Consider the following 55,843-nt stretch of genomic DNA (forward strand, 5'->3'; position numbering starts at 1 on the left):
GGGAGGATGTTGTGGAGGAGGTCGCTTTCACAGCCCACAGCATAGCCGCGCCCGATGGCAGCGGGCGCCGGGCCGGCGAGCGGCCCGGCTGGCTTCAGGCGTTCTTCTTCAGCACATCCGCGATCGTGCTGACCATCTGGTCGATGTGCGAACTTTCGACGATCAGCGGCGGCGACAGCGCGATCGTGTCGCCGGTCGTGCGGATCAGCACGCCGCGCTCCCAGCACTCGAGGAACGTGTCGAACGCGCGCTTGCCCGGCTGCCCGGCGACGGGCTCGAGCTCGATGCCGCCGACCAGGCCGATGTTGCGCACGTCGATCACGTGCGGCACGCCGCGCAAAGAGTGCAGCGCGTTCTCGAATACCGGCGCCATCGTCGCGGCCCGGGTCAGCAGCCCTTCTTCGGCATAGGTGTCGAGCGTGCCGAGCGCGGCAGCACAGGCGAGCGGGTGCGCCGAGTAGGTGTAGCCGTGCGGAAACTCGATCAGGTGCTCCGGGCCGGTCATGAACGCGTCGTGGATCGCCGCGGTCGCGAACACCGCGCCCATCGGCACGCAGCCGTTCGTGATGCCCTTCGCGACCGTCATCAGGTCCGGGGTCACGCCGAAATGTCCGGCGGCAAACGGCGCGCCGACGCGGCCGAACCCGGTGATCACCTCGTCGAAGATCAGCAGGATGCCGTGCTTGTCGCAGATCGAGCGCAGTCGCTGCAGGTAGCCTTTCGGCGGCAGCAGCACACCGGTCGAGCCGGCGACGGGTTCGACGATCACCGCGGCAATGGTCGAGGCGTCGTGCAGCGCGACCAGGCGCTCGAGGTCGTCGGCCAGCTCGGCGCCGTGCTCGGGCACGCCACGCGAATACGCGTTGCGCGTCAGGTCGTGCGTGTGGCGGATGTGGTCGGCGCCCGGCAGCAGCGGCCCGAACGACTTGCGGTTGCCGACGATCCCGCCGACCGTGATGCCGCCGAAGTTGACGCCGTGGTAGCCGCGCTCGCGGCCGATCAGCCGCGTGCGCGCGCCGTCGCCGCGGGCGCGGTGGTAGCCGATCGCCATCTTCAGCGCGGTCTCGACGGCCTCGGAGCCGGAGTTCGTGAAGAACACCTTGTTCAGGCCGGCCGGTGTCAGCTCGACCAGGCGCTCGGCGAGTTCGAAGGCCTTCGGGTGTGCCATGTTGAACGGCGGGGCGAAGTCCATCTCGGCCGCCTGCGCGGCGATCGCCTCGACGATCTTCGGGCGCGCATGACCGGCGTTGACGCACCACAGGCCGGCGATGCCGTCGAGGATCTGGCGGCCCTCGGGCGTCCAGTAATGCATGCCGGTCGCTTTCGCGAGCAGGCGCGGCGCCTGCTTGAACTGGCGGTTCGCGGTGAACGGCATCCAGAACGCGTCCATCGCCTGATGCGATGCGGCGGCGCTGGTCGCGGCCGCGGCGGTGCGCGTCGCGGGATCGTCTTTGTGCATGGTGCTTGGCTCCGTGGTGGCGTGCTCCGCAGTGTGCGAGGCGCTAAGGATCGGAGTCTAGACAGGTGTGCGCGCAATGTGGCTTCGGATGGATAGACCGCACCGTGATCGGCCGCAATATCATGCGAGGAAATGGTTGCATGGCGGAACTAAATGCGGATTCCGATGGAAGTCATGAAACTGGATGCGATCGACCGCGCGATTCTCGACGCGTTGCAGCGCGAGGGCCGGCTCTCGAATCTCGAGCTCGCGCAGCGCGTGCACCTGTCGCCGTCGGCCTGCCTGCGGCGCGTCAAGGCACTCGAGGACAACGGCGTGATCGCGCAGTACGTCGCGCTGATCAACCCACGCGCGGTCGGTCGACACGGCGTCAGCTTCACGATCATCAACCTCGAGAGCGTCGGCGCGGGCCAGATCGAGGCCTTTGAACAGGCGGTGCGCGATCAGCCCGAGGTGTTGGATTGTTTTTACGTCGCCGGCTCGAACGACTACCTGATCCGCTTCACGTACCGCGACGCCGAAGACCTCGAGCGGTTCCACGCCGAGGTGCTGATGCGCTTGCCCGGCATCGCGCGGTCGAATTCGATGCTGGTGCTGCGCACCGTGAAGAAGACGACAGCGCTGCCGTTATGAGCGCTGCCAAGCCGGTCCTGATCCTGCAGAACCTGACGCCCGACGGCCCGGGCTACCTCGGCCGCTTGCTGGCGGAGCAGGGCGTCGCGTTCGAGGTTTTCGACACCGAGGCCGGGCACGTCTATCCGGGATCGATCGCCGGCTATCGCGCACTCGCGCTGCTCGGCGGCGAGATGAGCGCCAACGACGATCTGGCCTCGCTGCGCCAGGCCGAGCGGCTGATCCTGCAGGCGTTCGATGCGGATGTTCCGGTCATCGGGCACTGTCTCGGCGGCCAGTTGATCGCGCGCGCACTGGGTGCGCAGGTCGGGCCATCACCGGCGCCCGAGATCGGCTGGCAGAGGCTGCTGGTCGCCGATACGCCGGCCGCGCGTGCGTGGTTCGGCGCGCCGGACGAACACACCGTCTTCCACTGGCATCAGGAGAGCTTCGAGCTGCCGCGCGGCGCCGAGTTGCTGGCCAGCAGCCCAGCCTGCCGGAATCAGGCCTTCGCGATCGGGCCGCACCTGGCGCTGCAGTTCCACGTCGAGCTCGACGCACACAAGCTGGCCGACTGGTCGGCCTCGGTCGAGCCGTCGTTCCTGCGCCTGCAACGCCGGCATCCGACCACCGTGCAAAGCGGCAACGCGATGCGCGAACAGGGGACGACGGCACTGCCGGCACAACAGCGCCTGGCCGCACGTCTGTACCGGCGCTGGCTCGGGTTGCCAGGCTGAAGGCGCCGTCCGGCCGGGTCCGAGGCCGCCGTTCGCACAAACCGTCATCCACCCCCATGTGCACAAAGAGACAGATTGCATCGCCGGAGCGATTCACTACATCTGTTGCACTTGAACGGCAGCCAGCGCTGAACGCTGGCCATGCCCTGCCTGGCCTACCGGGCCCAGGCGGGTGCGATCCCGGTGTTAGGCGGCTCGGCAACCTGTAACCGCGACGCGAAACGGGCTCGCGAAGGCCGTTGTCGGCGACCGACCGGCACTTAAGCTCCGCGCCAGATGGGCGAAAAGCCCACCACACACCAGGTCGTTGGGGTCCCCGAAGTCGCACAGAGCAGCGCGTTTTGCACGCGCGATGAGAGCTTTTGCGCGCGCGGCGTTCGCGACAGGTGCCGTTACTCAGCGATATGGGATCTTCTATGCACCGCGTGCCGTCACTCTTGCCTCGGGCCGTCTGGCCACTTCTTGCCTCGCTGCTGGCCCTGGTGGGCGCGCTTTCGGCTCAGCACGTGATGGCGGCCAATCCGCCCGGGCTCGCTGCGGCGGAAGGCGTACTCGAAATCCTCGTCGAGGACCACGCCAAGTTCGCCCGGACGCGCCACTTCCTGAAGACCGCCAACGGCCACATCGAGCTGCAGTTCAAGGGCAAGCCGCTGACCTTGCGCGCAGGCTCGAAGCTGCGGGTGCAGGGCAGCCGATCCGGCAACGTGATGGAGCTCAGCACGACGGATTCGACCTCTGTCACGGTGACCGCACCGGCGCCGATGCCCAACACCTTCGGCGAGCAGAAGGTCGCAGTGCTGCTGGTGAACTTCATCGACGATCGCACCCAGCCCTACACGTTGGCCCAGGCCAACGACATGGTGTTCGGCCAGGTCAATGGGTTTCTCAAGGAGAACTCCTTCCAGAAGACATGGCTGACCGGGAGCACGGTCGGGTGGTTCGAGTTGCCGATCGCCAAGACCTGCGACGGCATGGTGATCGGCAGCTATGCGCGGCAAGCCGCGGCCAGCGCGGGTGTCGACCTCAGCGGCTACGGCCGTGTCATGTACGTGTTTCCGAACAACTCGGCGTGCGGGTGGGCCGGCAGCGGCAATGTCGGCGGCACCTCGCCGTCGGTGTGGATCAACGGCCGGTTGACGCTGCTGGTCACCGGCCACGAGCTGGGCCACACCTTCGGCCTCTATCACGCGCACTCGCTGGAGTGCGGCGCCACCGCAGTCGGGTCGGGCTGCACGACGTGGGAGTACGGCGACACGATCGACATCATGGGCAGCACGCTGGCCGGTCACTTCGACGCGTTCGAAAAGGAACGCCTCGGCTGGCTGAACTATGGCACCCAGCCGGCCATCACGACGGTCGCGGCGAGCGGCCGGTACACGATCGAAGCCTACGCACTCTCCCCGACGGGCCTGCCCAAGGCACTCAAGATTCCGAGGGGCACCGATCCCGTCTCCGGCGCCGCGCTGTGGTACTACATCGAGTACCGGCAACCGATCGGGTACGACGCCGCGCTGGCGGCCTACACAGGATCGAACTTTCTGCGCGGGCTGGTCGTGCGTTCGGGCTCGGGAGCCGACGCGAACAGCGGCCTGCAGCTCGACATGACGCCCAACAGTTCGAGTTTCGACGACTGGGCCGACGCGGCGCTCGGGTTCGGCCAGAGCTACACGGACGCATCCGCCGGCGTGATGATCGTGGCGCTCTCCGGTGACGGCAGCAGCGCGCAGATCGACGTCACGTTGAGTGCACCGGCAGGCTGCACGCGCGCGGCGCCGGTTGTGTCGCTCATTTCAGGCGCCTCGCAACCGGTCACCGCGGGCAGCACCTCGAACTACGGACTGACGTTGACGAACAAGGACAGCAGCGGGTGCGGGACATCCGCGTTCGATCTGCGCGCGACCGTGCCGACCGGCTGGAGCAGCAGCCTCGGCGCGACACGCCTCAGCGTCGACCCGGGCGCTTCGGCATCGACGGCATTGACCGTGACATCCGCGCCCACCGCGGCGCCCGGGAGCTACGGCCTGAGCGCGACCGCCACCAACGCCGCTTCGACACCGTACACGGCCTCCGCGAGTGCGCTGTATGCGGTCGGCGCGACGCTCTCGACGACCGTCGCCACAGACAAGACCAGCTACAAGTTCGGCGATACCGTCGCCGCCACCGCCAGCGTGACATCAGGGTCGGGACCGCTCGCCAACGCCACGGTGAGCTTCGTCTTCACGAAGCCGGACGGATCGACGGTCGTCAGGAACGCCACCACCGACGCGGGGGGCGTGGCGCGGTCGACCTACAAGGTGAGCCGCAAGGATCCAGCCGGCGCGTGGCAGGTCAAGGACAACGCCAGCTACACCGGCGTCGCGACGTCGGCGACGAGCGCATTCACGGTGCAGTGATCGCGCCGGCCAGACGAGAAGAGGCGGGGATCTCTCCCCGCCTCCCAATGCTGCGGTGATGACAGCGGCGATCGCCGCCGCTGCCATTCAGCCGTCACTTCTTGGACTTCAGCTGCTTCAGCAGCGAGTCGGCTGTCGCACCGTTGGCCGCCGTGCATTGCGCGCCCGGACACAGGTTGCAGGTGGCGGCCGCGTTCACCACGGTCGTGACCTTCGGCTTGCCGGTGATCGGCGGCGGCACGCCCTCGGCGCCGACAGCGTCGCTGAACTGCGTCGTCGTTCCCGCATCCGGCGCGATCGGGACGTAGGAGCCGGAATACGTCGTGCACTCGGTGGCCGAGCCCTTGGGCCCGAGGGTCGTCGACGCCATCGTCACGGCCGTCGGGTTCATCCCCGCGACGAAATCGGTCGCCGCGACACTTGTCAACCCCAGGTCACCCTGGTTGCACACACTGCCGCTGATGTCGACCTTGACGAACAGGTAGCTGCCGTTGCCGCTCGCCAGCGAGGCCGTGCAGTTCTTGGTCGCGGTGATTCCGGTCGCGAATTCCTTCAGCGGGCAGGTCGCGACACCGGAAGTGAACGTCGTCGTCGTCGTCGGGCCGGTGTTGGCCACGACCTTGATCACGTTCGTCGACCCGTTGTTCGTCGTGTTGAACGTCGAGGCATAGCAGACGTCGGCACCGGCGGCCAGCGCGCCCGCGAAGCTGAGCGGCTTCGAGAAGTCAGGCTTGCCCGTCGCGTCGCAGGTGTAGTACGAGAATGCCCCGACCGTCGGGGTCGGCGTCGCGGCCTGCGGCGTGTCGGTCAGCGTGATGTTGCTGAGACCGCCGAAACCGACGTTGCTGATCTTCCCGCCGAACGAGTAGTCGATGCTGCTGCCGTTGGCGCTGGCCTGGCCCGAATCGCAACTCTTCGTGACGCGCACGCCGCAGACATCGAACCCACCGAGCACGAAGTCCTTCAGGGTCGCCGTGACGCTGGAGGACGAACGCGTTTCGGCCAGGAAGCTGCTGAAACACGGCGCCGACAGATCGCCTGCCTGCTTCAGCACCTGCGAGATGTTGATGCCGACTTCGAGGAAGGCCGCCTGCTGGAGCGGGGTGCTGTTCCACGGCGACGTTTCGCCGGCCGTGGCGTTGGTGATGCCGCAATAGAGTGTGGACACCGACACGCCGCACTTGGCCGGGTTGGCCAGATCGCCGGCGAGCAGCTTGAGCGTGCCGTTGATGGTGGCCTGTTGAGGGTTCCACTCGAGGACCTGAATGGTCACCGAGGTTCCGCCGTTCTCGTAGTTGGCCAGCACGAGCACATCGCCGACCGTGTGCACGCCGCTGAAACTGCCGTCGGCGTTGACGCTGATCTTGCTCTTGAAGAACCAGAAGCCCATGAACGCGTCGCCGCTGGTTTCGCCACGTTCCGCGCCCGCGTAGACGACGAGATCGCCGCCCACGTTGTAGGCGGCGGCATAGGCGTTGGTGATGTCGTCCTTGGGCGGGACCGACCCGTCCTTGGCCTTCCAGCCGCCCGCGCCCGAGAGCGCACCGCTGAGGTCCAGGTGGTCCTTGGAACCGCCCCCGGTATAGATCGACTTGGGCGCGGGATCCGCCAGCACGCCGGTTCGCGCGACGATGGCCGCCGAGCCACCGCCGGTGTTGACGGTGGTCCAGTCGTCCTTGCCGGCCGTGCCGTTGTAGAGCACGTTGCCTTCGAGCTCGAAGGTGTCGGTGACATTGGCCGCGAGGGCTGACGTCGGTGCGAGCAGACTGCCTGCTGCCAATGCACAGGCTGCGAGCAGCCCGAATACGCGTTTGCGTGCCATGTGACCCCCAAGTCAAGAGTGATTGATCGTTGAGCTCGGCTGCCAGCGAACGGTCGGGAAGCCGCGAAATCAGTCTAGGCAGCGCCTCCCGGCGCCGGTATGGCCCAAACGGGTAAGGAAGGCGGGCGCCTCCCTAGGTTGACGTGCGCGATCAATCCAGCGCTTGGCGCCGGCCGTGCAGTCCGCGCTTTTCGAACACGTGCGCGAGATGCTTCTTGACGGTGTTGACGCTGATGTCGAGGCGCTCGGCGATCTGCTTGTTGCTCAAGCCCTTGCGCATCAGCGCCAGCACCTCCGCCTCGCGTGCGGTCAGGCTCTCGTCTTCCACGGTCGTCATGGTTCCTTCGACGGAGTCCAGCAGGGCCAGATAGAGGGACTCGACCACTGCCCGCGGAAACCACAGCTCACCGGCCAGCACGGCGTCGAGCGCGCGTGTCAGGGCCCCGCCGGTTGACGACCATGAGATGCAGCCACGGGCGCCGCCAAGGACCGTCAGGTCCAGCATCGCGGGTGGGCGATCCCAGCCGATCAGCCACTCCGTGCCGGGCAGGCGCCGCCGCAAGTGCTGAAGGTCGCGCGGATCGGCGCCCTGCAGCAGCGCGATGTCGATCACCAGCACGCGTGGCGCGTGCTCCTGGCACCGATGCTCCACGTCGTCCAGGCAATTGGCCTCGATCGGATCGAGACGGAAGACGCGATCGTCCTGCGCCGCAGACGCCAGGAGGCCGCATTCGAACGCGCCGAGGGGGCGTCCGCCCGTTCGAGCCGCCAGCACCCATGGCACATTGGGAGATTGAACAGATGAATCCCGGTGCGGCGATCGTGGCGGGCACTCTGATGCCGAGGCGGGACGCACCAGCGCATCGATCAAGGGGCGGTGCAGCGTTGACGCCGCGCTGCGGGGCTGCCATGCAGAAGCCAAGCGGCCGTAGGACGAGTCTGCTTGGTTCATGGACTATTCGATGAGCATTGACGCGTGGTGTACCAGCCGGTCGACTGCCAAGCGCACAACTGTATCTGAATGTTGCCGGTACGGTAACAGTTTGTTATCCGCAAAGTTAGGGATGTCATGCCGCAGTACGGGCCTGTGTCGGTGCTTCAGAACCTTTCGCTCGACAGTCCGGCCTATTTGCGAGCTTGCCTGGATGGGCAGGGCATTGCCTGTGACTCTCCGGTTTTCACGATCGCGGCCCGCACTCGCACATCGTGAAACGCTCGGATGCTGCAGTGCCGCAATTCCTTTCATCACAGGAAAGATGACACCGCATCGTGAAAACATGTCTCTAAGCCGTTGATTACATGGAGAGAAGAATTTAGTCTTATATAAGATACAAGTCTTCCGTTGCGCGTCCGCCGTGGCTATTCTTGATTCCAGTTCCCCGCTCTTCTTCATCACTCTCAACTGGAGCTCGACATGACCCAACTGACCCGCGAACAACAAATTGCCGCCCTCGAAAAGGATTGGGCCGAGAACCCGCGCTGGAAGGGCATCAAGCGCGGCTATTCGGCGGCCGACGTCGTGCGCTTGCGCGGCTCGCTGCAGGTCGAGCACACGCTCGCGAAGCGCGGCGCCGAGAAACTGTGGGATCTCGTCAACAACGAGCCCTTCGTCAACACGCTCGGCGCGCTGACCGGCAACCAGGCGATGCAGCAGGTCAAGGCCGGGCTGAAGGCGATCTACCTGTCGGGTTGGCAGGTCGCGGGCGACGCGAACATGGCCGGCGAGATGTACCCGGATCAATCGCTGTACCCGGCGAACTCGGTGCCGGTGGTCGTGAAGCGCATCAACAACACCTTCACGCGCGCCGACCAGATCCAGTGGTCCGAAGGCAAGAACGACGTGGACTTCTTCGCGCCGATCGTGGCCGATGCCGAAGCCGGTTTCGGCGGCGTGCTGAACGCGTTCGAGCTGATGAAGTCGATGATCGATGCCGGCGCGGCGGGCGTGCACTTCGAAGACCAGCTCGCCTCGGTGAAGAAGTGCGGCCACATGGGCGGCAAGGTGCTGGTGCCGACGCGTGAAGCGGTCGCCAAGCTCGTCGCCGCGCGCCTCGCGGCCGACGTGATGGGCACGACCACGCTCGTGATCGCGCGCACCGATGCCGAAGCCGCCGATCTCGTGACCAGCGACGTCGACGACAACGACAAGGGCTTCCTGACCGGCGAACGCACGATCGAAGGCTTCTTCCGCACGACCCCGGGCCTCGAGCAGGCGGTCTCGCGCGGGCTGGCCTACTCCGAGTACGCCGACATGGTCTGGTGCGAAACCGGCAAGCCCGACCTGGCCTACGCGAAGAAGTTCGCCGACGCGATCCACGCGAAGTTCCCGGGCAAGCTGCTGGCCTACAACTGCTCGCCGTCGTTCAACTGGAAGAAGAACCTCGACGACGCGACGATCGCGAAGTTCCAGCGCGAACTCGGCGCGATGGGCTACAAGTTCCAGTTCATCACGCTGGCCGGCTTCCACAGCCTGAACTACTCGATGTTCAACCTCGCGCACGGCTACGCGCGCAACAACATGAGCGCGTTCGTCGAGCTGCAAGAGGCCGAGTTCGCGGCCGCCGAGCGCGGCTTCACGGCCGTCAAGCACCAGCGCGAGGTCGGTACCGGCTACTTCGATGCGGTCACGACGACGATCGAGGCGCTGTCGTCGACCGCGGCGTTGAAGGGCTCGACCGAAGACGAACAGTTCTTCGACGCCAAGCACGGCTGAGCGGGTTCGACGGCCGGCGGGTCGCCGGTGATCGAAGGCACGACGCGGCGTCGGACGACGCCGCGTCGTGCCGCCGGATGAGGCCCGGCCGAATGGCGCGCACGCGCCGATTCGCAGGGCACGGCACGGCGGTCGACGCCCCTGACGCCCGGCGAGCGCAGTGCCGGGCGTTGTTCACGTGCTCGTCGTACCCCCGCGACCGCGCGCGCGCAACGCATGTAAGCAAAACACCCCGCGGGGGACGGTCCAAGTAAAAACCCTTAGAGTTCGGTCCTTGTACCCGGAAGCATGCCGGGCGCGGCGGGATGCGCTGCGCAGCAGCGGCTGACGAACAACGAGGAAATGGCTCTGGATCACGTCGTCAAACCACTGCGCGCATGTTGGACGCGGCTGCCTGTGTGGCTGCTGCTGGCGTTGCCATTGGCGGCGCAGGCCTTCGGCTTCGAAGACGTGGCGGCGCGTGCCCGCGACCTGGCCGCATCGAGCTACAAGGCACCGGTCGCGCAGTTGCCGCAGGAGGTGCGCGACCTCGACTACGACGCCTATCGCGACATCCGGTTTCGCCCCGAGCGTGCGGTGTGGCGAGCCGAGCGGCTGCCGTTCGAGCTGATGATGTTCCATCCCGGGCGCAGCTACCAGGATCCGGTGCGCATCAACACGCTCGAGCCCTCCGGCGCGAAGCGCATTGACTTCGATCCCGCGCTGTTCGACTACGGCCGCAACAAGCTGGACACGAAGAAGCTGCGCACGGCCGGCTTCGCGGGGTTTCGCGTGCACTACGCGGTCAACAAGTCGAACTACAAGGACGAGTTGCTGGTGTTCCTCGGCGCGAGCTACTTTCGCGCGGTCGGACAGGGGCAGATCTACGGTGCGGCGGCGCGCGGCCTCGCGATCGACACGGCGGCCACGCCCGGCGAAGACTTCGCGCGCTTCAGCGAGTTCTGGATCGAGCGCCCGCGGCCCGGCGCGACCTCGCTGACGATCTTCGCGTTGCTCGACGCGCAACGCATGGCCGGCGCCTATCGGTTCGTGCTGACGCCGGGCGCGGACACGGTGATGCAGGTCACGGCCCGCGTCTATGCGCGCGAGGCGGTCGCCAAGCTCGGCATCGCGCCGCTGAACAGCATGTTCGCGTTCGGCGAGAACCAGCCCGGCCACGACGACTACCGGCCCGAGGTGCACGACTCCGACGGCCTGTCGATCGCGAACGGCAATGGCGAGTGGATCTGGCGCCCGCTGGTGAACCCGAAGCGCCTGCTCGTGACCTCGTTCGCGACCACCAATCCGAAAGGCTTCGGCCTGATGCAGCGCGACCGCTCGCCCGCGAGCTATGAAGACCCCGAGGCGCTGTACGAGCGGCGGCCGAGCGTCTGGGTCGAGCCGGTCGGCAGCTGGGGCGCCGGGCGTGTCGAACTGGTGCAGATCCCGACGCCCGACGAGACCAACGACAACATCGTCGCGTACTGGATCCCGGATCAGGCCCTGGCGGTCAAGCAGCCGCTGAACTTCGCCTACCGGCTGCATTGGCAGATGGCCGGGCAGACGCCGATCGGCAAGGGCTGGGTGGTGCAGACGCGCCGCGGCCGCGGCTACGTCAAGCAGCCCGACGGGGACCTGAACTTCGTCGTCGACTTCGACGGCCCGGCACTGCGGGCGCTGAAACCCGATGTAAGGCTCGATTCCATCGTCGACATCGGCGGAAATGCGACGTTGCGTGAGCAGAATCTGTTCCGAAATCAAGTCAGTGGGGCATGGCGCCTGACCGTGCGCGTGAAGCGCGCCGATGCCGCCAAGCCGATCGAACTTCGCGCACAGATCAAGCAGGCGAGCGAACCCGTCACAGAGACCTGGAGCTACATCGTTCCGCCCGAATCGGAGAAGCCATGAACACCCGAACCCGAGCCGTTCAACCCCTCATCCGGCGCAGTTCGATGGTGCCGCATGCGTGGGCCGGCCACCCGCTGCTGCGGCCGCTGCGGCGCCTGATGGGTTACCGCCCGGCGCAGCCGTGGCGTGCTTCGGCCGATGCGCGACCGCTGATGCTGCGCAGGGTGCTGCTGCTGGTGCTGGTGGCGCTGGGCGCGGCCGTCGGCACCGACTACATGGTCGACATCCTGCCCAAGCACGGCGAAGGCTGGGCTGAACAGGGCCTGCTGGTGCTGTTCGGGGTCTTGTTCGCATGGATCTCGGCGGGCTTCTGGACCGCGCTGATGGGCGCCTGGGTGATGCTGCTGGGCCGCGACCGCCGCTCGGTCACGAACGCGCTGCGCGGCGAGGCCGGCAGCGCGCCGATCCCCGCCGATGCACGCACCGCGGTCATCATGCCGATCTGCAACGAGCACGTCTCGACCGTGTTCGCCGGCCTGCGCGCCACGGCCGAATCGCTGGCACGGACCGACTCCGCCGAGCGCTTCGACTTCTTCGTGCTCAGCGACACCAACGATCCCGACACCCGCGCCGCCGAACAGGCCGCCTGGAGCCAGCTGACGCAGGCGCTCGAGCAGGGCGGCGTACCGGTGCGCGTGCACTACCGCTGGCGCCAGCACCGCACGAAGCGCAAGGCCGGCAACGTGGCCGACTTCTGCCGCCGCTTCGGCGCGTCGTACCGCTACATGGTGGTGCTCGACGCCGACAGCGTGATGACCGGCGAGTGCCTGACCTCGCTGGTGCGGATGATGCAGGCGCACCCCGATGCCGGCATCATCCAGACCGCGCCGCGCGCCTGCGGCCACGAGACGATCCATGCGCGCGTGCAGCAGTTCGGTTCGCGCGTGTATGGGCCGCTGTTCACGACCGGCATGCACTTCTGGCAGCTCGGCGAATCGCACTATTGGGGCCACAACGCGATCCTGCGCATGGCGCCGTTCATCGAACATTGCGCGCTTGCACCGCTGCCGGGGTGCACCTCGCTGTCGGGCGACGTGATGTCGCACGACTTCGTCGAGGCCGCGCTGATGCGCCGCGCCGGCTGGAAGGTCTGGATCGCGCACGACCTCGACGGCAGCTACGAGCAGGTGCCGCCGAACCTGCTGGCCGAGTTGCAGCGCGATCGGCGCTGGGCGCACGGCAACCTGCAGAACTCGCGGCTGATCTTCGAGCCGGGGCTGCACCCGGTGCACCGCACCGTGTTCCTGACCGGCGTGCTGGCCTACGTGTCGGCGCCGCTGTGGCTGGCGTTCCTGATGCTCTCGACCGTGCTGTTCGCGAGCCATTCGCACGAGGTGCCGAAGTACTTCTTCGAGCCGTATCAGCTGTTCCCGATCTGGCCGAACGCGAACGTCAAGCTGATGCTGACGCTGTTCAGCCTGACGGCGCTGCTGCTGCTAGCGCCGAAGGCGCTGTCGCTGGCCGTGATCATCCTGCGCGGCCAGGCACGGCGTTTCGGCGGCGTCATCCGGCTGCTGATCGGCGCGCTGCTCGAGTTCCTGCACTCGCTGCTGCTGGCGCCGGTGCGCATGTTGTTCCACACCCAGTTCGTGCTGGCGGCGCTGACCGGCTGGAAGCTCGACTGGAAGTCGCCGCCGCGCGAGGATGCCGCCACCGGCATCGGCGAGGCGCTGCGCCGCCACGGCATGCACACGCTGCTCGCGCTGGCCTGGATCGGCGCGATCCTGGTCAGCAGCGCGGCCTTCCCGTGGTGGCTGTCGCCGGTGCTGGCGGGCTTGCTCGTCGCGATCCCGTTGTCGGCATGGACCAGCCATGCCGGCCCCGGCCGCTGGCTGCGCAAGCGCGGCGTGTTCCTGATCCCGGAGGAACTGCGGCAACCGCACGTGCTGGCCGAGGCCGATCGCTACGTTGACGGCTTCGCCGCGATGCCGCGGCTGGTCGACGCCGTCACCGATGAACTGGCGCACGCGCAGGTCGTGCAGGCGATCCCCGCGCACCCGCCGGCAATCGGCGCGAAGGCCAGGGCGCAGGCCGCGCTGGTCGAGCAGGCCGTCGCCGGCGGCCCGCGGGCGCTGACTCGCGCGCAGCGCATGCGCTTGCTGGTCGATGCGCAGGCCTTGCGGGCGGTGCGTGAGCGGGTGGTCGCGCGGCAGGCGCATCCGGGCTGGTGGGTGCAGCCGGCCGTGCCGGGCGCGCGGGCGCCGGTGCGCACCGACGCCGAGCCGCAGGTCCAGGCCGTCGCCGCGGTGCATTGATCTGACGACCTGACGAAATAGAGGGCGGCGAGCGGGCTTTGACCCGCGTTGCCCAGTTCGGGTAAGGTCGGCCGACATGAAGGCGCGACCATGACCGACGACATCCCCACGCTGCGCCGCATCCTGCGCGAGTGCCGCACGATCGCGGTCGTGGGCCTCTCGGCCGAATGGCACCGGCCGAGCCACTTCGCGGCCAAGTACATGCAGCAGCATGGCTACCGCATCGTGCCGGTGAACCCGCGCTACGCCGAGGTGCTCGGCGAGCGCTGCTACCCGAACCTCGAGGCGATCGATGTGCCGATCGACCTGGTCGACGTCTTCCGGCGCACCGAAGACGTGCTGCCGATCGCGCGCGAGGCCGTCGCGATCGGCGCGCGCTGTCTGTGGCAGCAGATCGGCGTCGTGAACCACGAAGCCGCCGAGATCGCACGCGCCGCCGGTCTCGACGCCGTGATGGACCGCTGCGTCAAGATCGAGCACGCGCGGCTGTTCGGCGGCCTGCACTGGGCCGGCGTCAACACGCGCGTGATCTCCGCGCAACGACCGGTCTAGGCGCTGCGCCATGGCCGATCACGCATACCGCCCCGAGACGCTGGCGATCCACGCCGGCCAGATCCCCGATGCCGCGACCGGTGCGCGTGCGTTGCCGATCTACCAGACCACCAGCTTCGTGTTCGACAGCGCCGAGCATGCGGCGAGCCTGTTCAACCTGCAGACCTTCGGCAACGTGTACTCGCGGCTGTCGAACCCGACCGTCGCGGCGCTCGAGGAAAGGGTCGCCGCGCTCGAGGGCGGCCGTGCCGGCCTCGCATCGGCCAGCGGCATGGCGGCCGAGTCGATCGCGCTGCTGACCTTGCTGCAGCAGGGCGATCACGTCGTCGCGGCCGGCGCGCTGTACGGCGGTTCGGTCAGCATGCTGGCGGTGAACCTCGCGAAGCTCGGTATCGCGACCAGCTTCGTCGACGCCAATTCGCCCGAGGCCTTCGCCGCCGCGATGCGGCCGAACACCCGCGCGGTGTTCGCCGAGAGCCTGGGCAACCCGAGCCTTTCGGTGCTCGACATCGCCGCGGTCGCCGAGGTCGCGCACGCGCACGGCGTGCCGCTGATCGTCGACAACACGGTGCCGTCGCCGTTCCTGTGCAACCCGATCCGCTTCGGCGCCGACATCGTCGTGCACTCGGCGACCAAGTACCTCGCCGGCCACGGCACGACGCTCGGCGGCGTGATCGTCGAGAGCGGCAAGTTCCCGTGGGACAACGGCAAGTTCCCGGGCATGACCGAGCCGTCGCCCGGCTACCACGGCGTCAAGTTCTTCGAGACCTTCGGCGATTTCGGCTTCACGATGCGCGCGCGCATGGAGACGCTGCGCGTGTACGGCGCGGCGCTCGCGCCGATGAGCGCGTGGCAGATCCTGCAGGGTGTCGAGACGCTGCCGGTGCGGATGGAGCGGCATTGCACGAACGCACGCCAGGTCGCGGCGTTTCTGCAGGCGCACCCGCGTGTCGGCTGGGTCAACTATCCGGGGCTGGCCGATCACCCGCAGCACGCGCTGGCCGTGCGGCAGATGCGCGGGGTCGATGGTGCACCCGGCGTGTCGGGGCTGCTCGCGTTCGGCGTCAAGGGCGGGGTCGCGGCGGGGGTCCGGTTCATCGAGGCGGCGCGGTTCATGAGCCACCTCGCGAACATCGGCGACACGCGCACCTTGATCATCCACCCGGCCTCGACGACGCATCGGCAACTCGACGAGACGCAGCAACGCGCCGCCGGCGTGCTGCCGGACATGGTGCGCATCTCGGTCGGGATCGAGCACATCGACGACATCCTGTGGGACATTGATCAGGCACTCGCCGCGAGCGGAGACACGCGATGACGAACATCTACGAACAAGGCCTGCCGAAGACGGCCGCGAACTTCGTCGCGCTGTCGCCGAGCAGCTTCGTCGAGCGCAGCGCCGAGGTCTTCGGCGACCTGCCTGCGGTGATCCACGGCGCGCGCCGATACGACTGGCGCAGCCTGCGCGATCGCTCGGCGCGGCTCGCCGCGGCGCTGCGCGCGCTCGGCGTCGAGCGCGGCGACACCGTCAGCGTGATGCTGCCGAACACGCCCGAGATGGTCGAGGCGCACTACGCGGCGCCGGCGCTGAACGCGGTGCTGAACACGTTGAACACGCGCCTGGACGCACCGCTGCTCGCCTGGCAGATGAACCATTGCGAGGCCAAGGTGCTGATCACCGATCGCGAGTTCGCGCCGGTCATGCGCACCGCACTGCGCCTGCTGCGCGACGAGCATGGCCGCGCGCCGGTCGTGATCGACGTGGCCGACAGCGAGTACCTCGGCGCCGGCGAGCGCCTCGGCACGCACGAGTACGAAGCGTTGCTCGCCGCGCACGCGCCGCTCGCGCGGCTCGAGGGCCCGCAGGACGAGTGGGACGCGATCGCGGTCTCGTACACCTCGGGCACGACCGGCGACCCGAAGGGCGTCGTGACGCACCACCGCGGCGCCTACCTGAACGCGGTCAGCAACGCCGCGACCTGGACGATGCCGCACTTCCCGAAGTACCTCTGGACCCTGCCGATGTTCCACTGCAACGGCTGGTGCTTCCCGTGGACGGTCGCGCTGCTCGGCGGCACGCACGTCTGCCTGCGCAAGGTCGACGCGACCAGCATCCTCGCGGCGATGCGCGAGCACGGCGTCGATCACTATTGCGCCGCGCCGATCGTGCACAACCTGCTGATCGCAGCGCCGCCCGAGCTGCGCGCCGGGATCGGGCAGAAGGTCCGCGGCATGGTCGCCGGCGCGGCGCCGCCGGCGTCGATGATCGAAGGCATGGCGAAGATCGGCTTCGACATCACGCACGTCTACGGGCTGACCGAGGTCTACGGCCCGGCGGCGGTCGCGGTCAAGCGCGACAGCTGGGCCACGGAGTCGCTGTCCGAGCAGACGCGCCTGAACGGCCGCCAGGGCGTGCGCTACGGCCTGCAGGAAGGCATGACCGTGATGGGCGCCGAGGACAGGGTCGAGACGCCCGCCGACGGCGAGACGATGGGCGAGATCATGTTCCGCGGCAATATCGTGATGAAGGGCTACCTGAAGAATCCGGCCGCGACCGAGACGGCCTTCGAGGGCGGCTGGTTCCACACCGGCGACCTCGCGGTGATGGAGCCCGACCGCTACGTCAAGATCAAGGACCGCAGCAAGGACATCATCATCTCCGGCGGCGAGAACATCAGCTCGCTCGAGGTCGAGGATGCGTTGTACCGGCACCCGGCCGTCCTCGCCTGCGCAGTGGTCGCGCGGCCCGACGACAAATGGGGCGAGACGCCGATCGCCTTCGTCGAGCTCAAGCCCGACGCGCAGGTCAGCGCCGGCGATCTGATCGCCCACTGCAGGGCATTGCTGGCCGGCTACAAGCTGCCGCGCGAGGTGCGCTTCGAGGAAATTCCGAAGACCTCGACCGGCAAGATCCAGAAGTTCGCGCTGCGTGAAAGAGCACGCGAACCCGCGAAGGAGAACCGAGGATGAATCCGGGCGCCGAACCGCTGGTGCTGCGCACGCGCGACGCGCGCGGCGTGGTCACATTGACGCTGAACCGGCCGCAGGCCTTCAACGCGCTTTCCGAAGCGATGCTGGAAGCGCTGCAGCAGGCGCTCGACAGCGTTGCCGCGGACGATGGGGCGCGCGTCGTCGTCCTCGCGGCCGCCGGCAAGGCGTTCTGCGCCGGCCACGACCTGAAGGAGATGCGCGCCGATCCGTCGCTCGCCTACTACCAGCGCCTGTTCGCCCAGTGCGCCCAGATGATGCTGAGCGTGCAGCGCCTGCCGCTGCCGGTGATCGCGCGCGTGCAGGGCATCGCGACGGCGGCCGGCTGCCAGCTGGTCGCGATGTGCGACCTGGCCGTCGCCGCGAGCGACGCGCGCTTCGCGGTCAGCGGCGTGAACCTCGGGTTGTTCTGCTCGACCCCGGGCGTCGCGTTGTCGCGCAACCTGCAGCGCAAGGCGGCGTTCGAGATGCTCGTGACCGGCGAGTTCGTCAGCGCCGCGCAGGCGCAGCAGAAGGGCCTCGTGAACCGCGTCGCGGCGCCAGGGCAGCTCGACGCCGAAGTCGAGTCGCTGGTCGCCAGCATCGTCGCGAAACCGCGCGTCGCGGTGGCGCTCGGCAAGCAGCTCTTCTACCGCCAGCTCGAGACCGGCATCGAGGCCGCCTACGACGACGCGGCGCAGACCATGGCCTGCAACATGATGGACGCCAGCGCACTCGAGGGCGTGCAGGCCTTCATCGAGAAGCGGCCGCCGGACTGGCGCTGATCAGCATCACGCCGTCACATGCCGGAGTAGTTCGGCCCGCCGCCGCCCTCCGGTGCGACCCAGACGATGTTCTGCGTCGGATCCTTGATGTCGCAGGTCTTGCAGTGCACGCAGTTCTGCGCGTTGATCTGCAGCCGGTCGCGCTCTTTCCCATCACTGTCGGCGTTCTTCACGAACTCGTAGACGCCGGCCGGGCAGTAGCGGCTCTCGGGGCCGGCGTACTTCGCGAGGTTCACGCTCACGGGCACGCCGGCGTCCTTCAGCGTCAGGTGCGCGGGCTGGTTCTCGCCGTGGTTGGTGTTGCTGATGAAGACGCTCGACAGGCGGTCGAACGTGAGCTTGCCGTCGGGTTTCGGGTAGCTGATCTGCGGGCACTCGGCGGCCGGCCTGAGCCGTGCGTGGTCGGGCTCGGTGCGGTGGATCGTCCACGGCGGCGCCTTCACGCCCATCAACGGCAGCAGCCAGTGCTCGATGCCGGTCATCAGCGAACCGACGTACAGGCCCTTCTTGAACCACTGCTTGAAGTTGCGCGAGCGGTCGAGTTCGTCGTGCAGCCAGCTGTTCTGGAACGCGGCCGGGTAGGCGTTGAGCACGTCGTGCTGGCGACCGGACGTGACCGCCGCAAAGGCCGCCTCGGCGGCGAGCATGCCGGTCTTGATCGCCGCGTGGCTGCCCTTGATGCGCGCCGCGTTCAGCGTGCCGGCCTCGCAGCCGACCAGCGCGCCGCCAGGGAATACCAGCTTGGGCAGGCTCAGCAGACCGCCCGCGGTGATCGCCCGCGCGCCGTAGCCGATGCGCTTGCCGCCTTCGAGGAAGGCCTTGATGCGCGGGTGCGTCTTCCAGCGCTGCATTTCCTCGAACGGGCTCAGCCACGGGTTCGTGTAGTCGAGGCCGACGACCAGCCCGAGCGTGACCTTGTTGTCTTCGAGGTGGTACATGAAGCCACCGCCGTAGGTCATCGTGTCCATCGGCCAGCCGGCGGTGTGGATCACGAGGCCGGGCTGGTGCTTCGCCGGGTCGATCTCCCAGAGTTCCTTGACGCCGAGCGCGTACGACTGCGGGTCGCGGCCGGCGTCGAGCTTGAAGCGCTCGATCAGCTGCCGGCCGAGCTGGCCGCGCGCGCCTTCGGCGAAGATCGTGTACTTCGCGTGCAGCTCCATGCCGAGCTGGAAGTCGCCGGTCGGCACGCCGTCCTTGCCGACGCCCATGTTGCCGGTCGCGATGCCCTTGACGCTGCCGTCATCGTTGTAGAGCACCTCGGTCGCCGCGAAGCCGGGAAAGATCTCGACGCCCAGGCCTTCGGCCTGCCCGCTGAGCCAGCGCACGACGTTGCCCAGGCTGATGACGTAGTTGCCGTGGTTGTCGAAGCACTCGGGAATCAGCGGCTTCGGCGTCGAGAACGCGCCGGTTTCGGTCAGCACGAGCAACTGGTCGGAGGTGACCGGCTGGTTCAGCGGCGCGCCGAGGTCCTTCCAGTTCGGCAGCAGCTCGGTCAATGCGCGCGGGTCCATCACGGCGCCGCTGAGAATGTGCGCGCCGGGCTCCGAGCCCTTCTCGAGCACGACGACCGAGACCTCCTTGCCTTGCTCGGCCGCGAGCTGCTTCAGCTTGATCGCGGCGGCCAGGCCGCCAGGGCCGCCGCCGACGATCACGACATCGTATTCCATCGCTTCGCGCGGGCCGTGTTCGGCGAGGATTTCTGCGGGCGTCATGCGGATTCCTTGGTGTCGTTTGCGGGCAATTCTACGGGCGTGGGATGCGAATCGAACGATCGTTCGACGGTCTGGAGAGGGCTCTCGAACGCGAGCCTGCGTGCTATCGTTCCCACGCATTCACCAATGCGCTGCGGAGTCCGAACCATGAGCTACAACATCGATCTGTCAGGCCGTGTCGCGCTCGTGACGGGCGCATCGAGCGGCCTCGGCGCGCAGTTCGCGAAGACGCTTGCGAAGGCCGGCGCGGGTGTCGTGCTGGCGGGCCGCCGCGTCGAGCGGCTCAAGGCGCTGCGCGCCGAGATCCAGGCCGAGGGCGGCGACGCTCATGTCGTCGCGCTCGACGTGACCGACCGCGACAGCATCAAGGCCGCGGTCGCGCATGCCGAGACCGAGATGGGCACGATCGACATCCTGGTCAACAACTCCGGGGTCGGCACGACGCAGATGCTGACCGAGGTCACCGAGGACGACTATGACTACGTGTTCGGCACCAACACCCGGGGCGCCTTCTTCGTCGCGCAGGAAGTCGGCAAACGCATGATCGCGCGCGCCAAGGGCGCGGCGCCGGGCACCTTCACGGGCGGGCGCATCGTCAACATCGCGTCGATGGCGGGCCTGAAGCCGCTGAGCCGCATCGGCGTCTACGCGATGAGCAAGGCTGCGGTCGTGCACATGACGCGCGCGATGGCGCTCGAGTGGGGCCGCTACGGCATCAACGTCAACGCGATCTGCCCCGGCTACATCGACACCGAGATCAACCACCACCAGTGGGACACCGAGCAGGGCCAGAAGCTGATCGCGATGCTACCGCGCAAGCGCGTCGGCCAACCGCAGGATCTGGACGTCGTGCTGATGATGCTGTGCGCGAACGAGAGCCACTTCGTCAACGGCGCCGTGATCCAGGCGGACGACGGGTTCGGAGTCTGATGGTGCAGCTTCGGGCCTTGTCGGTCCTCGAGGCGCGCGTCCTCGGCGTCCTGATCGAGAAAGCGCACACCGTGCCCGACAGCTACCCGCTGTCGCTGAACTCGCTGACGCTGGGCTGCAATCAGAAGACCGCGCGTGAGCCGGTGCTGAATGCCGCCGAGGCCGAGGTGCAGGAAGCGGTCGATGCACTGAAGGCGCTGCACCTCGTGTTCGAGGCGAGCGGCTCGCGCGTCACGCGCTACGAGCACAACGCGGGGCGCGCGCTCGCGCTGCCGTCGCAGTCGGTCGCGCTGCTGGCGACGCTGGTGCTGCGCGGGCCGCAGACGGTCTCCGAGCTGCGCACGGCGTCCGAGCGCCTGCACCGTTTCGCCGATCTGTCGTCGGTCGAAGGCTTTCTCGACGAGCTCGCGCTGAGGCCGGCCGAGAAGGGCGGGGCGCTCGTCGTCAGGCTGCCGCGTGCGCCCGGTGCGCGCGAGCCGCGCTGGGCGCAGCTGCTCTGCGGTGCGGTCGACGTCTCCGCGATGCCGGTCGCAACCGACTCGGCCGACTTCGTCGCCGCCAGCGAGATCGCCGCGCTGAAGACGCAGCAGCACGCGATGCAGGCCGAGCTGACGGAGCTGCGTGGCCTCGTCGAACGGCTCTACGGCGAGCTCGGCGTGGCGCGAACCTGAACAGGAGCCGACATGCGATTCGATTTGCCCGAACCGAAGAAGCTCACGCTCGAGATGGTGATCCCGATCCGCTGGGGCGACATGGACGCGATGGGCCATGTCAACAACACGATCTACTTCCGCTACATGGAAACGGTGCGGCTCGAGTGGCTGTTCAAGATCGGCGCCGCGCGCGACGCCGAAGGCAACGGCCCCGTGATCGTCAATGCGTTCTGCAACTTCATCCAGCAGCTGCAGTACCCCGGCGACCTGCTCGCGAAGCACTATGTCGCGAACCCCGGCCGCAGCAGTTTCGAAGCCTTCATCACGCTCGAACGAACCGATGCGCCGGGCGCGATCTGCGCTTCCGGCGGCGCGAAGACGGTCTGGGTGAACTACGCGCAGCAGAAGTCCGCGCCGCTGCCGGACGCGGTGCGCCGCCTCGTCGAATAGCGCTCAGGCGCGCAGCAGCTTGTGCACCAGCTCCGGCGTGGTGCTGGCGCGATGCTTCTTCATCAGCCGCGCGCGATAGACATCGACGGTGCGCGGGCTGATCGCGAGGCGCTTGCCGATCAGTTTGCTCGTCAGTCCCTCGATCACCAGCGCGGCGATCTCGCGCTCGCGTGGCGTCAGCTCGACGCCGACGCGCCGTTTCGCCGAGAGGTCTTCGAACGACCAGATGCCCGCGGCGTGCGGCAGCGCCGGGTCGAGCGCGCGGCCCGACACGTGGCACCAGAACAGCTCGCCGCGCTGCGCGCCGCCGACACGCTTCATCACGCGCTCGTCGGCGTACCACCCGTTCGTGTTCAGGCTCGCGACGATGCGCGCCCCGGTGCGCTCGAACTCGTCGTGGGTCGGGTACAGCAGCTCGAAGCTGTGGCCGAGCAGCTCGTCGCGGGCCGCGCCGAACATCTCGAGCACCTCGCGGTTGCAGTCGACCATCAAGCGGTTGCGCGACAGCACCAGGCCGATCGGCGCGAGATCGAACGCGCTGCGGTAGTCGAGTTCGGTTCGGGCTGCGTTCACGTCAGAGCAGCGCGTAGGTCGTCGTTGAATGTGCTGCGAGCACGTCGTCGCCGGTCGTGATGCGGATCTCGCCGAATGCCAAGGTCTTGCCCAGCCGCAGCACCGTCGCTGCGACGCGTGCCTCGCCGGCATCGGCGCCGATCGGGCGCAGAAAGGTCGTCTGCAGCTGCACCGTCGTCATCGGCCTGAACTCGCCGAGCTTGGACATCACCGCCAGCACCATCGCCGTGTCGGCCGCGGCCATCAAGGTCTGGCCCGACATCACGTTGCCGGCGTGGATGTGGCGCGCGGCCACCGGCAGCGCCAGCACGACCTCGCCGGGCCGCGCGTCGATCAGCCGCAGCGCCAGCATCCGCACCCATTCGGCGAACACATCGCGCAGCGCGGCTTCGAGAAAGGCGGTGTCGAACGGGGCGGAAGATGGCATCGTGGGCTCGCGCGGGAGGTCTTGCGGGGATGGGGAAATATGCTTAAGCGATTCTACGTAACGACTACTTAAGTCGTTACGTAGTACGCTCCCGCGCTGCAACCTCTGCCTGTTTCCAGGAGACCCCCGAATGAACAAAGTCTTCCCCAGCGCGGATGCCGCGCTCCAGGGTGTCGTGAAGGATGGCCAGCTGATGGCCGTCGGCGGCTTCGGCCTGTGCGGCATCCCCGAGGCGCTGATTGCGGCGCTGCGCGACTCGGGCGTCAAGGGGCTGACGGTGATCTCGAACAACGCCGGCGTCGACGGCTTCGGCCTCGGCCTGCTGCTCGAAACGCGCCAGATCAAGCGGATGATCTCGAGCTATGTCGGCGAGAACAAGGAGTTCGAGCGCCAGTACCTGGCCGGCGAACTCGAGCTCGAGTTCACGCCGCAGGGCACGCTGGCCGAGAAGCTGCGCGCCGGCGGCGCCGGCATCCCGGCGTTCTTCACGAAGACCGGCGTCGGCACGCTGGTGGCCGAGGGCAAGGAGCTGCGCGAGTTCGACGGCCACACCTACGTGATGGAGCGGGCCCTCGTGCCCGAGGTCGCGCTGGTCAAGGCCTGGAAGGCCGACAAGAGCGGCAACCTGATCTTCCGCCGCACCGCGCGCAACTTCAATCCGGCCTGCGCGATGGCCGGCAAGACCACGATCGTCGAGGTCGAAGAGATCGTCGAGACCGGTTCGCTCGACCCGGACGCCGTGCATCTCGCCGGCATCTACGTGCATCGCATCGTGCTCAACGCACACCCCGAGAAGCGCATCGAGAAGCGCACGATCACACCCAAGGCCGGCGTCTAGCCGGACACCCCCTTCAAGGGTTCCGCAAGGAACCCGCCATCGTCTTACTCCGAAGGAGGCCCTCATGGCCTGGACGCACGATCAAATGGCGGCACGCGCCGCGCAGGAGCTGCAGGACGGCTTCTATGTCAACCTGGGCATCGGGTTGCCGACGATGGTCGCGAATTTCGTTTCGCCCGACATCGAGGTCTGGCTGCAGAGCGAGAACGGCATGCTGGGCATCGGCCCGTTCCCGACCGAGGACCAGGTCGACGCCGACCTGATCAACGCCGGCAAGCAGACCGTGACGACCTTGCCGGGCTCGTCGATCTTCGGGTCGCACGACAGCTTCGCGATGATCCGCGGCGGCAAGATCAACCTGTCGATCCTCGGCGCGATGCAGGTCAGCGGCAAGGGCGACCTGGCGAACTGGATGATCCCGGGCAAGATGGTCAAGGGCATGGGCGGTGCGATGGACCTGGTCGCCGGCGTCGCGCGCGTGCTGGTGCTGATGGAGCACGTCGCGAAGAAGAAGGATGGCACGATCGACCTGAAGATCGTCCCCGAGTGCACGCTGCCGCTGACCGGCGTCGGCGTCGTCAACCGCATCATCACCGACCTCGCGGTGCTCGACGTGACGCCGCAGGGCCTGAAGCTCGTCGAGCTCGCCGAGGGCGTGACGCGCGAAGAGCTGCAATCGAAGACCGGGGTGCCGGTGCTTTGAGCGTCTGAGGGTCGCCGCCTCAGCGCGCCGCGCCTGTGCGCTGCCGCTGCAGCTCGCTGCGCTTCATCGTCAGGTACTCGTCGCGCTCCATCTCGTGCAGCTGCCGCGCGTGGCGCTCGGTCGCGGCGTACCAGTCGCGCAACCGCTTCTCCTGCTGCTCGCCGGGCGACGCCGACAACGAGCCGAGGTAGGCCTCGATCGCGAGGTAGTAGCGCATCGTGTTGCGCTCGACCACGCCACGCACGCCGTCGATGTAGATCGGCTTGCCGTCCTCGCCCTTGCCGACGACGCTGAAGCCGACCTTGTCGCGCCCCGCGGTCGCGAGGTAGGCGCTCATCGCGAACCTGGCCGCCGCGCCGTAGGCGTAGGCATACGACATGTGGACGAAGCTGCGGTTCGAATCGAGCGGCACCGCCTCGAGCGCGAGCCGGTAGTTGCGCGTGCTCATCGGGCCGCTCTCGGCGGCCATCTGCACGCGCAGGTAGTCGGCCGTCGCGGCCGGCACGCTGTAGGCGAAGTCGACCTTGTAGGCTTCGTCCAGCGGCTGGTCGAACTTGCGCCCGACGACCAGGCTGAGCACCTCGGCCGGTGGCTTGCCAGCGCTGCTGCAGCCCTTCACGTTCAGGTGCAGGATCAGCAGATCGCACCAGTGATCCATGCCCTGCAGGGCCGGGCCGACGACGCTGAACGGCTGCTCGACGACCGCGTAGACCTCGCCCTTCAGGTCACCCGAATTCTGCGTCGACTCCAGCACCAGCGGCCGCTGGAACGGGTTGCTCGCGAGCTTCTCGCGCAAGCTGTCGTGCCTGGCGCGCAGCGCGACGGCATCTTGTGCCAGCGCGAGCGGCGCACCGATCAGCCACAGCGCGAACGTGATCGCGAGCATCGCGGCTCGCCTTGGCGACGATGTCTTCATGGCTTGTCTCCCGTCGGCCGGTCAGAGCCAGTACTGCCACAGGCGCCCGAACATCTCCTTCATGCGCTGCAGCGGGGAGCGCTGCTCCCACTGCGCCAGCGTGACCGGATTCGATGCCGCGAGGTCTGCGTCGAATGCGGCTCGCATGCGCTGACCGAACGCGTTGCCGAGCACCACCGCATTCACTTCCTGATTGTGCAGAAAGCTGCGCCAGTCGAGGTTAGTAGACCCCACCGTCGACCAGACGCCGTCGATCAGCGCGGTCTTCGAGTGCAGCAGCGCGTTCTGGCGCTCGTAGATCTTGATGCCGCCGCGCAGCAGCTCGTCGTAGTTGGAGCGGCCGGCGTGCAGCACCAGGGCCGAATCGGTCACCGCCGGCAGCACGAGCTTCACGTCGACACCGCGCGCGACCGCGCCTTTCAGCGAAGCCACCAACTGCGGGTCGGGAACGAAGTAGGCGTTCGTCACCAGCACTTCCTTCTCGGCCGAATCGATCGCCGAGATCAGCGTCGCATAGATCAGGCTGTAGGGTTCGTCGGGCGCACCGGCGATCGCGTGCACGACCTCGTCGCCCTGGCGCGTCAACGGCGGGTAGTAGCGGCGCTTCGCGAGCGACGGGCCTTTCTGCTTTTCCCAGGTCTCGATGAAGAGCTTCTGGAATTCGGCGACGACCGGGCCGTCGACCTGCAGGTCGGTGTCGCGCCACGGCAGCTCGCTGCCGGGGCGGCCGGTCGAAGGCTCGGCGCGCGAGCCGCTCGAGCTGTAGACGCTGCTGATGTTGATGCCACCGGTGAACGCTGTCTTGCCGTCGACGATCAGCAGCTTGCGGTGGTCGCGCTGGTTCACGTCCCACCCGGCCTTCGCGGTCAATGGGTTGACCGGGTTGAAGACCACGATCGCGATGCCCGCGCTGCGCAGCTCCTCGAAGAACGCCGCCGGTGTGCGCAGCGTGCCCACGCTGTCGCGGATCAGGTTGACCTGCACGCCGGCGCGCTGCTTCGCGATCAGCGCCGCGGCGAAGCGCCGGCCGATCGGGTCGTCGTCGAGGATGTAGGTTTCGAGGTTGATGTGGTCGCGCGCCGCCTCGATCGCCGCGAACATCGCCTGGTAGGTGCTCGGGCCATCCTGCAGCAGCTGGACCTTGTTGCCGGCGCTCAGCGGGCTGTCCGACAGTGCGGCCTCGAGCGCGAGGTGGCGGCCGAGGACGTCGGTGTTGCGCCCGCTCGCGCGCAGCCCGTCGAGGATCTCCTTGCTGCGTGCGGCCGAGAGCGGCCCGCGCGCGCCGTCGAGCTGCGGCGCGGGGGCGGCGCGCGCCATGTCGGGCACGATGCGCGGCAGCGCGCCGCAGCCGCCGAGCAGCGCAAGCGCGGCGACACACAGGCCGATCGTCAGCGCCCGAGGCGCGCGCCGGCTCACGCAGGCGCTCCCCGTGCGAGCGCACGTGCCGCGGCGGCGATCAGCGGCGGGCCTTGATAGATGAAGCCGGTGTAGATCTGGACCAGGTCCGCGCCGGCCGCAACCTTGGCCTGCGCATCGGCCGCGCTCATCACGCCACCCACGCCGATGATCGGGAAGGCTGGGCCGAGCGCCGCGCGCAGTTGCGCGATGACGCGGTTCGAGGCCGCGAAGACCGGTGCGCCGGACAGCCCGCCGGCCTCGTCGCCGTGGCGCAGGTGCTTGACCGCGTCGCGCGCGATCGTCGTGTTGGTCGCGATCACGCCATCGATCGCGTGGCGTTGCAAGGTCGCGGCGATCGCGGCGACCTGCGCGTCGTCGAGGTCGGGCGCGATCTTCAGGAACACCGGCACGCGGCGGCCGTGCTGCGCGGCGAGCCGCGTGCGACGTTCCTGCACCGCGTCGAGCAGCGCATCGAGCGCGGCGTCGGCCTGCAGCGCGCGCAGGTTCTTCGTGTTCGGGCTCGAGATGTTCAGCGTCACGTAGTCGGCATGCGGGTAGACGCCGTCCAGGCACAGCAGGTAGTCGTCGACGGCATTCTCGATCGGCGTCGCGGCGTTCTTGCCGATGTTCAGGCCGAGGATGCCGCCGCCTCGACGAAAGCGCGCGCGCTTCACGTTCGCGACGAACGTATCGAGGCCGTCGTTGTTGAAGCCGAGCCGGTTGATCAGCGCGTTCGCCTCGGGCAGGCGGAACATGCGCGGCTTCGGGTTGCCGGGCTGGGCCTTTGGCGTCACGGTCCCGACCTCGATGAAGCCGAAGCCGATCGCGCCGAGGCCGTCGATGCAACGGCCGTTCTTGTCGAGACCGGCGGCCAGGCCGATGCGGTTCGGGAAGCGCAGCCCGGCGACCTCGACCGGGTCGTCCACGCGTGGCTGCTGCCACAGGCATCGCAGCGGCGTGTTCTGCAGGCGCGCGAGCGAGTCCAGCGTCAGTTCGTGCGCCTGTTCGGGATCGAGGCCGAACAGGAAAGGGCGGGCGAGCGCGTACGGCAGCAATGACATGGACGGCATTGTGGCAGCGGCCGGCGGGCATACTTTGGCGCAAACCCTCTGTCGCCACCCATCGATCCGTCATCCCATGAGCCCCTCCGAAGACACCGAACCGCATCGACTCGAGCACGACAGCTTCGGCGACATCGCCGTCGCCGACACCGCCCTGTGGGGCGCGCAGACCCAGCGCTCGCTGCACCACTTCGCGATCTCGACCGAGCGCATGCCGCGCGAGCTGATCCATGCGCTGGCGCTCGTGAAACGCAGCGCGGCCGTCGTGAACCGCGGGCTCGGCACCCTCGATCCGAAGAAGGCCGATGCGATCGTCGCCGCGGCCGACGAAGTGCTCGCCGGCCGGCACGACGCGCAGTTCCCGCTGTCGGTCTGGCAGACCGGCTCGGGCACGCAGACCAACATGAACCTCAACGAGGTGCTCGCGAACCGCGCGTCGCAGCTGCTCGGCGGCGAGATCGGCAACGCGCGTCGGGTCCATCCGAACGACGACGTGAACCGCGGCCAGTCGTCGAACGACGTGTTCCCGACAGCCATGAGCGTGGCCGCGCTGCAGTCGCTCGAGGGCCGGCTGCTGCCCGCACTCGACACGCTGCGCGCGACGCTGGCCGCGAAATCGCACGCGTTCGCGGACGTCGTCAAGATCGGCCGCACGCACCTGCAGGATGCCACGCCGCTGACGCTGGGCCAGGAGATCTCGGGCTGGGTCGCACAGATCGACCACGGCATCCGCCACCTGCGCACGACGCGCCCGCACCTGCGCGAACTGGCGCTCGGCGGTACCGCGGTCGGCACCGGGCTGAACACGCACCCGGAGTTCGGCGAGCGCGTCGCGGCCGAGCTCGCACAGGCGACCGGCTACGCGTTCGAATCGGCACCGAACAAGTTCGAGGCGCTCGCGGCGCACGACGCGCTGGTGTTCACGCACGGCGCGCTGAAGACGCTCGCGGCCTCGTTGATGAAGATCGCCAACGACGTGCGCTGGCTCGCCTCCGGCCCCCGGTCAGGCTTGGGCGAGATCACGATCCCCGAGAACGAACCCGGCAGCTCGATCATGCCGGGCAAGGTCAATCCGACCCAGTGCGAGGCGCTGACGATGCTCGCCTGCCAGGTGATGGGCAATGACGTTGCGGTCAACCTCGCCGGCGCGTCCGGCAACTTCGAGCTCAACGTCTACAAGCCGGTGATCATCCACAACGTGCTGCAAAGCATGCGGCTGCTTGCCGATGGCGTGCTCAGCTTCGAGGCGCACTGCGCGCGCGGCATCGAAGCCGATCGCGCGCGCATCGGCGAACTGCTGCAGCGCTCGCTGATGCTCGTCACCGCGCTGAACCCGCACATCGGCTACGACAAGGCCGCGCAGATCGCCAAGGCGGCGCACGCGCAGGGGCTCAGCCTGCGCGAGGCGGCGCTGGCTTCGGGCTTCGTCTCGGCCGAGCAGTTCGAGGCCTGGGTGCGGCCGGAGGCGATGGTCGGCAAGATCTGAAGCGCGCTGCGCTCGCCGATAATCCGGCGCATGACACAAGACGAACTGAAGGCCCTGGTCGGGCAGGCCGCGATCGCCTACGTGGAACCCGGCAGCGTGATCGGCGTGGGCACCGGCTCGACGGTCAACTGCTTCATCGACGCGCTCGCGAAGATGCCGGTGGGTGTCCGGGCGGCGGTGTCGAGCTCGGTGCAGAGCACGGCGCGGATGCGCGCGCTCGGCATCGAGGTGGTCGACGCGAACGAGGTCGAATCGCTGGCCGTCTACATCGACGGCGCCGACGAGATCGACCACCGCGGCAACATGATCAAGGGCGGCGGCGCGGCCTTGACGCGCGAGAAGATCGTCGCCGACATCGCGGCGCGCTTCGTCTGCATCGCCGACGCGTCCAAGCTCGTCGCGACACTGGGGCGCTTTCCGCTGCCGGTCGAGGTGATCCCGATGGCGGCGGCGCTGGTCGCCCGGCGGCTGCGCGCGCTCGGCGGCGAACCGAAGCTGCGCGCCGGTGTGCTGACCGACAACGGCGGCCAGATCCTCGACGTGCGCGGGCTGAGCATCGGCGATCCCGAGACGCTCGAGCGCGAGATCAACCAGTGGCCGGGCGTCGTCGGCGTCGGCATCTTCGCGCGCAACAAGGCCTCGGTGTGTCTGCTCGGCACCGCCGACGGCGTCAAGACGATGACTTTCTGATGCGCATCGTCGTCGCCGCGAAATTGCGCCGCTGAAAAGCGCGTAACCTCGGGTCTGGCGCGCACCCGGCGTCGACCTCAGCTCAAGACAGGAAGGACGGCCCATGGCCAAACCAAATTATTCGTTCGAGAAGCGCCAGCGAGAACTGGCCAAGAAGAAGAAGAAGGAAGAGAAGCTGAAGGAGAAAGCCGGCCGCAAGGCAGGCGAGGGCGCCCCCGACGAGCAAACCGGGGACGAGGCGACGACCACCGACACCGCGCCCGCGGACGATCAACCGCCCGCACACTGACGTGGTCAGGCGCCGCAAGCCTTCGGACGAGGAGGCGGCGCCCGCGGCCGAGGCGGCCGATCCCGCATCGGGCTACGCGCCGGCCCTGAACGCCGGCTTCCAGGCGACCGCCACGCGGGTTCAAGAGATGCACCAGGCGATCGCCGGCAAGGCCTTCGACAGCCTGCTGCGCGTGCCGGGCTTGTCGGTGCCGACACGCATCGTGCAGGGCGTGCACGATGCGATCACCCAGGGCGTGTACGCGGCGGTGCGGCATGGCGGCAGCGCGGCATCGACACTCGCCGGCCATGCCGAGCGCGCCGCGCTCGATCCGGAACGCGTTCCGGGCCGCAAGGAGCAGGCGCTGCGCGGTGCGCTCAACGGCATCGTCGGCGACGCACTGGCCCATTCGGGCAGCGCGCTCGCAGTGACGATGAGCCTGCACGATCGTCACGGCCCGCTCGGCCTCGCACCGGGGCCGCTCCCATCGCTCGGGCCGCGCGTCTGCCTGTTCCTGCACGGCCTGGCCTGCGACGAGCAGAGCTGGCGCCTGCGCAGCGATGCGTGGGCCGGTTCGGCCTGGGCCGATGCGTTGCCCGCTGGCCAGGCGCCCGACTACGGCGCGTTGCTCGAGCATGAATTCGGTCTGCGTGCGCTCCGGCTTCGCTACAACAGCGGCCTGGCGATCGACAACAACGCGCAGCAACTGGCCGACTTGCTCGACCGCGTCGCCCGCGCTGCGCCGCAGGTGACCGAGTGGGTGCTGGTCGGCCACAGCATGGGCGGCCTGGTCGCGCGCCGCGCGCAGGCTCTTGCGGCGGAGGCCGGGCTGGGTTGGGCGCGCGCAGTGCCGATGATCGTCTGCCTCGGTTCACCGCACCAGGGCGCCCCGCTCGAGAAGCTCGGGAACGCGGCGGCGGCCGCGCTGTCGGTCTCGGACGTGACGCGACCGCTCGCGCGCCTCGCCAACGCGCGCAGCCACGGCATCAAGGATTTGCGCAGCGGCTTGAAGCGCGCGCCGAAGTCAGCTGCGCCGCCGGCCTTGCGGCTGCTGTTCGGCACGCTGGGGGATGACTCGACCGGCGGCATGAAAGCGCTCGTCGGCGCACTGCTCGGCGACGGCCTCGTGCGCGCCGGCAGCGCGGCCGACGACGGCCTGACTGGCGATGTGCAACGCGTCGAACTCGCCGCCCTCGGCCACATGAGCCTGCTGAACCACCCGCGCGTCTACGCCGTCATCCGCGCGTGGATCGGCGCGCGCGCCGGCTGACGAAGCGCGCTGGGTCGATCGCGTCCAGCAGGCTCGCCTCGACCGGAACCGGTGCGCCGGTGACGCACGCCGCCAGCACTTGTGCACCGAGCGCGCTCCAGGTGATGCCGCGCGAGCCGAGTGCGGTGAAGACATACAGGCCGGGCACGCGCGGCACGAAGCGCGGCTGATCGAGGCGCGCCCCTTCGGCCGCGGCGGCGGGCACCGCACCGATCACCGGCAGGCGATCCGCGGCACTGCAGCGCCAAGCGGTGCGGCCGTCCAGTGCGGTCGGGTCGAGATCGACGTCATGGCCGAGAAGACGCGCGAGTTGCGCGAGGTTCAGGGCATGGTCGGTGTCGCGCACGCTCGGGTCGTCGTCGCCGGGCTGCGCGGTCGCGCCGAACAGCGCGCGGCCATCGACCTCGGGCAGCAGGTAGCCGTTGCCGGCGATCGGCACTCGGGGTGTGGCGAACGGCGGCGCGGTGCGCGTCAGGCTGATCTGGCCGCGCACGCTGGCGATCGGCCAGTCGGCATGGCCGATCAGGCGCAGCGCGTCGCCGGCATTCGCGAGCACGAGGGTCGGCGCCTCGGCGACGCTTGCGCCGTGCGCGTCGAGCACGCGCCAGCCATGCGGCGTGCGCTGCAGCGCGTGCGCGTCGACGCCGGTGCGCAGTTCGGCCCGCACGCCGGCGCGATCCAGGAACGAACGCGCGAGGCCGGCCGGATGCACCCAGCCGCCGCCGGGATAGAACCAGCACGCGGACGCCAACGCGATGCCGGCCCGCGAGCCGGCTTCATCGGCGCCCAGCGCCTGCACGTAGTCGGGCGGCAGGCCGAGCCGGTCGAGCAGCGCCTGCATCTGCGGCCGATCGAGCGCCGTCTCCAGCCGCAGCAAGCCATGCACCTGACCCGGCACGCCGCGTTCGAGCGCAGCGCGAACGGTCGCGCTCGCGGCCAGCGCCGCGGCGCGATTGAAGCGCGCGTGCACGCCGTCGTGCGCATTGACGATGCCGTGAAGCAGGCCGGCCGGGTTGCCGGAGGCCTCGCCGGCGATCGTCGGGCGGCGCTCCAGCAGTGTGCTGCGCCAGCCGTGCTCGGCGAGCGCCGCGGCGGCCGCGCAGCCGGCGAGCCCGGCGCCGACGATCAGCGCGTGCTTCTCTTGCGCGACGTCGCCGGACCGGCGCGATGGTGCGCGCCGCGGCGTGAACGCGGGTGCGAAGCGCGCCAGCGTGATGTCGCGCTTGCCGCCCTGGCCCGCGGCGACTTGCACCGCGAAGCCGGCGCTCGTCAGGTGCTCGCGCAGCGCGTGCGCGGCGCTCCAGGTGGCCAGCGTCGCGCCGGGCGCGGCGAGGCGGCCGAGCGCCTTGCAGACACGTTCGTCCCACATGCGCGGGTTCCGCGCCGGCGCGAAGCCATCGAGGTAGAACGCGTCGACCTCGGCGACGAGCTCCTTCAGCCAGGCCTGCACATCGCCGAGCGCGAGCAGCAGTTTGACGCCGCCGTCGTCGAAGCTCAGCCGGTGCAGGTTGTGCGTCAGCGGCGGCCACGCCCGCTGCAACCGTTCCGCCAGTTCGGGCAGCGCAGATTCGCGCTGGACCGCGATCAGGTCGGCGCGCGTCAGCGGGTGCTGCTCGATCGAGATGAAGACCAGCCGTGCGCAGCGCCGCGGGTCGTCGCGCCAGGCTTGCCAGGTCGCGAGGAAGTTGTTGCCCAGGCCGAAGCCGGTCTCGACCACGACGAAGCGATCGCGGCCCTGCCAGCGCTGCGGCAGCGCATTGCCGCCGATGAAGACATGGCGGGCCTGCGCGAGCGCGCCCGACTGCGGATGGTAGATGTCGTGGTATTCGGCCGAGAACGGCAGCCCGCGCGCGTCGTGCGAAAGGGCGGCCGGCGTGATCGGCGTGCTGTTCATGCGGCGCGCGCGGCGAGCCAGCTCAACAGGCGATCGCGCGCGTCGCTCAGGCCGCGGTACGCGAGCACGGCCGCACTCATGCTCCCGAGCGCGTCGTGCAGCTGGCGTGCGCGCACGGGCGTCGCGATGGCGCTGCGCAGCGGCTGGCTTTCGACGTGGATCGTGAACACCGCCTGACGCGCTTCGGGCAGCGGGATGAAGGTCTGGTGCTCGGTGCGGAAGCTCGCGCGCGCGGCGAGCGCCTCTGCATCGAGCGCCGCCGGCCACGTGCTCGGCGGCGCATGGCGCGGGTGCTGCATCAGGTGCGAATCGCTGGCGATGCTCCAGACGAAGCGCTCCCAGCGCTCTGCACCGGTCACGAGGCGTGCCAGGTGCTCGCCGGCGCCGACCAGCAACTGGTTGTCGGCGACCGGCGCATGCACTTCGGCGAAGTGCCGGCCGACCTTTTCTTCGGGCGCCCAGCGCGACGGCAAGCACACCGCGAGCCACGGAATGTGCGCGGTCGCGCCATCGATCACCGCGAAGTCTTCGAGCAGCGCGAGGCTGAGCAGGCCGGGCAGGCGCCACGCTTCGGGCAGCGCGCGCAGGCAGTCGCCGATGTGCTGCGGGCCGTCGCCGCGCAACTCGGCGCCGCGTGCCGACCAGCCGAGCGCGAGCGCATCGAGACCGGCCTCGCCGTCCCACGCGAATGCTTGCGGGTGCTCGGTGGCGGCCTGGCGCAGCAGCGCGCGCAGGGCCGGCATCGGGTCGAATCCGGCGACCGCGAGCAACGCGTGCTGCGGGTGATCGCGCAGCGCGGCGAGCTTCTCGTCCAGCGCGGCCGAACCCGGCGCATTCGGGGTCAGCGGTGCGCTGCCGGGAACGATCCGTCGCAGCCCCGGCTGCATGCGGAACGGGGCGCTGACGGCGGCGAAATCGAACGGCATGGCCGAATCATCCCGCACAAAAGAAAAGGGCCCGCAAAGCGGGCCCGCCATCGTCTCCGGCGTTTGTACTCAAACGCGCTTGCGGTACTCGTGCGTGCGGGTGTCGATCTCGACCTTGTCGCCGGTCTGCACGAACAGCGGCACCGAGATCTCGAAGCCGGTCGCGATCTTCGCGGTCTTCAGCACCTTGCCGGAGGTGTCGCCCTTGACGGCCGGCTCGGTGTCGGTGATCTCGCGCACCAGGCTGGTCGGCAGTTCGACCGAGATCGCCTTGCCGTCGTAGAACACGACCTCGACCGGCATGCCGTCTTCGAGGTACTGGATCGCATCGCCCATGTTCTCGGACTCGACCTCGAACTGGTTGTACTCGGCGTCCATGAACGCGTACATCGGGTCGGCGAAGTACGAGTAGGTGCATTCCTTCTTGTCGAGCAGGACCTGGTCGAGCTTGTCGTCGGCCTTGAACACGACCTCGGTGCCCGAGTTCGACAGCAGGCTCTTCAGCTTCATGCGAACGGTCGCCGAATTGCGGCCGCCGCGGCTGTACTCGGTGCGCAGCACGACCATCGGGTCCTTGCCCTGCATGATGACGTTGCCGGCGCGAAATTCCATTGCGGTCTTCATAGCTGTTTCCGTATGCGGTGAGATGTGTGGCACAAGAACGCGCTGGTCTCGTTGGCGCGCTTCTTGTGCTCGGGGGCTGCGCACACACAGAAATCAGGGTCCGGTGCGCGGAAAGCCCTCGATTTTAGCTTGTTTCGGCGGCGAACCGGAGCAGCTGGGTACAGAGGTCGGGCTGCGCCAGCAGCGCGGCGCGCCAGGCCTCGCAGCGCCGGCGCCAGCCCGGCCATACGGGCAGCGCCGGCAACGGCACGTCGTCGCGGTTCCACGCCTGCCAGAACGCGCGCAATTCGGGATCGGCGCCGAAGCGTGTCAGGAACGCGTCGAGCTTGGTCAGGTGCACGCTGTCGTGCTGCGGATAGATCTGCCAGACGAAGGGCTTGCCAGCCCACTGTGCGCGCACGAACGAGTCTTCGCCGCGCACGAAGTTCAGGTCGCCGGCCCACAGCAGGTGGTCGTAGTCGTGCTGCGTCAGCGCCGGCAGCAGCGCGGCACGCAGCGCGCCGCGGCGCAGCGCTGGGCCGAGCAGCGCGTCGACCTGGCGCGCCGCCGCGCCGGCGGTCGCGAGCAGCAGCGTGGGCTGCTGCGCAAGCTGCTCGAGCAACGCCGGCAACGCTGCCGCCGCGTAGCAGAACAGGCTCACGACGCGTTCGTCGGGCGCGCGGGCGAGACCCTGTCCGCCGAGCCAGGCCGCCGCATCGAAGGCCTCCTGACGCGCCTGCAGGCCGGGCTCGCGGATCAGGCCGCCGGTGCGTGGCGTGAAGCCCGGATAGAAGAACCACTTGCGCAGCCCGGCGGCCGCGCCGCTGTGCTGCGGCGAACTCAGCCGGTGCGCGCGCTCGACGAAGTCTTCGGCGCTGAGGTACTCGAGGTTGATCCACAACGGCACGCGCGGTGCGCTCGCGATGCGGCGCACGAAGGGCTCCGGCAAGGTGCAGCCGAAGGCCTCGATGACGACATCGCCCGGGTCGATGCCAGGATCGCCTGCCAACCAGGCGTGCACCTCGACGTTCGCAGCGCCGTCCGGCGCCATCCATCCCAGCGCCGACGCGTCGTCGACCCACAGCCGCACGCGCTCGCCGCGCGTGCCGAGATCGGCCGCGAGCCGCCAGCACACGCCGATGTCGCCGAAGTTGTCGATGACGCGGCAGAACAGGTCCCATTGCATGGCCCCATTATTCCCGGCGCGCCTTGCGGATCGGACCCGCGCGGCACAATGGTGCTTGATGACCGAAGACGTTGTTTCCACTCCCGCCACCGACCCCGGCGACGCCGCGCGCGTGCAACTGCTCGCCGAGGTCGCCGCGCTGCCGAACCTGCCCGGCGTGTACCGCTACTTCGACGCCGCCGATGCGGTGCTGTACGTCGGCAAGGCGCGCGATCTGAAGAAGCGCGTCTCGAGCTATTTCCAGAAGAACCACGGCGGTACGCGCATCGGCCACATGATCACGAAGATCGCGCGGCTGCAGACGACGGTCGTGCGTTCCGAGGCCGAGGCGCTGCTGCTCGAGAACAACCTGATCAAGACGCTCGCGCCGCGCTACAACATCCTGTTCCGCGACGACAAGAGCTACCCGTACCTGAAGATCGCCTCGCACGCCTTCCCGCGTGTCGCGTACTACCGCGGCTCGGTCGATCAGAAACATCGCTACTTCGGGCCGTTCCCGAGCGCATGGGCGGTCAAGGAATCGATCCAGATGATCCAGAAGGTGTTTCGCCTGCGCACCTGCGAAGACACCGTGTTCAGCAACCGTACGCGGCCGTGCCTGCTGTACCAGATCAAGCGCTGCTCGGGGCCGTGCGTGAACTTCATCTCGGCCGAGGACTACGCGCACGACGTGAACCATGCCGAGCGCTTTCTGCAGGGCGAACAGCAGCAGCTGATGGACGACCTGCAGGCGCAGATGATGGCGCACGCGCAGGCCCTGCGCTTCGAGCAGGCGGCCGAGATCCGCAACCAGATCGGCGCGCTCTCGCGCGTGCTGCACCAGCAGGCGGTCGAGGACAACACCGGCGTGACGACCAAGGACGCCGACATCCTCGCGGTCAAGGTCGAGGGCGGGCGCGCCTGCGTGAACCTCGCGATGGTGCGCGGCGGGCGCCACCTCGGCGACCGGCCGTATTTCCCGAAGCATGTCGACGACGTGATGGAACTCGGGCCGGAGGACGACGACGCGCAGCCCGACACTTCGCGCGCACCGCTCTCGTCCGAAGTGCAGGTGCTCGAAGCCTTCATCGCGCAGCACTACCTCGATGGCGGCGTGCCGCCGCTGCTGGTGCTCAGCCACGCGGTCGACAAGGCGCTGATCGAGGCGCTCTCGCTGCAGAGCGGCATCAAGGTGACCGCGCAGCATCAGCCGCGCGAGCCGCGTCGTGCCTGGCTCGACATGTGCGTCAAGGGTGCACAGCTCAAGCTCGCGCAACTGCTCGCCGAAGAAGGCTCGCAGCAGGCGCGCACGCGTGCGCTGGTCGAGGCGCTCGATCTGGCGGTCGAGGACATGGACACCTTTCGCATCGAGTGTTTCGACATCAGCCACACCGCGGGCGAGTCGACGCAGGCATCCTGCATCGTCTTCGAAGCCCACCGGATGCAGAGTGCCCAGTACCGCCGCTACAACATCGAAGGCATCACTGGCGGCGACGACTATGCGGCGATGCGCCAGGTGCTGACGCGCCGCTATTCGAAGCTCGCCGAGGCCGCGGCGCGCGGCGAGGCGCGCCTGCCTGACCTGGTGCTGGTCGACGGCGGCCGCGGCCAGGTCAGCATGGCGCGCGAGGTGTTCGAGGAACTCGGCATCGACCTCGGGCGCATCGTCGGCGTCGAGAAGGGCGAGGGCCGCAAGGTCGGCCTCGAAGAGCTGGTGTTCGCCGACGGTCGCCCGAAGGTGTACCTCGGCCGCGACTCGGCGGCGCTGATGCTGGTGGCGCAGATTCGCGACGAGGCGCACCGCTTCGCGATCACCGGAATGCGCGCGCGGCGTGCCAGTGTGCGCACCGGCGCGAGCCGCCTCGAAGACATTGCCGGCGTCGGCCCGAAGAAGCGTGCGAAGCTGTTGCAGCGCTTCGGTGGCGTGCGCGGTGTCGGCAGCGCGAGTGTCGAAGACCTGCTGAGCGTCGACGGCATCTCGAAAGAACTGGCAGAGGAGATCTATCGTGTCCTTCATTGACTACCGCGTGCGCGCCGGCCTGGCAGGCCTGAGCCTGATGGCGGGCTGTTCCTCTTCGCCGCCTCCGGCGCCGGCGATGCCGGAGAGCAAGACCGCGGCGACGACCACCGGGCGGGTCGGCGCAAGCCCCGAGGCAACGGCGGCGGCTGCTTTGGGGCTGCCGTTGCCGCCACCCGGCCCGGTACGTACCTGGGCCGAGGTTCGACTGCAGGCGGCGCATCGCCTCGTCGCCGCGAACCCGAACGGCACCTATGTCGGCGCGGTGCCCGAGCCGCTGCTCGGCATCCCGGTGCTGGAGATCGAACTCAACGGCGATGGCAGCGTGCGCAGGATCGTGGTCCTGCGCCATCCGCAAGAGGCGAAGGACACGTCCAAGCTCGCCGAGGCCGCGGTGCTCCGCGCGGCGCCGTTCGGCGATGTGTCGCGCTTGCCGAAGCCATGGCGCTTCACCGAGACCTTCCTGTTCGACCACGAGCGCAAGTTCAAGCCGCGCACGCTCGACCCATAGAGCACAACCGCGTCGGCCCGGCAAGTCGGGTCACAATGAGGCATGTTCTTCAACCTGCCGACCTTGCTGACCTGGGCGCGCATCGTCGCGATTCCGCTGATCGTCGGGGTGTTCCACTTGCCGCTGACCGAGATCGATCGCAACCTGATCGCGACCGTGCTCTTCATCGTCGTCGCGCTGACCGACTGGGCCGACGGCTACCTCGCGCGCCGGCTCAACATGACCTCGTCGTTCGGTGCCTTCCTCGATCCGGTGGCCGACAAGTTCCTGGTCTGCGCCGCGTTGCTGGTGCTGGTCGAACTGGAACGCGTGCAGAGTCTCATTGCGCTCGTGATCATCGGCCGCGAGATCGCGATCTCGGCCTTGCGCGAATGGATGGCGCAGATCGGCGCGTCGCGCAGCGTTGCGGTGCACATGCTGGGCAAGGTCAAGACCGTCGTGCAGATGGTCGCGATCCCGTTCCTGCTGTTTCACGGCCGCCTGTTCGAACTGGTCGACACGCAGCTCTGGGGCACGTGGCTGATCTATCTCTCGGCCGTGCTGACGATCTGGTCGATGGTCTACTACCTGCAAAAGGCGCTCCCCGAGATCCGCGCCAAAGCGCGCTGATGGAGCCCCTCGTCGAACGAGTACGTTCGCCGATCCCCCGAGGGGATGCGGGCCGGCTTGGGGCGGCCCGGCGCTCGACCCGCCGGCGGCGCAGGTCGTGACAGCTATCGCCGCAAGCCGGCGCGGCACCTGGCTGCGCGCGATGCCCTGGGTCTTCGTGCTGATCTGGAGCACCGGCTTTGTCGTGGCGCGCTTCGGCATGCCGCATTCGCCGCCGCTGAGCTTTCTGGCGATTCGCTACGCGTTCTCGCTGCTGTGCTTCGGCGTGTGGATCCGCATCGCCCGCGTGCCATGGCCGCGCGAGGCGGCGCAGTGGGGCCACCTCGCGGTCGTCGGCGTGCTGATCCACGCGGGGTATCTCGGCGGCGTGTGGGCAGCGATCAAGTCCGGCATCGGCGCCGGGACGGTCGCGTTGCTGGTCGGGCTGCAGCCGGTGCTTACCGCGTTGTGGATGACATGGCGCAGTCGCGATGCCGGCAACGCGCACACGCGCGTCGTGCCGCGGCAGTGGCTCGGGCTGGCGCTTGGCCTGGGCGGGCTCACGCTGGTCGTCTGGCACAAGCTCGGCGGCGGCGAGGTCACGCACCGGAACCTCGGCCTGGCGATCTTCGCGCTCGTCAGCATCACGACCGGCACGCTCTATCAGAAGCGCTTCGTCAAGGCCTGCGACGTGCGCAGCGCCGGCGCGATCCAGCTGTTCGCGGCACTGGCGGTCAGCCTGCCGCTGGCATGGCTCGAGACCGAGCCGGTCGTGTGGCATGCGCAGATGATCGGGGCGATGGCCTGGTCGGTGCTTGCGTTGACGCTCGGCGGCAGTTCGCTGCTGTACCTGCTGATCCAGCGCGGCGCTGCGACCGAGGTCGCGAGCCTGATGTACCTCGTGCCGCCATGCACCGCGACGCTCGCGTGGCTGCTGTTCGGCGAGGCGTTCACATGGAGCATGGGCGTGGGCATGCTGCTGACTGCGACCGGCGTCGCGCTCGTGGTTCGCGCACCATCACGTGGCACGTGAACGATGCGTCGAGCTAGGAGCGGGCCTCGAACCTTGTCAAGCGAGGAAGCGCGCGGTTCTGCGTGAATGAGGGCGCATGATTGCGAATAGAATCCGCTTCCGCGCTTGACAGTGAGTGAGCGCGCGGCTGTAATCGTTTTCGAGTTGCCGCGTCACCGCGTTCGCAGCCCGAACACCCACCCGAATTCATCGTGAGATACCTTTAAGAGGGGGAACGCCCGTGAACAAGTCAGAGTTGATCGAGCACATCGCCAAGCAGGCCGATATTTCCAAGGCGGCCGCTGCGCGCGCCCTGGAGGCCGTGATTGGCGGTGTGAAAACCACGCTGAAGAAGAACAATACCGTGTCCCTCGTGGGTTTCGGCACGTTCAGCGTCGGCAAGCGCGCGGCACGCAGCGGGCGCAACCCGCGCACCGGCGCCACGATCAAGATCAAGGCCGCGAAGGTACCTAAGTTCCGCCCCGGCAAGGCCCTCAAAGACGCGCTCAACTGAGCCGCATTCAGACCATCGAACACAGGGATGCGGGTGCTTAGCTCAGTTGGTAGAGCGGCGCCCTTACAAGGCGTAGGTCGGGGGTTCGAACCCCTCAGCACCCACCAGATGCCGCACCGGCCGCTCGGCTAGAATGCCAGCCGCCACCCAGCCAAAGGCGAACCTCGGTTCGCCTTTGTTGCATCTGGGCGGACATGCTTTCACCGCACACCTTCCGACCCGGCCCCTCGCGGCCGGGCTCGTCGTTGACAGAGGCTTTCGATGTTTGACTTCTTCCGCAAGCACACCTGGTTGCTGCAGGTGATCCTGGGTTTCGTCGTGCTGGCGTTCGTCGGCGGCGGTGTCTACCAGGGCTACGGCAGTTTCATGAACGATGACAACAGCACCGTCGCGAAGGTCGATGGCCGCAAGGTCACGCGCAACGAGTGGGAGATCGCGCAGCGCGATCAGATCGAGCGCGTGCGCCGGCAGATGCCCAACGTCGACCCGAAGCTGTTCGACACGCCGGAGATGAAGCGCCAGTCGCTCGACGCGGTGGTGCGCGAACGCGTGATGCTCGCGGCCGCCGACAACCTGCACCTGACGACCACCGACGAGCGCCTGCAGCGCCTGTTCGTCACCGATCCGCAGTTCGCGTTCCTGCGCAACCCGGACGGCAGCGTCAACAAGGATGCGCTGTCGGCGCAGGGCATGTCGTCCGAGATGTTCGCGCAGCGTCTGCGCCAGGATCTCTCGCTGCGCCAGGTCGTGCAGGGCATCGCCGGCACCGTGTTCGCCCCGCTCGGCGCGACCAACGCGGCGCTCGATGCGATGTTCCAGCAGCGCGAAGTGCAGGTGCAGCAGTTCGCGACCAAGGAGTCGCTCGCGAAGGTCGCGCCGACCGATGCCGAAATCGAGAAGTACTACAAGGATCCGGCCAACGCCGCGCAGTTCATGGCGCCCGAAGTCGCGACCATCGAATACGTGGTGCTCGATCTCGAGTCGTTGAAGAAGGGCATCACCGTCAGCGACAAGGACCTGCGCGACTACTACGCTGCCAACGAAAAGCGCTACACCTCGACCGAAGAGCGACGTGCGAGCCACATCCTCGTGAAGGTGGATGCCGGCGCTTCGGCGGCCGATCGCGCGAAGGCAAAGGCGAAGGCCGAGGGTCTGCTCGCCGAGGTCAAGAAGAATCCGACGTCGTTCGCCGACGTCGCGCGCAAGAACTCCGACGACCCCGGCTCGGCCGAGAAGGGCGGCGACCTCGACTTCTTCGGCCGCGACGGTCTCGCGGCGAAACCGCTCGAGGATGCGGCGTTCAAGCTCAAGCCCGACGAGATCGGCGCTCTGGTCGAGAGCGATTTCGGCTACCACATCGTCAAGCTGACCGCGGTGCGCGGCGGCGAGAAGCGGCCGTTCGAAGCGGTGCGCGGCGAGATCGAAGCCGAGGTGAAGACGCAGCTCGCACAGAAGCGCTTCTCGGAAGCCGCGGTCGACTTCACGAACACGGTCTACGAGCAGCCCGACAGCCTGAAGCCGGTCGTCGACAAGCTCAAGCTCGAGCTGCGCACCGCGCAGGATGTCAAGCGCACGCCGGCGCCGGGCGCCGGCCCGCTCGGCAACGCGAAGTTCCTCGATGCGCTGTTCGGCGCCGACGCGATCCGCAACAAGCGCAACACCGAGGCGATCGAGGTCGCCGCGAGCACGCTGGCCTCGGGTCGCGTCGTCAAGTACGAGGCCGCGCACCAGTTGCCGCTGGCCGACGTGAAGACACGCGTGCGCGATCGCCTCGTCGTCGTGCAGGCTGCGGCGCTCGCGCGCAAGCTCGGCGAAGCGCGCCTGGCCGAACTGCGCGCCGCGCCGGCGACCGCCATGACCGAACCGGCCGTGACGCTGTCGCGCGCGCAGCCGCGCGACCTGCCAGGCCCGCTGGTCGACGCGATCCTGAAGGCGCCGACTGCGACGCTGCCGGCCTATATCGGTGTCGATCTCGGCGACCAGGGCTACGCGGTCGCGAAGATCGGCAAGGTGCTGCAGGCCCGCGACCCGCAGACCGCCGATGCGACGCGCGCACAGTCGCAGTACGCGCAGGCCTGGGGCGACGCCGAAGCGCAGGCCTACTACAACGCGCTGAAGACGCGCTACAAGGTCGAGATCAGGGCTGGCGCGATTCCGGTGGCGACCGATACCGCAAGCGCAAGCGCCGCGAGCACCGCCGGGAAGTGATCGCGCCGGTGCAGCTCGACGCGGGCCTTCCGCTATAATCGTCCGCTCTACGGTGGCTGTAGCTCAGTTGGTAGAGTCCAGGATTGTGATTCCTGTTGTCGTGGGTTCGAGCCCCATCAGCCACCCCACCGAACATCGAAGAACGGCGACAAGCATCTGGCTTGTCGCCGTTTCGCTTTGCTGGGAGCGCCCCTGATGCGCAAGTTCGCCGCCGCGCTCTTGCTGTTGCTCATGCTCGGCCCGTGCGTCGCCCAGGCCGCCGATCTGACGCCGACCGAGACGCGTTGGCTGAAGGGCATGTGGCCCGTCGTCGTCTTCGCGAAGGAGGCCAAGCTGCCGCTCGACATCGTCGTGCAGCCGCAAGCGACGCGCGGGGTCGCGCCGCTGGCGATGGCGTTCGTCGAAGGGCGCTGCAAGCTGGTGCTCTCGATGCGCGGCAATCCGGAAGCCGAAGCAACGCTGGCCCGGCTCGAACCCGCACTGCTCGACAATGCGCTCGAGCTGATGGCGGCGCATGAGCTCGGCCATTGCCGGCGTCATGTCGACGGTGCCTGGCACGGCCTTCCGGCCGGATTCACGGCCGATCGGCCCGACGGGCTCAACCCCGCGCTGGCTGTTGCCCACGCAGACATTCAAGCCGAGCGCCGCGAAGAAGGCTACGGCGATCTGGTCGGCTTGGCGTGGACACGGCAACGCCATCCGCAGCAGTACGCGAGACTGCATGCATGGCTCCTCGACGAGCGTGCCAAGGACCTCGTCGACGGCAGCCAGCACGACACGCTGGCCTGGGTGCGCCTCGCGCGCGACGGTGCGGCGCTCGCCGCTACCGCGTCGATATTCGACAGCGCAGCGGCCCTGTGGCTGCGCGCCCTCGACGGCGCCGACTGAACAGCGTCACCACCGCGCCGACAGGTCGCGGATGATCACCCGGCAACTGATCCCGTGCGGCGCCACCTCGCGCCACTCGACCTCGCCGCCGAGCTGCTTGACGCGCTTGCGAACGCCGCCCAGCCCGAGCCCGTGCGACCAGGCGCGCGGATTGCGGCCGACGCCGTCGTCGGTGATCGTCAGCTCGATGCGGTCGCTCTCGAGACGGAAGTCGATGTCGAGCTGCTGCGCCTGCGAATGCGCAATCACGTTGCTGACGAGCTCGCGCATCACACGCGTCAGCGCCGACCAGTGCACCACCGTGAGCAGGATGTCTTCGTCGAAGGCGAAGGTCCACTTCAGTTCGACGTGCGCCGCGGTGAGCCGATGCGACAGATCGGTCTTCCACTCGGCCGCCGCGTGCGAGAGCCGGTGGTTCGAGGCCGCGAGCCCGCGCGTCAGGGTTTTCAGGTCCTGGAGGGTGTGGCGCACGTAGTCTTCCATCTCGGGCGATTGCGCCTTGTACATCAGGGTCAGCAGCCGGGCGCCGATGTCGTCGTGCAGGTCTTGCGCGAGACGCATGCGCTCCTCGCTGCGCCCCTGCTCGACGGCCTTGTCGAAGTGCACCGCGCGCCGCAGCTGTTCGACGATGCGGTCGGTCAGGCGAGCGTCTTCGGAGGTGAACAGGCGCCGCCCGCGCTGCGCGAAGCGGATCATCACCGAGCCGCGCGGCGTGGTGTCGCCGCCGAGCAGCGGCACGGGAACGAGCATGCTCGAGCCGTCGCCGGCCACACGCGTCTTGCCGGTGCGGCGATCGACGACGTTGACCTCGAGCGGCTCGAACAGGTCGCCGAGGAGTTGCGACAGCAGCGCCGGCGTGCGTTCGGGCTGCGCCTCGACCTCGCGGGCGATGCGGTACAGCTGCTCGAACATGCGCTCGGTGGTCAGCATGCTGCTGCCACGCAGCTGGTTCAGAATCCACTGCCGCACGCCCGAATAGACCGCGAGCGAGGCAAACAACGACAGCGTCAGCGAGGCGAACTGGCCGAGCGAGAACACCGCGACGAAGAGCAGGTCGAGCGAGGTCGCGACGGTGCTGATCGCGGCGAGCAGCGCGAACTCGCGCATGAAGTTCTGCGAGGTCGCGAGAAACGGCACGAGCAGCAGCAGCGAGCCGAGGAACACGTACCAGACCATCGAGCCGATGTCGGCGATGTTGTGCGGCATGCCTGGCAGGTGGTCGGCCGCGGCGAGCGCGACGGTCAGCAGCGTCCAGGTCGCGACGGTGACGATGCCGAAACGCCGCAGCACGATCGCGAACGGGTGCGGCTCGATCCGGTACGACCAGCTCAGCAGGCCGATCGCGAGCAGGCCGAGATCGATCACCGCGCCCTGGATCCACCACCAGACGTTGTGCAGCCAGCCGGCCGCGAAGCTGCCGACCAGCGCGAACGCGACACCCCAGGCGAACAGTGCGAACCAGCCCGAGCCCGGCAGCCGCCGCGGGTGCAGGCAGGCGGCGTTGACCATCGCGGCGGCGGTGAACAGATCGAAGGCCATGCGGGCCGGCATGTCCAGGCGCGCGAACGGCGTCGGCAAGCCGAACTCGAGCGTGGCCTCGACTGCGATGAACAGCAGGTTGCCGGCCTGCGACAGCGCCATCACCGCATAGACCAGGTTGCGGCCGTTCGGCTGAGCGAGCAGCACCACGACCGCGACGAGGCACAGGCCGAGCGCGAACAGCAGCAGCAGCCAGAACAGGATCGGCAAGCCGGTCAGACCGCGTGGCGTCGGGTGCAACGCGACCTTCGAGCCATCGGCGAAAGACAGCGTGACCTCTTCCTGCGCGAGCGCGAGCGCGAGTTGCTCGTGCAGGCCGCGCTGGCGCGCGCGCTCGGCATCGTCGATGACCCAGCGCGGCGAACGCTCGAGCGCGAGCGCGTCGTTCAGCGCCACCGTCGTGTCGCCGCCGAGGATGGCCTGGAGCGTCTGGCCGATGTGCGGGTGCAGCGCGGAATCGTTGCTTGCGACGAGCTCGATTCGGCCCTGCATGTCGGCGCGCCAGTTCGCATCGATGTGGGGCGCCGCCATCAGCGCGCGGGCCAGCGCAAAGATGCCCAGGCAGCCGAGCAGCCCGAAGGCCACGAGCAGACGCAGCCGCCAACCGGTCCAGCGCGCAGCCGGTTGACCGTCGACCCCGCTCAGATCGCTCAGGCCGGAGTCGAGTGCCGACTCGGACAAATGACTCGGCAGGCCGGTCCAGGTCGGCGAAGTCCGCCCGGGCCAGGTGTTGTTCAGGCCGGGCGTGCGGGGCGGGTCAGTGCCTTCGTGCGCCACGACAGTGGTCTAGACAAGGCCTTGCTTGCTGGCCAGAACCGCCGCCTCGGCGCGGCTCGAGACGTTGAGCTTCTTGTAGATGGACTTGATGTGGTCGTTGACGGTGAACCACTTGATGCCCATCAGGTTCGCGATCTCCTTGATCGTGAAGCCCTTGCTCAGGTAGGTCAGCACCTCGCTCTCGCGCGGCGTCAGGCGCTCGTGGTCGAGCGGCGCGCCGCGGCCCATCGGCATCGGCCGGCTGCTCTGGAACCCCGACGACAGCGCCACCGGACCGGTGTTGTTCGGCGCGCTTCCACCGCCCGGGCCGTGCCGGAAGTGCGTCAGCAGACGGCGCGCGATCGCCGGCGACAGCGGCGGCTGGCCACGCACGATCTTCTGCAGTTCTTCGACCAGCACCTCGAAACGGTCTTCCTTCAGCAGGTAGCCGTCAGCGCCGCATTGCAGCGCCGGGAACAGGTGGTCGTCATCGGAGTAGAGCGTCGTGACGATCTTGGTCGCGGGGTAGGCACCGAGTTCGGCGAGCAACTCCATGCCGTTGCCGTCGGGCAGTTCGAGGTCGACCAGGATCAGCTTGAACGGATCGAGCGCCTGCACGCCCTCGCGCAACGGGCCGATCTGGCGGCGCGCGGTTTCAAGATCGCCCGCCTCGGTGATGACGAGCGCATCGCTGAAGCTCTCGCGCACGACACGCGTCAGGAAGCTCCGCGCGACCGGGTTGTCCTCGACGATGAGTACCTTGACTGGCATCTCCTGCGCCCCTCCTTTGTATGCCGTCGATGGTAGCGCATCGCCAGTGCGCAACGCACGCTGTAACGAGGGTTCACAGCTGCGTCGCGCGCTCAGCCGTTCGTCATCACGAGCTTACCGTGCACCTGGCGTCCGGCCATGATTTCGAAAGCCTTCGGCAGCTGCTCCATCGGCAGACGCTGGTCGATCACCGGCTTGACCTTGCCTTGCGCGTACCAGCCTGCCAGCTCGGCCAGCGCCTTCGCGTTCGCCTTCGGTTCGCGGCGTGCGAAATCGCCCCAGAACACGCCGACGATCGACGCGCCCTTCAGCAACGCGAGGTTCCAGGGCAGCGCCGGGATGCCGCCCTGCGCGAAGCCAACGACGAGGTAACGGCCGCGCCACGCGATCGAGCGGAACACCGGCTCGGCCAGGTCGCCGCCGACCGGGTCGTAGACGACGTCGGGGCCCTTGCCGTCGGTCAGCGCCTTGATCTCGTCGCGGATGTTCGCGCTGCTGTAATTGATCGTCGCATCGGCGCCGAGCGTCTTGCACAGCCGGCACTTCGAGTCGCTCGATGCCGCCGCGATCACGCGCGCGCCCGCGGCCTTCGCGATCTGGATCGCCGCGGTGCCGACACCGCCCGCCGCCCCGAGGATCAGCACGGTCTCCCCGGCCTTCAGCGCGGCGCGGTCGAGCAGTGCGTGGTGCGTGGTCGCATAGGTGAGCACGAATGCCGAGGCATCGTCGAACGCAAAGCCCGGCGGCAACGGCATCGCGAGCGCCGCCTTCACGACCGCGTGCGTGCCGAAGCCGCCGGTGCCGCCGAAGGCCGCGACCGCATCGCCGAGCTTCAGCTGCGTGACGCCTTCGCCGACCGCTTCGACGACGCCGGCGTACTCGGAGCCCGGCACGAACGGCAGCGCCGGCTTCATCTGGTACTTGTTCTGCACGATCAGCAGGTCCGGAAAGTTCAGGCTCGCCGCGCGGATTGCGACGCGCACTTCGCCGGCCTGCGGCTCGGGCGTGGGCAGTTCTTTCCAGACCAGCGCGTCGACGCCGATGGGGTTCTCGCACAGCCAGGCATGCATGGGTGTCTCCTCGTTCAGATCACCGCGTGCGCGGCGTTGCGCTGGATCATACGCAGCGCTTCGGTGCTGCTGCGTCGCCGACGCGACGCGACGAAATCGAGCCCGGGCGAATCCCTACAATCGGCCGATGCGCATTCTGATCGCCAATGACGACGGTTATCTGGCCCCCGGTCTCGCGGCCCTCGTGAAGGCCTGCGAAGGCCTCGGGGATCTCGACGTCGTGGCCCCCGAGCAAAACGCGAGCGGCACGTCGAATTCGTTGACGCTGGGGCGGCCCCTGACCGTTCACACCGCAAGCAACGGCTTCCTGTACATCAACGGCACGCCGTCCGACTGCGTGCACCTCGCGCTGACCGGCGTGCTGCCGCACCGGCCCGACCTGGTCGTCTCCGGCATCAACAACGGCGCCAACATGGGCGACGACACGCTGTACTCCGGCACCGTCGCGGCGGCGATGGAGGGCTTTCTGTTCGGCGTCCCGGCGATCGCGTTCTCCCAGGTGCAAAAGGGCTGGGGCGATCTGGATGCCGCCGCGCGCGTCGCACGCAGCGTGATCGACCACGTGCTGAAGCACCCGCCGCTGCGCTCGCCTTACCTGCTCAACGTCAACATCCCGAACCGCGCCGATGCCGACGCCTTGCCGCGCGTCGTCACGCGCCTCGGGCGCCGCCATGCCAGCGAACCGCTGATCAGCCAGATCAGCCCGCGCGGCGACACGATGTACTGGATCGGCCCGGCCGGCGACGCGCGCGAGGCCGGCCCCGGAACCGACTTCCATGCCACCGCGAGCGGCCAGGTCTCGATCACGCCGCTGCAGGTCGACCTGACCGAACACGGCGCGTTGCCCGACTGGTGGGACTGGCTGGGCCAGGGCTCCGCATGAGCCGCCGGGCCGGAGTGCGTCGCACGGAGGTCGCCCATTGAGCGGGGCCGACAGGCGTGCGTCGAAGTTCCCGCTGCGCCTGAATGAACTGAGCTCGCGCACCAAGGTCGCCCGACGCCCGGTCCTGCCGGCCGCGACGCCGGCGCTGACAAGCGCGCCGAAACTGCAGGCCACGGCCGCCGCCGCGCGCGCGGTGTTGCGGCCGCAGAAGCTGCTCGAGCACGCGCATGCCGATGCATCGCGTCGCGTCGCGCCATCGGGCATCGGGCTCGACTCGGCCGACGTGCGCAAGCGCATGGCGCAGCGTCTGCGCGGCGCCGGCGTGACGCACGAGCAGGTGCTCGAGGCCATGGCGACCGTGCCGCGCCATTGCTTCGTCGATGCTGCGCTGGTGACGCAGGCCTACGAAGACACCAGCCTGCCGATCGGCCACGGCCAGACGATCTCCAAGCCTTCGGTGGTCGCGCGGATGATCGAGCTGCTGATGGGCGGCGCGAGCGCGCGTCAGTCGCGCTCGCTCGGCCGCGTGCTCGAGATCGGCACCGGTTGCGGCTACCAGGCGGCGGTGCTCGCGCTGCTGTCGAAGCAGGTCATCTCGGTCGAACGCCTGCGCCCGCTGCACGACAAGGCGCGCGAACTGCTCGCACCGCTGCGGCCGGCCAACATGCGGCTGGTGTATGGTGACGGCATGCGCGGCCACGCGCCGAACGCGCCTTACGACAGCATCATCGCGGCGGCCGGAGGCGATGCGCTGCCGCAAGCCTGGCTCGATCAACTCGCCGTCGGCGGCCGCCTCGTGTCGCCTGTGAGGCAGGCCGGCACCGAGCGCCAGGTGTTGATGGTCGTCGATCGCACCGATCAGGGCTTCGCGCAAAACGTCTACGAGGCGGTGCACTTCGTCCCTTTAAAATCGGGCATGGTTGCAGGATGACGATGGACAACAAGAACATGCTGATGAATGAAGCGAAACGGCTGGGTGCGCTGCTGCTCGTCGCTGCTGCGATGGCGGCCTGCACGAGCACGCCGAACCGCGCGCCCGTCGAAGACCGCGGCGCGGGCGCGAGGGCGGCTGTCCCGACGGCGCCCGCGTCGGCGCCGGGCGAGGCGCCCAAGCCGTTGCCGGGTGCCGAGAACAGCGGCAAGACGGGCTACTACACCGTGAAGCCGGGCGACACGCTGATCCGCATCGGTCTCGAGAACGGCCAGAACTGGAAAGACCTGGTCAAGTGGAACACGCTCGACAACCCGAACATCATCGAGGTCGGTCAGGTGCTGCGCGTCGTGCCGCCCGGTGTCGACCCGAACGCCGCGTCGAGCAAGCCGATCACGAGCGCGCGCGTCGAGACCAAGCCGCTCGATGCAAAGGCCGCAGCGACCGCGGCGAGCGGGGCCTCGGCGGCGCCGCCACCGGCCGCCGCGGCAGTCGCGCGTGACGGCGACGACGACGTGAACTGGGCCTGGCCAGCCGCCGGTGCCGTGCTCGCGCCATTCGATGAAGGCAAGGCCAAGGGCCTGGCGATCAGCGGCAAGGCCGGCGATCCGGTGCTGGCCGCCGCCGACGGCCGTGTTGTCTACGCCGGTTCGGGCCTGCGCGGCTACGGCAACCTGATCATCCTGAAGCACAACAACACCTACCTGACCGCCTACGCGCACAACCAGACGCTGCTCGTCAAGGAAGACCAGACCGTGCGGCGCGGCCAGAAGATTGCCGAGATGGGTTCGACCGACTCGGACGGCGTGAAGCTGCACTTCGAGATCCGCAAGCAAGGCAAGCCGATCGACCCGGCGAAGCTGTTGCCGCCGCGCTGACGGCGTCGAACCAACCGTGGAAGCAGCATGCCGAGAAAGCGCTCCCCGCCGACTGGCATCGCGCCTGACCCCGTCGCGAACGGTGTGCCTGCGGCGCCGCCAATCGCGGCGGCGCTGCGGCTGAACGGAGCGTCGCGCGCCCCGGGCGAGCTGCCCGCCGAGCCCGAGATCGAGATCGACGCGGCCGTGCCGGTCGATGACGACAGCGGCGCCGCGATCGCGACCGACCGCGTCGAGATCGCGGCCGGAGAGGCCGAGGTCGGCAACACGCTGCAGAGCTATCTGCGCGAGATCCGCCGCGCGCCGCTGCTGACGCCGCAAGAAGAGTTCGACACCGCCACGCGCGCCCGTGCGGGCGACTTCGCGGCGCGCCAGGCGATGATCGAGCACAACCTGCGACTCGTCGTCAGCATCGCGAAGAACTACCTGGGCCGCGGCCTGCCGATGACCGACCTGATCGAGGAAGGCAACCTCGGGCTGATGCACTCGATCGGCAAGTTCGAGCCCGAGCGCGGCTTTCGCTTCTCGACCTACGCGTCGTGGTGGGTGCGCCAGAGCATCGAGCGGGCGATCATGCACCAGGCCCGGCTGGTGCGATTGCCGGTGCATGTGGTGCGCGAGCTCAACCATGTCCTGAAGGCGCGCCGCGCGCTCGAAGCCGAGTCGGCGAGCGCCGGCCACAGCGACCGACCGGTGCGGGTCGAGGATGTTGCCGCCATGCTCGGCCGGCCGGCGAAAGAGGTCGATGCGCTGCTGAAGTTTGCCGAGCAGCCGACCTCGCTCGATGCGCCGATGGAACGCCACGCCGGCGAAGGCAGCGGCGATTCGGTGCTCGACAGTGTCGCCGACGACGGCTCGACCGACCCGATGAGCCTGACCCTGAGCAACGAGGTCGAGCTCCTGCTGAACCACGGCCTCGACGAGCTGAACGACCGCGAGCGCGAGGTCGTGGCCGGGCGCTACGGCCTGGGCGATCGCGAACCCGAGACGCTCGAAGTGCTGGCCGAGCGCCTCGGCCTGACGCGCGAGCGCATCCGCCAGATCCAGCAGGAGGCCTTGCTGAAGCTGCGGCGCCGGATGCTGCGCCAGGGTGTCGATCGCGACTCGATCTTCTGAGCTGCCCCAGGAAATGGCCTCGCCATCCCCGCCCCCACGGGTCAAGCAAAGTGGCAAAGCCACATTTGCTTGAGATGACCGCGTCGCCGCCGCTGACGCGCCGCATGGCCGGCCTGCTGCAGAACATCCGCCGCGCGAATCGCCCGCCGTTCCATGCGATGAGCCCGCAGGAAGCGCGGCGCGCGTATGACGAAGGCGCCGAGATCCTGGACCTCCCTCGTGCACCGCTGGCACGCGTCGAAGATCTGCTGATTCCGGCAACCGACGGAACGCCGCTGGCCGCGCGGTTGTACGCGAACTCGAACCGCCGGCTGCCGGTGCTGCTGTACCTGCACGGCGGCGGCTTCACGATCGGCAGCCTCGAGACCCACGACAGCCTGTGCCGCCAGATCGCACAGCGCAGCGGCGCCGCGGTCGTCGCGCTCGACTACCGGCTCGCGCCCGAGCATCGCTTCCCGACGGCCGTCGACGATGCCTGGGCGGCGATGCGTTGGCTCGCCGCGCACGCCGGCACGCTCGGCCTCGACGCCGCGCGACTCGCGGTCGGCGGCGACAGCGCCGGAGGGACGCTGGCCGCGGCCTGCGCGATCCATGCCCGCGCGATCGATCTGCCGCTGCGACTGCAGCTGCTGATCACACCGGGCACCGCCGCGCGCACCGACTCGCCGTCGCAGCGCCGCTACGCGCACGGCTATCTGCTGGAGGCCGAAGACATCGCGTGGTTCTTCGATCGGTACATCGATGTCGCGCAGCGCGGCGACTGGCGTTTCGCGCCGCTCGAGGCCGATGCGCTCGACGGCGTCGCACCCGCCTTGGTGGTGCTGGCCGAGTGCGACCCCTTGGTCGACGAAGGGCTGGCCTACGCCGATCGACTGCGGGCGTCGCTGGTGCCGGTCGAGCTCGAGCTGTACCGCGGTGTCACGCACGATTTCATCAAGCTCGGCCGCGTGCTGCCCGAGGCCGAGGCCGCGCAGGCGGCGATCGGCGCGGCGCTGCAGGCCGCGTTCGACGACTCAGCCACATCACACCCATGAAGCGAACCGACTTCCGACATTTCGATCGCCTGCGCGTGCGCTGGGCCGAGATCGACGCGCAGCAGATCGTCTTCAACGGTCACTACCTGATGTACTTCGACACCGCGGTCGCCGGCTACTGGCGTGCGCTCGCGATGCCGTACGCGCCGACGATGGCGCAGCTCGGCGGCGATCTCTTCGTGCGCAAGGCGACGCTCGAATACGAAGCCTCCGCGCGCTACGACGACCTGCTCGACATCGGCCTGCGCTGTGCGCGCATCGGCAACTCGTCGATCCTGTTCAGCGCGGCAGCGTTTCGGCAGGACCAGCTGCTCGTCGGTTGCGAGCTCGTCTATGTGTTCGCCGACCCGCACACACAGACCTCGAAGCCGGTGCCGCAAGCGCTGCGTGCGGTGCTGAACGGGTTCGAGGCCGGCGAGGCGATGGTCGAGCTGCGCGTTGGCGGCTGGGACATGCTCGGCCCGCACGCGCGGGCGATCCGCACCGAGGTGTTCATCGACGAGCAGAAGATCCCGATCGAGATGGAGTGGGACGAGAGCGACGCCGACGCGGTGCACGCGGTCGCGTTCAACCGCTTCGGGCGGCCGCTCGCGACCGGACGCCTGCTGCGGCACGAGATGCCGGGCATTGCCCGGATCGGCCGGATGGCGGCGATCCAGGCGCTGCGCGGCAGTGGCGTCGGGCGCATGGTGCTCGGTGCACTGATGCAGGCGGCACGGTCGCGCGGCGACCACGAGGTGCGGCTGCATGCGCAGACCAGCGCGCAGGGCTTCTATGCGCGCGCCGGTTTCACGCCGGCCGGGCCGGTGTTCGACGAGGCGGACATCGCGCACATCGAGATGACGCGCGCGCTCTGAGCTTCAATCGGCGTCGATCTGCCGCAGCAAGGCGCTCGCGGCCGGGGCGCCCAGGCTGCGCACGCGGCTGCGCCGGATCGAAGGCGCGGGCGCGTCGGGCGGCGGCGTCGGGCAGGGCAGCGCGAGGCGCTCGACGACCTCCACCAGATCGCCCTCGCTGTCGCGCGGCGGCCAGTTGCGCAGCGAGGAACTGCGCAGCAGCGCAACCGCACCGCCCGCGTCGAAGCTGCGCTCGAACACATGCGTGATCGGCTGGCGTGCCGAGCGCTCGGTGATGATCAGAGTCGAGCAGCGCGTGCCGTAGCGCTCGTCGGGCGTGCGAATGAATGCGGCCGACAGCTGGCGCTCCCAGCTCAGCGGGATGCCGGTGCGCGGGAGCGCGTCGTCCGTCGCGACCGAACGGTCGCCCAGTGCCGCGAACAGCTGCTCGGCAAGGGCGTCGACGGACGCCGAGCTCGCCAGCGCCTCGCGCACCTGCGCCTTCAGCGCGACGACTTTCGGCCAGGGCACATCCAGGCCGGCGTTCGACAAACCATACAGGCCGGGGCCCAGGCGCCGCGGCTGGCCGTCGATGTTCGACGCCCAGAAGCACTCGCCGCGGCTGAAGTCCGCGGCAACCAGGTTGAAGCCGTTGTGGCCGGAGAGCGCGGTGCGGGTCCAGAAATCGGCGGTCGGTTCGCGTGCCGCGAGCCAATCGGTGACGATGCGGCCGCGCGACGGCGCATCGGCCTCGTGCCCCCGAGCGCCGCGCACATTCGTCAGCAGCGCCATCCGGCCCCCGGCCGTGACGCCCAGCCAGGTGCCGCCCGATTGCAGATCGCGCCCGCTCAGCACGTCCGGGGCGCCGGGGCTCGGCGTCCACCAGTCCAGGCGCGCGGTCGGGCGCCGGAAGAACTCGTCGCGATTCGACGCGACCACCAGCGGAAACCGCTCGTGCTGGTCGATCGCCAGCGCTACGAGGCACATGCGACGAGCGCCTCGGCCCGGCGCGGGCCGGCAAGCTGCTGCTGCTCGCGCGAGCACCGCTGCACCGCGCGGTGCGCCCCCGGCGCCGCTGCCGCATCGCCCGCTCGGGCCCGATCGTAGACGAACACTTCCCGCATCGCACCCCGCCGACAAGCGTCGACCGAAGGGCCGACGGATTGTCAACGATTGTGACTTATGCGAAGGAGCCGCGCCGGCTCAGGCGGGCAGGGCCGTGTCATGCGGCACGCCGTAGGGCAGCGCGCCGGGTCGCAGTCGCACGCCGGCCACGCTCGCGAGATGCAGGCTGCCCGCCTCGAGCGCGGCCAGCTTCACCTCGACCAGCGCCGCCGAGCCGGCGCCGCCGGGCAGCGGCGCCGCGTTGACGACCATGCCGGCGGGCTGGCCGGCGTCGGCGCTGTGAAACACCTCCTGACCGGCGGCCGCCTGGGCGTCGCACTCGAACAGGAACATGCGCCGCTTGATCGTGCCGCGGTACTGGCTGCGGGCAACGATCTCCTGGCCCGGGTAGCAGCCCTTCTGGAAGTCGACGCCGCCGATCAGCTCGTAGTTCAGCATCTGCGGCACGAACTGTTCGACCGTGGCCGCCTCGATCAGCGGAATGCCGGAGCGCACTTCGAGCAGGCGCCACAGGTCCAGCGGCAGCGCGGCGGCGACCGCCTCGGCGGGGGCGACGGCAAGCAAGCTGCGCGGCACGCCGTCGACGTCCGGCAAGCGCACCGCCGTGCCGCCGGTTGCCGGGCGCACGTCCCAGGGCGACGCGTCGGCCATCGCTGCCGCGGCACTGGCGCCAGCTGCGCCGAACAGCGCGAGCTCGGCGCTCGCGTCGCTGAGCTTGCATTGCGCGCGCAGCACGAACATCGACAGGCGCTTCAACGTTGCCGGCAGCACGCTGGCCGCGCAGGCCAGCAGCAGTTCGTCGGGTGCGAGCTTCCAGACGATGAAACTGGCCTGCAAGCGCCCCTTCGCCGAGCAGAACCCGGCGAGGCGCGCGGCGGATGCATCCATCCCGGCGACATCGTTCGTCAGCTGGCTCTGCAGGAACTTCACGGCGTCGGCACCGCGGGCGCGGATCAGGCCCAGGTGGGTCAGCGGCGCGATGCCGTCAATGGCAAATGGCATATTCATGGCCGATTATCAT

50 protein-coding genes and 2 tRNA genes are annotated in these 55,843 nt (G+C 68.8%); 34 read left to right on the forward strand and 18 right to left on the reverse strand.

Going from position 1 to position 55,843, the window contains the following annotated elements; genetic code table 11:
• Nucleotides 1-94: 94 nt before the first annotated feature.
• Nucleotides 95-1,390 carry an omega-aminotransferase AptA gene (gene aptA, locus AC1DTW_RS11245; protein ID WP_477981313.1) on the reverse strand — a complete coding sequence of 432 codons (1,296 nt, stop codon included), beginning with the start codon at nt 1,388-1,390 and terminating at the stop codon, nt 95-97.
• Between the two features lie 234 nt (nt 1,391-1,624).
• On the opposite strand from aptA, the gene AC1DTW_RS11250 reads away from it, so the two are divergent.
• From AC1DTW_RS11250 to AC1DTW_RS11260, 3 genes are all read left to right on the forward strand, one after another.
• Nucleotides 1,625-2,092: an Lrp/AsnC family transcriptional regulator gene (locus AC1DTW_RS11250; RefSeq protein ID WP_477981178.1), complete on the forward strand. Its 468-nt coding sequence runs from the start codon at nt 1,625-1,627 to the stop codon at nt 2,090-2,092.
• Nucleotides 2,089-2,808, forward strand: coding sequence for a type 1 glutamine amidotransferase (locus AC1DTW_RS11255; protein ID WP_477981179.1), 720 nt, complete (start codon nt 2,089-2,091; stop codon nt 2,806-2,808). Before AC1DTW_RS11250 ends, AC1DTW_RS11255 begins: the two co-directional genes overlap by 4 nt.
• Before the next feature lie 509 nt (nt 2,809-3,317).
• Entirely contained in the window at nt 3,318-5,201 is a 1,884-nt protein-coding gene (locus AC1DTW_RS11260; RefSeq protein ID WP_477981180.1) for an NEW3 domain-containing protein, read from the forward strand.
• 94 nt (nt 5,202-5,295) lie between these two features.
• On the opposite strand, the gene AC1DTW_RS11265 is transcribed toward AC1DTW_RS11260, so the two are convergent.
• Complete coding sequence (locus AC1DTW_RS11265) at nt 5,296-7,023, reverse strand: hypothetical protein (protein ID WP_477981181.1); 1,728 nt, start codon at nt 7,021-7,023, stop codon at nt 5,296-5,298.
• 151 nt (nt 7,024-7,174) lie between these two features.
• Nucleotides 7,175-7,975: a helix-turn-helix transcriptional regulator gene (locus AC1DTW_RS11270; protein WP_477981182.1), complete on the reverse strand. Its 801-nt coding sequence runs from the start codon at nt 7,973-7,975 to the stop codon at nt 7,175-7,177.
• Nucleotides 7,976-8,437: 462 nt separating this feature from the next.
• On the opposite strand from AC1DTW_RS11270, the gene aceA reads away from it, so the two are divergent.
• The 7 genes from aceA (at nt 8,438) to AC1DTW_RS11305 (ending at nt 18,182) form a co-directional block, all read left to right on the forward strand.
• Entirely contained in the window at nt 8,438-9,736 is a 1,299-nt protein-coding gene (gene aceA, locus AC1DTW_RS11275) for an isocitrate lyase (RefSeq protein WP_477981183.1), read from the forward strand.
• A 342-nt stretch (nt 9,737-10,078) separates the two neighbouring features.
• Nucleotides 10,079-11,623 carry a glucan biosynthesis protein G gene (locus AC1DTW_RS11280; RefSeq protein ID WP_477981184.1) on the forward strand — a complete coding sequence of 515 codons (1,545 nt, stop codon included), beginning with the start codon at nt 10,079-10,081 and terminating at the stop codon, nt 11,621-11,623.
• Nucleotides 11,620-13,878: a glucans biosynthesis glucosyltransferase MdoH gene (mdoH, locus tag AC1DTW_RS11285; protein ID WP_477981185.1), complete on the forward strand. Its 2,259-nt coding sequence runs from the start codon at nt 11,620-11,622 to the stop codon at nt 13,876-13,878. The genes AC1DTW_RS11280 and mdoH overlap by 4 nt, the downstream gene beginning before the upstream one ends.
• A 90-nt stretch (nt 13,879-13,968) precedes the next feature.
• Nucleotides 13,969-14,430: a CoA-binding protein gene (locus tag AC1DTW_RS11290; RefSeq protein ID WP_477981186.1), complete on the forward strand. Its 462-nt coding sequence runs from the start codon at nt 13,969-13,971 to the stop codon at nt 14,428-14,430.
• A 10-nt stretch (nt 14,431-14,440) separates the two neighbouring features.
• Entirely contained in the window at nt 14,441-15,748 is a 1,308-nt protein-coding gene (locus AC1DTW_RS11295; RefSeq protein WP_477981187.1) for an O-acetylhomoserine aminocarboxypropyltransferase/cysteine synthase family protein, read from the forward strand.
• On the forward strand, nt 15,745-17,400 hold the full coding sequence (locus AC1DTW_RS11300; protein WP_477981188.1) for an acyl-CoA synthetase: 1,656 nt from the start codon (nt 15,745-15,747) through the stop codon (nt 17,398-17,400). The genes AC1DTW_RS11295 and AC1DTW_RS11300 overlap by 4 nt, the downstream gene beginning before the upstream one ends.
• The gene (locus tag AC1DTW_RS11305; RefSeq protein ID WP_477981190.1) at nt 17,397-18,182 is read left to right on the forward strand and encodes an enoyl-CoA hydratase; all 786 of its coding nucleotides are present in this window, start codon (nt 17,397-17,399) and stop codon (nt 18,180-18,182) included. The genes AC1DTW_RS11300 and AC1DTW_RS11305 overlap by 4 nt, the downstream gene beginning before the upstream one ends.
• A 14-nt stretch (nt 18,183-18,196) precedes the next feature.
• Here the strand turns inward: AC1DTW_RS11305 and AC1DTW_RS11310 are convergent, their stop codons facing one another.
• Nucleotides 18,197-19,894, reverse strand: coding sequence for an electron transfer flavoprotein-ubiquinone oxidoreductase (locus AC1DTW_RS11310; protein ID WP_477981191.1), 1,698 nt, complete (start codon nt 19,892-19,894; stop codon nt 18,197-18,199).
• Nucleotides 19,895-20,041: 147 nt separating this feature from the next.
• Between AC1DTW_RS11310 and AC1DTW_RS11315 the strand changes: the two genes are divergently transcribed.
• The 3 genes from AC1DTW_RS11315 to AC1DTW_RS11325 are packed head-to-tail and all read left to right on the forward strand — an operon-like array spanning nt 20,042 to nt 21,927.
• Nucleotides 20,042-20,824 carry an SDR family oxidoreductase gene (locus tag AC1DTW_RS11315; RefSeq protein ID WP_477981192.1) on the forward strand — a complete coding sequence of 261 codons (783 nt, stop codon included), beginning with the start codon at nt 20,042-20,044 and terminating at the stop codon, nt 20,822-20,824.
• Nucleotides 20,824-21,495: a YceH family protein gene (locus AC1DTW_RS11320; RefSeq protein WP_477981193.1), complete on the forward strand. Its 672-nt coding sequence runs from the start codon at nt 20,824-20,826 to the stop codon at nt 21,493-21,495. The genes AC1DTW_RS11315 and AC1DTW_RS11320 overlap by 1 nt, the downstream gene beginning before the upstream one ends.
• 12 nt (nt 21,496-21,507) lie before the next feature.
• Entirely contained in the window at nt 21,508-21,927 is a 420-nt protein-coding gene (locus AC1DTW_RS11325; RefSeq protein ID WP_477981194.1) for an acyl-CoA thioesterase, read from the forward strand.
• Between the two features lie 3 nt (nt 21,928-21,930).
• On the opposite strand, the gene AC1DTW_RS11330 is transcribed toward AC1DTW_RS11325, so the two are convergent.
• Both AC1DTW_RS11330 and AC1DTW_RS11335 read right to left on the reverse strand, forming a co-directional pair.
• Nucleotides 21,931-22,500, reverse strand: coding sequence for a helix-turn-helix transcriptional regulator (locus tag AC1DTW_RS11330; protein ID WP_477981195.1), 570 nt, complete (start codon nt 22,498-22,500; stop codon nt 21,931-21,933).
• Between the two features lies 1 nt (nt 22,501).
• Entirely contained in the window at nt 22,502-22,927 is a 426-nt protein-coding gene (locus AC1DTW_RS11335) for a PaaI family thioesterase (RefSeq protein ID WP_477981196.1), read from the reverse strand.
• A 130-nt stretch (nt 22,928-23,057) separates the two neighbouring features.
• On the opposite strand from AC1DTW_RS11335, the gene AC1DTW_RS11340 reads away from it, so the two are divergent.
• Both AC1DTW_RS11340 and AC1DTW_RS11345 read left to right on the forward strand, forming a co-directional pair.
• Nucleotides 23,058-23,765 carry a CoA transferase subunit A gene (locus AC1DTW_RS11340; protein ID WP_477981197.1) on the forward strand — a complete coding sequence of 236 codons (708 nt, stop codon included), beginning with the start codon at nt 23,058-23,060 and terminating at the stop codon, nt 23,763-23,765.
• Between the two features lie 64 nt (nt 23,766-23,829).
• A complete protein-coding gene (locus tag AC1DTW_RS11345; RefSeq protein WP_477981198.1) occupies nt 23,830-24,468 on the forward strand; it encodes a 3-oxoacid CoA-transferase subunit B in 639 nt (212 codons plus the stop codon).
• 19 nt (nt 24,469-24,487) lie between these two features.
• Here AC1DTW_RS11345 and AC1DTW_RS11350 read toward each other — a convergent pair whose 3' ends face one another.
• From AC1DTW_RS11350 to AC1DTW_RS11360, 3 genes are read right to left on the reverse strand one after another with little or no spacing between them, the layout of a single operon-like run.
• A complete protein-coding gene (locus AC1DTW_RS11350; protein WP_477981199.1) occupies nt 24,488-25,384 on the reverse strand; it encodes a hypothetical protein in 897 nt (298 codons plus the stop codon).
• Between the two features lie 21 nt (nt 25,385-25,405).
• On the reverse strand, nt 25,406-26,800 hold the full coding sequence (gene cls, locus AC1DTW_RS11355) for a cardiolipin synthase (RefSeq protein ID WP_477981200.1): 1,395 nt from the start codon (nt 26,798-26,800) through the stop codon (nt 25,406-25,408).
• Complete coding sequence (locus AC1DTW_RS11360) at nt 26,797-27,843, reverse strand: quinone-dependent dihydroorotate dehydrogenase (protein WP_477981201.1); 1,047 nt, start codon at nt 27,841-27,843, stop codon at nt 26,797-26,799. The genes cls and AC1DTW_RS11360 overlap by 4 nt, the downstream gene beginning before the upstream one ends.
• A 76-nt stretch (nt 27,844-27,919) precedes the next feature.
• Between AC1DTW_RS11360 and fumC the strand changes: the two genes are divergently transcribed.
• The 4 genes from fumC to AC1DTW_RS11380 all read left to right on the forward strand — a co-directional run bounded on the left by fumC (nt 27,920) and on the right by AC1DTW_RS11380 (nt 31,557).
• On the forward strand, nt 27,920-29,329 hold the full coding sequence (gene fumC, locus AC1DTW_RS11365) for a class II fumarate hydratase (protein WP_477981202.1): 1,410 nt from the start codon (nt 27,920-27,922) through the stop codon (nt 29,327-29,329).
• Nucleotides 29,330-29,359: 30 nt separating this feature from the next.
• Nucleotides 29,360-30,019 carry a ribose-5-phosphate isomerase RpiA gene (gene rpiA, locus AC1DTW_RS11370; protein WP_477981203.1) on the forward strand — a complete coding sequence of 220 codons (660 nt, stop codon included), beginning with the start codon at nt 29,360-29,362 and terminating at the stop codon, nt 30,017-30,019.
• 103 nt (nt 30,020-30,122) lie between these two features.
• Entirely contained in the window at nt 30,123-30,308 is a 186-nt protein-coding gene (locus AC1DTW_RS11375) for a hypothetical protein (protein ID WP_477981204.1), read from the forward strand.
• A 1-nt stretch (nt 30,309) separates the two neighbouring features.
• Entirely contained in the window at nt 30,310-31,557 is a 1,248-nt protein-coding gene (locus tag AC1DTW_RS11380; RefSeq protein ID WP_477981205.1) for an alpha/beta hydrolase, read from the forward strand.
• Here the strand turns inward: AC1DTW_RS11380 and mnmC are convergent.
• The 4 genes from mnmC to earP all read right to left on the reverse strand — a co-directional run bounded on the left by mnmC (nt 31,523) and on the right by earP (nt 36,166).
• Nucleotides 31,523-33,451 (reverse strand): bifunctional tRNA (5-methylaminomethyl-2-thiouridine)(34)-methyltransferase MnmC2/FAD-dependent 5-carboxymethylaminomethyl-2-thiouridine(34) oxidoreductase MnmC1, encoded by a 1,929-nt coding sequence (mnmC, locus tag AC1DTW_RS11385; RefSeq protein WP_477981206.1) that lies wholly within the window; start codon nt 33,449-33,451, stop codon nt 31,523-31,525. The genes AC1DTW_RS11380 and mnmC overlap by 35 nt on opposite strands.
• Complete coding sequence (locus AC1DTW_RS11390) at nt 33,448-34,377, reverse strand: heme-dependent oxidative N-demethylase subunit alpha family protein (protein WP_477981207.1); 930 nt, start codon at nt 34,375-34,377, stop codon at nt 33,448-33,450. The genes mnmC and AC1DTW_RS11390 overlap by 4 nt, the downstream gene beginning before the upstream one ends.
• Nucleotides 34,378-34,446: 69 nt before the next feature.
• Entirely contained in the window at nt 34,447-35,001 is a 555-nt protein-coding gene (gene efp, locus AC1DTW_RS11395; protein ID WP_477981208.1) for an elongation factor P, read from the reverse strand.
• 124 nt (nt 35,002-35,125) lie between these two features.
• Nucleotides 35,126-36,166, reverse strand: coding sequence for an elongation factor P maturation arginine rhamnosyltransferase EarP (gene earP, locus AC1DTW_RS11400; protein ID WP_477981209.1), 1,041 nt, complete (start codon nt 36,164-36,166; stop codon nt 35,126-35,128).
• A gap of 58 nt (nt 36,167-36,224) precedes the next feature.
• On the opposite strand from earP, the gene uvrC reads away from it, so the two are divergent.
• The 9 genes from uvrC (at nt 36,225) to AC1DTW_RS11445 (ending at nt 43,883) form a co-directional block, all read left to right on the forward strand.
• Complete coding sequence (gene uvrC / locus AC1DTW_RS11405; RefSeq protein WP_477981210.1) at nt 36,225-38,165, forward strand: excinuclease ABC subunit UvrC; 1,941 nt, start codon at nt 36,225-36,227, stop codon at nt 38,163-38,165.
• On the forward strand, nt 38,152-38,673 hold the full coding sequence (locus tag AC1DTW_RS11410; RefSeq protein ID WP_477981212.1) for a hypothetical protein: 522 nt from the start codon (nt 38,152-38,154) through the stop codon (nt 38,671-38,673). The genes uvrC and AC1DTW_RS11410 overlap by 14 nt, the downstream gene beginning before the upstream one ends.
• Before the next feature lie 42 nt (nt 38,674-38,715).
• Complete coding sequence (gene pgsA, locus AC1DTW_RS11415; RefSeq protein ID WP_477981213.1) at nt 38,716-39,282, forward strand: CDP-diacylglycerol--glycerol-3-phosphate 3-phosphatidyltransferase; 567 nt, start codon at nt 38,716-38,718, stop codon at nt 39,280-39,282.
• Nucleotides 39,283-39,424: 142 nt separating this feature from the next.
• On the forward strand, nt 39,425-40,294 hold the full coding sequence (locus AC1DTW_RS11420) for a DMT family transporter (protein ID WP_477981314.1): 870 nt from the start codon (nt 39,425-39,427) through the stop codon (nt 40,292-40,294).
• Between the two features lie 220 nt (nt 40,295-40,514).
• Complete coding sequence (locus AC1DTW_RS11425; RefSeq protein WP_477981214.1) at nt 40,515-40,787, forward strand: HU family DNA-binding protein; 273 nt, start codon at nt 40,515-40,517, stop codon at nt 40,785-40,787.
• A gap of 31 nt (nt 40,788-40,818) precedes the next feature.
• Nucleotides 40,819-40,894 (forward strand) — tRNA-Val (locus tag AC1DTW_RS11430).
• Nucleotides 40,895-41,048: 154 nt separating this feature from the next.
• Nucleotides 41,049-42,995 carry a SurA N-terminal domain-containing protein gene (locus tag AC1DTW_RS11435; RefSeq protein ID WP_477981215.1) on the forward strand — a complete coding sequence of 649 codons (1,947 nt, stop codon included), beginning with the start codon at nt 41,049-41,051 and terminating at the stop codon, nt 42,993-42,995.
• A 52-nt stretch (nt 42,996-43,047) separates the two neighbouring features.
• Nucleotides 43,048-43,123: transfer RNA gene (locus AC1DTW_RS11440), tRNA-His, on the forward strand.
• A 67-nt stretch (nt 43,124-43,190) separates the two neighbouring features.
• Complete coding sequence (locus tag AC1DTW_RS11445) at nt 43,191-43,883, forward strand: hypothetical protein (protein WP_477981216.1); 693 nt, start codon at nt 43,191-43,193, stop codon at nt 43,881-43,883.
• Nucleotides 43,884-43,889: 6 nt separating this feature from the next.
• On the opposite strand, the gene AC1DTW_RS11450 is transcribed toward AC1DTW_RS11445, so the two are convergent.
• The 3 genes from AC1DTW_RS11450 to AC1DTW_RS11460 form a co-directional block, all read right to left on the reverse strand.
• A complete protein-coding gene (locus tag AC1DTW_RS11450; RefSeq protein WP_477981217.1) occupies nt 43,890-46,199 on the reverse strand; it encodes a sensor histidine kinase in 2,310 nt (769 codons plus the stop codon).
• Between the two features lie 9 nt (nt 46,200-46,208).
• Nucleotides 46,209-46,949 (reverse strand): LuxR C-terminal-related transcriptional regulator, encoded by a 741-nt coding sequence (locus tag AC1DTW_RS11455; protein WP_477981218.1) that lies wholly within the window; start codon nt 46,947-46,949, stop codon nt 46,209-46,211.
• A gap of 92 nt (nt 46,950-47,041) precedes the next feature.
• A complete protein-coding gene (locus AC1DTW_RS11460; protein ID WP_477981220.1) occupies nt 47,042-48,019 on the reverse strand; it encodes an NADPH:quinone oxidoreductase family protein in 978 nt (325 codons plus the stop codon).
• 127 nt (nt 48,020-48,146) lie between these two features.
• On the opposite strand from AC1DTW_RS11460, the gene surE reads away from it, so the two are divergent.
• The 6 genes from surE to AC1DTW_RS11490 all read left to right on the forward strand — a co-directional run bounded on the left by surE (nt 48,147) and on the right by AC1DTW_RS11490 (nt 53,718).
• Nucleotides 48,147-48,902, forward strand: a complete 756-nt coding sequence (surE, locus tag AC1DTW_RS11465; protein WP_477981221.1) for a 5'/3'-nucleotidase SurE — start codon at nt 48,147-48,149, stop codon at nt 48,900-48,902.
• Between the two features lie 124 nt (nt 48,903-49,026).
• Nucleotides 49,027-49,833, forward strand: coding sequence for a protein-L-isoaspartate(D-aspartate) O-methyltransferase (locus AC1DTW_RS11470; protein WP_477981315.1), 807 nt, complete (start codon nt 49,027-49,029; stop codon nt 49,831-49,833).
• Between the two features lie 71 nt (nt 49,834-49,904).
• The gene (locus tag AC1DTW_RS11475) at nt 49,905-50,711 is read left to right on the forward strand and encodes a peptidoglycan DD-metalloendopeptidase family protein (protein WP_477981316.1); all 807 of its coding nucleotides are present in this window, start codon (nt 49,905-49,907) and stop codon (nt 50,709-50,711) included.
• Between the two features lie 27 nt (nt 50,712-50,738).
• A complete protein-coding gene (rpoS, locus tag AC1DTW_RS11480; protein ID WP_477981222.1) occupies nt 50,739-51,827 on the forward strand; it encodes an RNA polymerase sigma factor RpoS in 1,089 nt (362 codons plus the stop codon).
• Between the two features lie 74 nt (nt 51,828-51,901).
• Nucleotides 51,902-52,861 (forward strand): alpha/beta hydrolase, encoded by a 960-nt coding sequence (locus tag AC1DTW_RS11485; protein WP_477981223.1) that lies wholly within the window; start codon nt 51,902-51,904, stop codon nt 52,859-52,861.
• Nucleotides 52,858-53,718 (forward strand): YbgC/FadM family acyl-CoA thioesterase, encoded by an 861-nt coding sequence (locus AC1DTW_RS11490; protein ID WP_477981224.1) that lies wholly within the window; start codon nt 52,858-52,860, stop codon nt 53,716-53,718. The genes AC1DTW_RS11485 and AC1DTW_RS11490 overlap by 4 nt, the downstream gene beginning before the upstream one ends.
• A gap of 3 nt (nt 53,719-53,721) precedes the next feature.
• Here AC1DTW_RS11490 and AC1DTW_RS11495 read toward each other — a convergent pair whose 3' ends face one another.
• Nucleotides 53,722-54,684, reverse strand: a complete 963-nt coding sequence (locus AC1DTW_RS11495) for an NRDE family protein (protein WP_477981225.1) — start codon at nt 54,682-54,684, stop codon at nt 53,722-53,724.
• Between the two features lie 216 nt (nt 54,685-54,900).
• Nucleotides 54,901-55,830, reverse strand: coding sequence for a CAF17-like 4Fe-4S cluster assembly/insertion protein YgfZ (gene ygfZ, locus AC1DTW_RS11500; protein ID WP_477981226.1), 930 nt, complete (start codon nt 55,828-55,830; stop codon nt 54,901-54,903).
• Nucleotides 55,831-55,843 lie beyond the last annotated feature (13 nt).

Source organism: Rhizobacter sp. P5_A1 (genome assembly GCF_056400745.1).

Bases quoted from the DNA above. Each gene is read 5' to 3' on its own strand.
- aptA (WP_477981313.1), bottom strand. From the start codon at position 1,390: ATGGACGCGTTCTGGATGCCGTTCACCGCGAACCGCCAGTTCAAGCAG.
- AC1DTW_RS11250 (WP_477981178.1), top strand. From the start codon at position 1,625: ATGGAAGTCATGAAACTGGATGCGATCGACCGCGCGATTCTCGACGCG.
- AC1DTW_RS11255 (WP_477981179.1), top strand. From the start codon at position 2,089: ATGAGCGCTGCCAAGCCGGTCCTGATCCTGCAGAACCTGACGCCCGAC.
- AC1DTW_RS11260 (WP_477981180.1), top strand. From the start codon at position 3,318: ATGGCGGCCAATCCGCCCGGGCTCGCTGCGGCGGAAGGCGTACTCGAA.
- AC1DTW_RS11265 (WP_477981181.1), bottom strand. From the start codon at position 7,023: ATGGCACGCAAACGCGTATTCGGGCTGCTCGCAGCCTGTGCATTGGCA.
- AC1DTW_RS11270 (WP_477981182.1), bottom strand. From the start codon at position 7,975: ATGAACCAAGCAGACTCGTCCTACGGCCGCTTGGCTTCTGCATGGCAG.
- aceA (WP_477981183.1), top strand. From the start codon at position 8,438: ATGACCCAACTGACCCGCGAACAACAAATTGCCGCCCTCGAAAAGGAT.
- AC1DTW_RS11280 (WP_477981184.1), top strand. From the start codon at position 10,079: ATGGCTCTGGATCACGTCGTCAAACCACTGCGCGCATGTTGGACGCGG.
- mdoH (WP_477981185.1), top strand. From the start codon at position 11,620: ATGAACACCCGAACCCGAGCCGTTCAACCCCTCATCCGGCGCAGTTCG.
- AC1DTW_RS11290 (WP_477981186.1), top strand. From the start codon at position 13,969: ATGACCGACGACATCCCCACGCTGCGCCGCATCCTGCGCGAGTGCCGC.
- AC1DTW_RS11295 (WP_477981187.1), top strand. From the start codon at position 14,441: ATGGCCGATCACGCATACCGCCCCGAGACGCTGGCGATCCACGCCGGC.
- AC1DTW_RS11300 (WP_477981188.1), top strand. From the start codon at position 15,745: ATGACGAACATCTACGAACAAGGCCTGCCGAAGACGGCCGCGAACTTC.
- AC1DTW_RS11305 (WP_477981190.1), top strand. From the start codon at position 17,397: ATGAATCCGGGCGCCGAACCGCTGGTGCTGCGCACGCGCGACGCGCGC.
- AC1DTW_RS11310 (WP_477981191.1), bottom strand. From the start codon at position 19,894: ATGACGCCCGCAGAAATCCTCGCCGAACACGGCCCGCGCGAAGCGATG.
- AC1DTW_RS11315 (WP_477981192.1), top strand. From the start codon at position 20,042: ATGAGCTACAACATCGATCTGTCAGGCCGTGTCGCGCTCGTGACGGGC.
- AC1DTW_RS11320 (WP_477981193.1), top strand. From the start codon at position 20,824: ATGGTGCAGCTTCGGGCCTTGTCGGTCCTCGAGGCGCGCGTCCTCGGC.
- AC1DTW_RS11325 (WP_477981194.1), top strand. From the start codon at position 21,508: ATGCGATTCGATTTGCCCGAACCGAAGAAGCTCACGCTCGAGATGGTG.
- AC1DTW_RS11335 (WP_477981196.1), bottom strand. From the start codon at position 22,927: ATGCCATCTTCCGCCCCGTTCGACACCGCCTTTCTCGAAGCCGCGCTG.
- AC1DTW_RS11340 (WP_477981197.1), top strand. From the start codon at position 23,058: ATGAACAAAGTCTTCCCCAGCGCGGATGCCGCGCTCCAGGGTGTCGTG.
- AC1DTW_RS11345 (WP_477981198.1), top strand. From the start codon at position 23,830: ATGGCCTGGACGCACGATCAAATGGCGGCACGCGCCGCGCAGGAGCTG.
- AC1DTW_RS11350 (WP_477981199.1), bottom strand. From the start codon at position 25,384: ATGAAGACATCGTCGCCAAGGCGAGCCGCGATGCTCGCGATCACGTTC.
- AC1DTW_RS11360 (WP_477981201.1), bottom strand. From the start codon at position 27,843: ATGTCATTGCTGCCGTACGCGCTCGCCCGCCCTTTCCTGTTCGGCCTC.
- fumC (WP_477981202.1), top strand. From the start codon at position 27,920: ATGAGCCCCTCCGAAGACACCGAACCGCATCGACTCGAGCACGACAGC.
- rpiA (WP_477981203.1), top strand. From the start codon at position 29,360: ATGACACAAGACGAACTGAAGGCCCTGGTCGGGCAGGCCGCGATCGCC.
- AC1DTW_RS11375 (WP_477981204.1), top strand. From the start codon at position 30,123: ATGGCCAAACCAAATTATTCGTTCGAGAAGCGCCAGCGAGAACTGGCC.
- mnmC (WP_477981206.1), bottom strand. From the start codon at position 33,451: ATGAACAGCACGCCGATCACGCCGGCCGCCCTTTCGCACGACGCGCGC.
- AC1DTW_RS11390 (WP_477981207.1), bottom strand. From the start codon at position 34,377: ATGCCGTTCGATTTCGCCGCCGTCAGCGCCCCGTTCCGCATGCAGCCG.
- efp (WP_477981208.1), bottom strand. From the start codon at position 35,001: ATGAAGACCGCAATGGAATTTCGCGCCGGCAACGTCATCATGCAGGGC.
- earP (WP_477981209.1), bottom strand. From the start codon at position 36,166: ATGCAATGGGACCTGTTCTGCCGCGTCATCGACAACTTCGGCGACATC.
- uvrC (WP_477981210.1), top strand. From the start codon at position 36,225: ATGACCGAAGACGTTGTTTCCACTCCCGCCACCGACCCCGGCGACGCC.
- pgsA (WP_477981213.1), top strand. From the start codon at position 38,716: ATGTTCTTCAACCTGCCGACCTTGCTGACCTGGGCGCGCATCGTCGCG.
- AC1DTW_RS11420 (WP_477981314.1), top strand. From the start codon at position 39,425: ATGCCCTGGGTCTTCGTGCTGATCTGGAGCACCGGCTTTGTCGTGGCG.
- AC1DTW_RS11435 (WP_477981215.1), top strand. From the start codon at position 41,049: ATGTTTGACTTCTTCCGCAAGCACACCTGGTTGCTGCAGGTGATCCTG.
- AC1DTW_RS11445 (WP_477981216.1), top strand. From the start codon at position 43,191: ATGCGCAAGTTCGCCGCCGCGCTCTTGCTGTTGCTCATGCTCGGCCCG.
- AC1DTW_RS11455 (WP_477981218.1), bottom strand. From the start codon at position 46,949: ATGCCAGTCAAGGTACTCATCGTCGAGGACAACCCGGTCGCGCGGAGC.
- AC1DTW_RS11460 (WP_477981220.1), bottom strand. From the start codon at position 48,019: ATGCATGCCTGGCTGTGCGAGAACCCCATCGGCGTCGACGCGCTGGTC.
- surE (WP_477981221.1), top strand. From the start codon at position 48,147: ATGCGCATTCTGATCGCCAATGACGACGGTTATCTGGCCCCCGGTCTC.
- AC1DTW_RS11475 (WP_477981316.1), top strand. From the start codon at position 49,905: ATGGCGGCCTGCACGAGCACGCCGAACCGCGCGCCCGTCGAAGACCGC.
- rpoS (WP_477981222.1), top strand. From the start codon at position 50,739: ATGCCGAGAAAGCGCTCCCCGCCGACTGGCATCGCGCCTGACCCCGTC.
- AC1DTW_RS11485 (WP_477981223.1), top strand. From the start codon at position 51,902: ATGACCGCGTCGCCGCCGCTGACGCGCCGCATGGCCGGCCTGCTGCAG.
- AC1DTW_RS11490 (WP_477981224.1), top strand. From the start codon at position 52,858: ATGAAGCGAACCGACTTCCGACATTTCGATCGCCTGCGCGTGCGCTGG.
- AC1DTW_RS11495 (WP_477981225.1), bottom strand. From the start codon at position 54,684: ATGTGCCTCGTAGCGCTGGCGATCGACCAGCACGAGCGGTTTCCGCTG.
- ygfZ (WP_477981226.1), bottom strand. From the start codon at position 55,830: ATGAATATGCCATTTGCCATTGACGGCATCGCGCCGCTGACCCACCTG.